At 39.9% G+C, this 57,671-nt stretch carries 60 protein-coding genes, 4 tRNA genes and 1 pseudogene (2 of these 65 running past the window's edge); 23 read left to right on the forward strand and 42 right to left on the reverse strand.

Features of this window, described 5'->3' with window-relative positions; genetic code table 11:
- From H6795_03745 to H6795_03785, 9 genes are all read left to right on the forward strand, one after another.
- A protein-coding gene (locus tag H6795_03745; GenBank protein MCB9817609.1) for a type II secretion system F family protein crosses the window boundary here: on the forward strand, positions 1-826 show its 3' portion. The gene continues 389 nt to the left of window position 1, outside the view; only the last 826 of its 1,215 coding nucleotides appear in the window; its start codon lies off the left edge, out of view; it ends in the stop codon at positions 824-826.
- Between the two features lie 94 nt (positions 827-920).
- Entirely contained in the window at positions 921-1,361 is a 441-nt protein-coding gene (locus H6795_03750; GenBank protein MCB9817610.1) for a prepilin-type N-terminal cleavage/methylation domain-containing protein, read from the forward strand.
- Positions 1,362-1,473: 112 nt separating this feature from the next.
- Positions 1,474-2,721: a prepilin-type N-terminal cleavage/methylation domain-containing protein gene (locus tag H6795_03755; GenBank protein MCB9817611.1), complete on the forward strand. Its 1,248-nt coding sequence runs from the start codon at positions 1,474-1,476 to the stop codon at positions 2,719-2,721.
- Between the two features lie 294 nt (positions 2,722-3,015).
- The gene (locus H6795_03760) at positions 3,016-3,612 is read left to right on the forward strand and encodes a hypothetical protein (GenBank protein ID MCB9817612.1); all 597 of its coding nucleotides are present in this window, start codon (positions 3,016-3,018) and stop codon (positions 3,610-3,612) included.
- Positions 3,609-5,012, forward strand: coding sequence for a hypothetical protein (locus H6795_03765; GenBank protein MCB9817613.1), 1,404 nt, complete (start codon positions 3,609-3,611; stop codon positions 5,010-5,012). The genes H6795_03760 and H6795_03765 overlap by 4 nt, the downstream gene beginning before the upstream one ends.
- Positions 5,013-5,229: 217 nt before the next feature.
- On the forward strand, positions 5,230-6,303 hold the full coding sequence (gene pilM / locus H6795_03770; protein MCB9817614.1) for a type IV pilus assembly protein PilM: 1,074 nt from the start codon (positions 5,230-5,232) through the stop codon (positions 6,301-6,303).
- The gene (locus H6795_03775; GenBank protein ID MCB9817615.1) at positions 6,296-6,898 is read left to right on the forward strand and encodes a hypothetical protein; all 603 of its coding nucleotides are present in this window, start codon (positions 6,296-6,298) and stop codon (positions 6,896-6,898) included. Before pilM ends, H6795_03775 begins: the two co-directional genes overlap by 8 nt.
- Positions 6,898-7,491, forward strand: a complete 594-nt coding sequence (locus H6795_03780) for a hypothetical protein (GenBank protein MCB9817616.1) — start codon at positions 6,898-6,900, stop codon at positions 7,489-7,491. Before H6795_03775 ends, H6795_03780 begins: the two co-directional genes overlap by 1 nt.
- Positions 7,492-7,620: 129 nt before the next feature.
- Entirely contained in the window at positions 7,621-7,785 is a 165-nt protein-coding gene (locus H6795_03785; GenBank protein ID MCB9817617.1) for a hypothetical protein, read from the forward strand.
- A gap of 19 nt (positions 7,786-7,804) precedes the next feature.
- Here H6795_03785 and H6795_03790 read toward each other — a convergent pair whose 3' ends face one another.
- The 18 genes and pseudogenes from H6795_03790 to H6795_03875 form a co-directional block, all read right to left on the reverse strand.
- Positions 7,805-8,401, reverse strand: a complete 597-nt coding sequence (locus tag H6795_03790; GenBank protein MCB9817618.1) for a PH domain-containing protein — start codon at positions 8,399-8,401, stop codon at positions 7,805-7,807.
- Positions 8,402-8,415: 14 nt separating this feature from the next.
- On the reverse strand, positions 8,416-9,447 hold the full coding sequence (gene ruvB, locus H6795_03795; GenBank protein ID MCB9817619.1) for a Holliday junction branch migration DNA helicase RuvB: 1,032 nt from the start codon (positions 9,445-9,447) through the stop codon (positions 8,416-8,418).
- Positions 9,444-10,025 (reverse strand): Holliday junction branch migration protein RuvA, encoded by a 582-nt coding sequence (ruvA, locus tag H6795_03800; protein ID MCB9817620.1) that lies wholly within the window; start codon positions 10,023-10,025, stop codon positions 9,444-9,446. Before ruvA ends, ruvB begins: the two co-directional genes overlap by 4 nt.
- Before the next feature lie 8 nt (positions 10,026-10,033).
- On the reverse strand, positions 10,034-10,507 hold the full coding sequence (gene ruvC / locus H6795_03805; protein MCB9817621.1) for a crossover junction endodeoxyribonuclease RuvC: 474 nt from the start codon (positions 10,505-10,507) through the stop codon (positions 10,034-10,036).
- Complete coding sequence (locus tag H6795_03810) at positions 10,504-11,235, reverse strand: YebC/PmpR family DNA-binding transcriptional regulator (protein ID MCB9817622.1); 732 nt, start codon at positions 11,233-11,235, stop codon at positions 10,504-10,506. The genes ruvC and H6795_03810 overlap by 4 nt, the downstream gene beginning before the upstream one ends.
- 13 nt (positions 11,236-11,248) lie before the next feature.
- Positions 11,249-12,700, reverse strand: coding sequence for a ComEC/Rec2 family competence protein (locus H6795_03815; GenBank protein MCB9817623.1), 1,452 nt, complete (start codon positions 12,698-12,700; stop codon positions 11,249-11,251).
- Positions 12,701-13,424: 724 nt separating this feature from the next.
- Positions 13,425-13,501 (reverse strand) — tRNA-Lys (locus tag H6795_03820).
- A gap of 100 nt (positions 13,502-13,601) precedes the next feature.
- Positions 13,602-14,096, reverse strand: coding sequence for a hypothetical protein (locus H6795_03825; protein ID MCB9817624.1), 495 nt, complete (start codon positions 14,094-14,096; stop codon positions 13,602-13,604).
- 16 nt (positions 14,097-14,112) lie between these two features.
- Positions 14,113-14,601: a DUF192 domain-containing protein gene (locus tag H6795_03830; protein MCB9817625.1), complete on the reverse strand. Its 489-nt coding sequence runs from the start codon at positions 14,599-14,601 to the stop codon at positions 14,113-14,115.
- Positions 14,564-15,452 (reverse strand): annotated as a pseudogene (locus H6795_03835) (RimK family alpha-L-glutamate ligase). Before H6795_03835 ends, H6795_03830 begins: the two are co-directional and overlap by 38 nt.
- 1,060 nt (positions 15,453-16,512) lie before the next feature.
- On the reverse strand, positions 16,513-17,112 hold the full coding sequence (locus H6795_03840) for a gamma-glutamyl-gamma-aminobutyrate hydrolase family protein (GenBank protein ID MCB9817626.1): 600 nt from the start codon (positions 17,110-17,112) through the stop codon (positions 16,513-16,515).
- Between the two features lie 52 nt (positions 17,113-17,164).
- Positions 17,165-18,271: a molecular chaperone DnaJ gene (dnaJ, locus tag H6795_03845; protein ID MCB9817627.1), complete on the reverse strand. Its 1,107-nt coding sequence runs from the start codon at positions 18,269-18,271 to the stop codon at positions 17,165-17,167.
- Entirely contained in the window at positions 18,264-18,548 is a 285-nt protein-coding gene (locus H6795_03850) for a hypothetical protein (GenBank protein MCB9817628.1), read from the reverse strand. Before H6795_03850 ends, dnaJ begins: the two co-directional genes overlap by 8 nt.
- Positions 18,548-20,437, reverse strand: coding sequence for a molecular chaperone DnaK (dnaK, locus tag H6795_03855; protein ID MCB9817629.1), 1,890 nt, complete (start codon positions 20,435-20,437; stop codon positions 18,548-18,550). The genes H6795_03850 and dnaK overlap by 1 nt, the downstream gene beginning before the upstream one ends.
- A 102-nt stretch (positions 20,438-20,539) precedes the next feature.
- Complete coding sequence (locus tag H6795_03860) at positions 20,540-20,818, reverse strand: hypothetical protein (GenBank protein MCB9817630.1); 279 nt, start codon at positions 20,816-20,818, stop codon at positions 20,540-20,542.
- A 2-nt stretch (positions 20,819-20,820) separates the two neighbouring features.
- Entirely contained in the window at positions 20,821-21,282 is a 462-nt protein-coding gene (locus tag H6795_03865; GenBank protein MCB9817631.1) for a nucleotide exchange factor GrpE, read from the reverse strand.
- Between the two features lie 16 nt (positions 21,283-21,298).
- Complete coding sequence (locus H6795_03870; GenBank protein ID MCB9817632.1) at positions 21,299-22,021, reverse strand: transcriptional regulator; 723 nt, start codon at positions 22,019-22,021, stop codon at positions 21,299-21,301.
- 104 nt (positions 22,022-22,125) lie between these two features.
- Entirely contained in the window at positions 22,126-22,866 is a 741-nt protein-coding gene (locus H6795_03875) for a hypothetical protein (protein ID MCB9817633.1), read from the reverse strand.
- A 35-nt stretch (positions 22,867-22,901) separates the two neighbouring features.
- Between H6795_03875 and bcp the strand changes: the two genes are divergently transcribed.
- Positions 22,902-23,357 (forward strand): thioredoxin-dependent thiol peroxidase, encoded by a 456-nt coding sequence (gene bcp, locus H6795_03880; protein MCB9817634.1) that lies wholly within the window; start codon positions 22,902-22,904, stop codon positions 23,355-23,357.
- Here bcp and lepA read toward each other — a convergent pair.
- Genes lepA through tilS form a run of 4 tightly spaced genes read right to left on the reverse strand, consistent with a single transcriptional unit; the run spans position 23,344 to position 29,534 of the window.
- Complete coding sequence (gene lepA, locus H6795_03885; GenBank protein ID MCB9817635.1) at positions 23,344-25,125, reverse strand: elongation factor 4; 1,782 nt, start codon at positions 25,123-25,125, stop codon at positions 23,344-23,346. The genes bcp and lepA overlap by 14 nt on opposite strands.
- Positions 25,122-26,693, reverse strand: a complete 1,572-nt coding sequence (locus H6795_03890) for a virulence factor MviN (GenBank protein ID MCB9817636.1) — start codon at positions 26,691-26,693, stop codon at positions 25,122-25,124. The genes lepA and H6795_03890 overlap by 4 nt, the downstream gene beginning before the upstream one ends.
- Before the next feature lie 39 nt (positions 26,694-26,732).
- The gene (gene hflB / locus H6795_03895; GenBank protein ID MCB9817637.1) at positions 26,733-28,598 is read right to left on the reverse strand and encodes an ATP-dependent zinc metalloprotease FtsH; all 1,866 of its coding nucleotides are present in this window, start codon (positions 28,596-28,598) and stop codon (positions 26,733-26,735) included.
- A 9-nt stretch (positions 28,599-28,607) separates the two neighbouring features.
- Positions 28,608-29,534, reverse strand: coding sequence for a tRNA lysidine(34) synthetase TilS (gene tilS / locus H6795_03900; GenBank protein MCB9817638.1), 927 nt, complete (start codon positions 29,532-29,534; stop codon positions 28,608-28,610).
- An 82-nt stretch (positions 29,535-29,616) separates the two neighbouring features.
- On the opposite strand from tilS, the gene H6795_03905 reads away from it, so the two are divergent.
- Positions 29,617-31,809, forward strand: coding sequence for a bifunctional alpha,alpha-trehalose-phosphate synthase (UDP-forming)/trehalose-phosphatase (locus H6795_03905; protein MCB9817639.1), 2,193 nt, complete (start codon positions 29,617-29,619; stop codon positions 31,807-31,809).
- 143 nt (positions 31,810-31,952) lie between these two features.
- Here the strand turns inward: H6795_03905 and H6795_03910 are convergent.
- Positions 31,953-32,029, reverse strand: a tRNA-Met gene (locus H6795_03910).
- 335 nt (positions 32,030-32,364) lie between these two features.
- Positions 32,365-33,336, reverse strand: coding sequence for a cation-transporting P-type ATPase (locus H6795_03915; GenBank protein ID MCB9817640.1), 972 nt, complete (start codon positions 33,334-33,336; stop codon positions 32,365-32,367).
- Between the two features lie 88 nt (positions 33,337-33,424).
- On the opposite strand from H6795_03915, the gene H6795_03920 reads away from it, so the two are divergent.
- From H6795_03920 to H6795_03940, 5 genes are all read left to right on the forward strand, one after another.
- Positions 33,425-33,667 carry a hypothetical protein gene (locus H6795_03920; protein MCB9817641.1) on the forward strand — a complete coding sequence of 81 codons (243 nt, stop codon included), beginning with the start codon at positions 33,425-33,427 and terminating at the stop codon, positions 33,665-33,667.
- Positions 33,664-34,356 carry a hypothetical protein gene (locus H6795_03925; protein ID MCB9817642.1) on the forward strand — a complete coding sequence of 231 codons (693 nt, stop codon included), beginning with the start codon at positions 33,664-33,666 and terminating at the stop codon, positions 34,354-34,356. The genes H6795_03920 and H6795_03925 overlap by 4 nt, the downstream gene beginning before the upstream one ends.
- Complete coding sequence (locus H6795_03930) at positions 34,353-34,622, forward strand: hypothetical protein (GenBank protein ID MCB9817643.1); 270 nt, start codon at positions 34,353-34,355, stop codon at positions 34,620-34,622. The genes H6795_03925 and H6795_03930 overlap by 4 nt, the downstream gene beginning before the upstream one ends.
- An 11-nt stretch (positions 34,623-34,633) precedes the next feature.
- Complete coding sequence (locus H6795_03935) at positions 34,634-36,022, forward strand: NAD(P)/FAD-dependent oxidoreductase (GenBank protein ID MCB9817644.1); 1,389 nt, start codon at positions 34,634-34,636, stop codon at positions 36,020-36,022.
- A 133-nt stretch (positions 36,023-36,155) separates the two neighbouring features.
- Positions 36,156-36,497 carry an RNA-binding protein gene (locus tag H6795_03940; protein MCB9817645.1) on the forward strand — a complete coding sequence of 114 codons (342 nt, stop codon included), beginning with the start codon at positions 36,156-36,158 and terminating at the stop codon, positions 36,495-36,497.
- Positions 36,498-36,811: 314 nt separating this feature from the next.
- Here H6795_03940 and H6795_03945 read toward each other — a convergent pair.
- Positions 36,812-36,887, reverse strand: a tRNA-Ile gene (locus H6795_03945).
- A 142-nt stretch (positions 36,888-37,029) separates the two neighbouring features.
- Between H6795_03945 and H6795_03950 the strand changes: the two genes are divergently transcribed.
- Positions 37,030-37,470 (forward strand): hypothetical protein, encoded by a 441-nt coding sequence (locus H6795_03950; protein MCB9817646.1) that lies wholly within the window; start codon positions 37,030-37,032, stop codon positions 37,468-37,470.
- A 215-nt stretch (positions 37,471-37,685) separates the two neighbouring features.
- Positions 37,686-37,760, forward strand: a tRNA-Met gene (locus H6795_03955).
- A gap of 417 nt (positions 37,761-38,177) precedes the next feature.
- On the opposite strand, the gene H6795_03960 is transcribed toward H6795_03955, so the two are convergent.
- Both H6795_03960 and H6795_03965 read right to left on the reverse strand, forming a co-directional pair.
- The gene (locus tag H6795_03960; GenBank protein ID MCB9817647.1) at positions 38,178-38,720 is read right to left on the reverse strand and encodes a GNAT family N-acetyltransferase; all 543 of its coding nucleotides are present in this window, start codon (positions 38,718-38,720) and stop codon (positions 38,178-38,180) included.
- Positions 38,721-38,766: 46 nt separating this feature from the next.
- Positions 38,767-39,324: an NAD(P)H-dependent oxidoreductase gene (locus tag H6795_03965; GenBank protein MCB9817648.1), complete on the reverse strand. Its 558-nt coding sequence runs from the start codon at positions 39,322-39,324 to the stop codon at positions 38,767-38,769.
- A gap of 108 nt (positions 39,325-39,432) precedes the next feature.
- On the opposite strand from H6795_03965, the gene H6795_03970 reads away from it, so the two are divergent.
- On the forward strand, positions 39,433-39,759 hold the full coding sequence (locus H6795_03970; protein ID MCB9817649.1) for a helix-turn-helix transcriptional regulator: 327 nt from the start codon (positions 39,433-39,435) through the stop codon (positions 39,757-39,759).
- Here H6795_03970 and H6795_03975 read toward each other — a convergent pair whose 3' ends face one another.
- From H6795_03975 to H6795_03995, 5 genes are all read right to left on the reverse strand, one after another.
- On the reverse strand, positions 39,760-40,749 hold the full coding sequence (locus H6795_03975; GenBank protein ID MCB9817650.1) for a tRNA-dihydrouridine synthase: 990 nt from the start codon (positions 40,747-40,749) through the stop codon (positions 39,760-39,762).
- A 16-nt stretch (positions 40,750-40,765) separates the two neighbouring features.
- Positions 40,766-41,146, reverse strand: coding sequence for a hypothetical protein (locus H6795_03980; protein MCB9817651.1), 381 nt, complete (start codon positions 41,144-41,146; stop codon positions 40,766-40,768).
- Between the two features lie 32 nt (positions 41,147-41,178).
- Positions 41,179-42,279 carry an ABC transporter permease gene (locus H6795_03985; protein MCB9817652.1) on the reverse strand — a complete coding sequence of 367 codons (1,101 nt, stop codon included), beginning with the start codon at positions 42,277-42,279 and terminating at the stop codon, positions 41,179-41,181.
- Positions 42,280-42,284: 5 nt separating this feature from the next.
- The gene (locus H6795_03990) at positions 42,285-43,046 is read right to left on the reverse strand and encodes an ABC transporter ATP-binding protein (GenBank protein ID MCB9817653.1); all 762 of its coding nucleotides are present in this window, start codon (positions 43,044-43,046) and stop codon (positions 42,285-42,287) included.
- An 86-nt stretch (positions 43,047-43,132) separates the two neighbouring features.
- Positions 43,133-43,333 carry a hypothetical protein gene (locus tag H6795_03995; GenBank protein ID MCB9817654.1) on the reverse strand — a complete coding sequence of 67 codons (201 nt, stop codon included), beginning with the start codon at positions 43,331-43,333 and terminating at the stop codon, positions 43,133-43,135.
- Positions 43,334-43,517: 184 nt separating this feature from the next.
- Here H6795_03995 and H6795_04000 point away from each other — a divergent pair, with 184 nt between their 5' ends.
- Positions 43,518-44,087, forward strand: a complete 570-nt coding sequence (locus H6795_04000; GenBank protein ID MCB9817655.1) for a hypothetical protein — start codon at positions 43,518-43,520, stop codon at positions 44,085-44,087.
- A gap of 52 nt (positions 44,088-44,139) precedes the next feature.
- Here H6795_04000 and H6795_04005 read toward each other — a convergent pair whose 3' ends face one another.
- Both H6795_04005 and H6795_04010 read right to left on the reverse strand, forming a co-directional pair.
- Positions 44,140-44,748, reverse strand: a complete 609-nt coding sequence (locus H6795_04005; protein MCB9817656.1) for a hypothetical protein — start codon at positions 44,746-44,748, stop codon at positions 44,140-44,142.
- Between the two features lie 9 nt (positions 44,749-44,757).
- A complete protein-coding gene (locus H6795_04010) occupies positions 44,758-45,963 on the reverse strand; it encodes an MFS transporter (GenBank protein MCB9817657.1) in 1,206 nt (401 codons plus the stop codon).
- A 59-nt stretch (positions 45,964-46,022) separates the two neighbouring features.
- Between H6795_04010 and H6795_04015 the strand changes: the two genes are divergently transcribed.
- Positions 46,023-47,303 carry a hypothetical protein gene (locus tag H6795_04015; protein MCB9817658.1) on the forward strand — a complete coding sequence of 427 codons (1,281 nt, stop codon included), beginning with the start codon at positions 46,023-46,025 and terminating at the stop codon, positions 47,301-47,303.
- Here H6795_04015 and H6795_04020 read toward each other — a convergent pair.
- From H6795_04020 to H6795_04050, 7 genes are read right to left on the reverse strand one after another with little or no spacing between them, the layout of a single operon-like run.
- Positions 47,300-47,599 (reverse strand): hypothetical protein, encoded by a 300-nt coding sequence (locus tag H6795_04020; GenBank protein ID MCB9817659.1) that lies wholly within the window; start codon positions 47,597-47,599, stop codon positions 47,300-47,302. The two genes, H6795_04015 and H6795_04020, sit on opposite strands and share 4 nt — an antisense overlap.
- 1 nt (position 47,600) lies before the next feature.
- Entirely contained in the window at positions 47,601-48,158 is a 558-nt protein-coding gene (locus H6795_04025) for a hypothetical protein (GenBank protein ID MCB9817660.1), read from the reverse strand.
- Between the two features lie 18 nt (positions 48,159-48,176).
- Positions 48,177-49,007, reverse strand: coding sequence for an A/G-specific adenine glycosylase (locus H6795_04030; GenBank protein ID MCB9817661.1), 831 nt, complete (start codon positions 49,005-49,007; stop codon positions 48,177-48,179).
- A 5-nt stretch (positions 49,008-49,012) separates the two neighbouring features.
- The gene (locus tag H6795_04035; protein ID MCB9817662.1) at positions 49,013-50,944 is read right to left on the reverse strand and encodes a hypothetical protein; all 1,932 of its coding nucleotides are present in this window, start codon (positions 50,942-50,944) and stop codon (positions 49,013-49,015) included.
- Between the two features lie 46 nt (positions 50,945-50,990).
- Positions 50,991-51,509 carry an NUDIX domain-containing protein gene (locus tag H6795_04040; protein MCB9817663.1) on the reverse strand — a complete coding sequence of 173 codons (519 nt, stop codon included), beginning with the start codon at positions 51,507-51,509 and terminating at the stop codon, positions 50,991-50,993.
- Positions 51,510-51,523: 14 nt separating this feature from the next.
- On the reverse strand, positions 51,524-53,278 hold the full coding sequence (gene aspS / locus H6795_04045) for an aspartate--tRNA ligase (GenBank protein MCB9817664.1): 1,755 nt from the start codon (positions 53,276-53,278) through the stop codon (positions 51,524-51,526).
- Positions 53,279-53,322: 44 nt separating this feature from the next.
- A complete protein-coding gene (locus H6795_04050) occupies positions 53,323-54,357 on the reverse strand; it encodes a CBS domain-containing protein (protein ID MCB9817665.1) in 1,035 nt (344 codons plus the stop codon).
- Positions 54,358-54,460: 103 nt separating this feature from the next.
- On the opposite strand from H6795_04050, the gene H6795_04055 reads away from it, so the two are divergent.
- Positions 54,461-55,111, forward strand: a complete 651-nt coding sequence (locus H6795_04055) for a thioredoxin domain-containing protein (protein MCB9817666.1) — start codon at positions 54,461-54,463, stop codon at positions 55,109-55,111.
- Positions 55,112-55,279: 168 nt separating this feature from the next.
- Complete coding sequence (locus H6795_04060) at positions 55,280-56,953, forward strand: cation:proton antiporter (protein ID MCB9817667.1); 1,674 nt, start codon at positions 55,280-55,282, stop codon at positions 56,951-56,953.
- Here the strand turns inward: H6795_04060 and H6795_04065 are convergent.
- On the reverse strand, positions 56,950-57,671 hold the final stretch of the coding sequence (locus H6795_04065) for a hypothetical protein (protein MCB9817668.1). The gene runs 964 nt beyond the window's last position; 722 of the gene's 1,686 nt are visible here — the last part of the coding sequence; its start codon lies beyond the right edge, outside the window — the gene reads right to left on this strand; it ends in the stop codon at positions 56,950-56,952. The genes H6795_04060 and H6795_04065 overlap by 4 nt on opposite strands.

The following is a 57,671-nucleotide window of genomic DNA, read 5'->3' on the forward strand; positions in this document are numbered from 1 at the left end:
TATGGTGATTGCCGGTGAAGCTGGTGGTATATTAGATAAGATTCTTAAGAGGCTCGCTACACAATTAGAAAAAAATCAGGCTATAAAAAAGAAAATCAAAAGCGCTACAACATACCCGAAAGTAGTGTTTGGCATAACTATCATTGCCTTTATAGTCGTTATGAATGTCATTGTACCGAAAATTGGTGCCATGTTACTGGAGTTAGGTGGCGAAGATGCCCAGCTACCAATCTTAACAAGAGTAATGATTGGTATTAGTGATTTTAGTAAACAATATGCTGTTTTTATAGTCATTGCCGGTCTTATTGCTGCTTATTTTATACGTAGATATATTAAAACACCCAAAGGAAAGTTAAAATATCACACTTTACTGCTGCGTATTCCGGTGCTTAAAAACGTTATCACAAAAGTAGCTATTTCTCGTTTTGCGCGTACTTTTTCTAGTTTGATGTCTTCTGGTGTGAGCGTTATAGAAGCAATTGAAATTACAGCAGGCAGTATTGGCAATAAAGTATTAGAAAATGAGCTTCTTGCCGCTGCTAAAGATGTAAAGGCTGGCAAACAATTATCTGAACCTATTCTCAATAGTCCTCACTACCCTTCTATTGTTGGGCAAATGCTCGCAATTGGCGAAGAGACAGGTGAAACCGATAGTATTTTGGTCAAAATTGCTGACTTTTACGAAGAAGAAGTAGACGCGACGATAGAATCACTGAGCTCTATACTAGAACCTTTGATGATTGTCATTCTTGGCGGCATGGTTGGCTTGGTAGCAGCAAGTGTTATGGGCCCGCTTGCCTCCCTTAGTGGTAGTATTACAAAATAGTTGACAACTGTTAAGCCATAGATATAAAATCATAAGCAAGATGACTAAACAAATAGCATCGCAACTAATAACTAACTAGGAGGGTGGGATTTATATGATCTCTCTAAGAAAAGAAAATAAAGGTTTCACAATTATAGAACTTCTGATTGTGATTGTTGTAATTGGAATTTTGGCTGCAATTGGTTTTGTAGCATATGGTAATGTCACAAAGAGCGCCCGTGACTCAGATAGACAAGCTGATGCAAGCGCGCTGGCTAAAAAGGCAGAAGAATATTACGCAAGTAATGGCCAATATCCTGGTGACATAGCTACACTTACAGCTATGGAAGGTGTGGACGCTAAAACTACGACTAGCCCAAGCGGTAACGCAGCACAAGGCGGTGGCAGCACTCTTGGCGCATGTACTACAGAACCTGATAGCAAAGCAAATGACTTTTACTGTTATATCGTCGTCACAGATCAGTCACAAATGGAAATTCGTTACTGGAAAGAAAATGGCAACACAGTTGAATCAATCACTGGTGTAAATAACTAAAACTCCACTCACTAGTATAAAAAACAGCCCATCTTCGGGCTGTTTTTTATACTAGTTACGCTTATTTTGCTATAATTAGAAAAGATATACTAAGGTACCCAACAAACAACATATGGTGGATAACAAAGGTTTTACAATGATTGAGCTACTCGTGTCTAGTGTAGTGATTGCTATATTGTCAATCTCTGTATTTAGTACATATGTTGCAATCAATTCTACCGCCATCTTTGCGAAGCAGAAAACCATTGGTACAGAACTAGCAACAAATCAGATAGAATATCTTAAATCCTTGCCATATGATAGTCTCGCCGTAGCGGGTGGAGCAATACCGACTTCTAATCCCTTACCTAATACAAAAACGGAAACAGTAGATAATGTAACCTATACAATTAACACGAGTATAAACTATATTGATGATGCATATGACGGGTGTGCCACATACCCAGATATTGATACCAAAAATCTTCTGTGCAGAAATTTACCGTCTCCTACAGGTGCTCCTGCTAAAGATCTAAACCCAGCCGACTACAAAATAGCGAATGTCAAAGTGCTTGTTGGAACTAAACAGGTAGCAGAACTAGATACTCAGATGGCAGCGAGAGTTGCTGAAACAGACAGTACTACTGGTGCACTTATCGTAAAAGTCATTGATAGTGCTGGTAATGCAGTTTCTGGAGCGACTGTTAATGTGGCAAATAATACAGTGTCTCCTATAGTAGATTTAAATGACAGTACTGACACGAATGGTATTGCTATATTTTATGGTCTTAAGCCCGATACCGGAAATGACTATGTAATTACCGCTTCAAAAAGTGGTTATTCTAGCCTAGCCACCATTAAACCACTTGGTGCATTGTCGCCAAATTATGCAAGTCAAAATATTATTGTGCAGCAATCATCGTCGGTAACGATGACGATTAATCCAAAAGGTCAACACAGTCTTGCTGTAGAAACCGTAGACTCTTCAGGCAGTCCTATTGGAAATATGAAGCTGTACATGAAAGGCGGCGTTAAAAAATATAGTGGCACAACCGATACAAGTTATTACTACGACAATATGGCACCAACTGATGCAAGAGTCGTGTCTGATGGGTCGGGAATAATAACTATCGATAACCTAGACCCTGGCGAGTATATCTTTTGCGGAGATACTGGTGATACCTCCTGCCAAATAGGTACAAACCCTATACAGTACCTGGCAGCGGCTGTTCCCTATGCTGGGAATGTACAAATTGGACCAGTACAAATCCCCAGCTACGACGCTCTAATCCACCAACCCCTACCTTTCCATTTAATGGTAATAATTATTATCAAAAAGTGCGGTTATACTTTAGTACAAGTAGTACGTTTCCAAGAATAAACCATATCAGCAGTACAACTGCTAGCATAGCCAGTGGTAGCCATACCTTCACTGTTTCTGGCACTAACCTCCCTTGTCATGCAACCATCCCGGCGTCTTGTGGTACTTCTGTAACAGTAAAAAACCCTGCGGGTGATATACCAGCATCTTGTGTCTACGCAGATGCCACATCAACAGATTTATCGTGCACCATTAATGTTAGTGCAGCTACTCAAGGCCAATCGAATTTAACCCTAAGCGCCAATGGTCATACGCTTACAATTCCCAATGGCAGCGGTCTTCTAGGGGGGATTAATGTTGTACCGTAAACAGGCTGGTTTCACTGTGACTGAATTTATTGTTGTGATGATGGTGAGCAGCTTGCTTCTCATTACGTTATTCGTCTTTACTTCGAGCTCAATAACAAGCTTTATGCAACTACAGGCAGATGGTCTTGCGCGTAGTAAACTTGCTGAAAGTTCTTTTAGGGTTACAAAAGTGCTCCGAGGTATCAATTATATAGAAAATGCTAACGCAGATAGTATTACCGCTTACGCTTATTTTGCACCAGACGATGTGTATACATCTAAAATTCGCTACTATCTCAATGGTGCGAATAACGCCCTATTAGCAGATGTCACACCCATGACAGCCGATTATCCAATTGGCACGCTATTAACCGGCCAAACAAAGACAGTCACTGTAGTAAATAAATTTTACAAAATTTCTGGAAATCCAACTTTTTTGTATTACGACGCTAATTACAACCAATTAACCAGCCCTGTCACTGATGTACAATCTATAAAAAACATTACCACACAACTATATATTAAAAAATATGACTCAAACGCTAATGATTATGTATCCACAAGTGTTTCTGTTAGTTTAAGGAATAGAAAGTACAACCTATGAAAATGAACGACGGCCATGTACTAACGTGGGTACTCGGTTTTATGGCAGCTATTGGAGTTATCTTGGTGTCGACTGCGAGTGTCATATCGCTGGTATTATCTGACGCTGTTAGTACAAATAAGAATCAGCTAACACTCAATATCGCCGATGCAGGTGTCAATTATTACTTATGGCATTTAAGTCATGCTGCGGCTGATTTTAAAGATGGAAACCCAAGTGCTACCATTAACACGACTGGCGATTTTACTGGTTTTTATGGACCTTTTGTACACAGCTATAAAGACGACAATAATAAAGAAGTAGGTACGTATACTTTATATATAAAGCCTAAGTCAGTCGGCTCTAGCGTTGCAATAGTCAGATCTATTGGTAGTACATTAGACGGCAAATTTAGACGAACCATAGAAGCTGAAATTGGAGCCCCATCATTTGCAAGTTATAGTTTAGCTGGTGATGTAGCTTTGTGGTTTGGTAATACCGAAAACGCCAACGGCCCAGTACATTCTAATGTAGGTGTCCGAATGGACGGCGGAAATACAGATGATGTAACAAGTGCTAACGCCACGTATGTACCCCCTTCTAACTTAGGTGGTAACGGATACACAACTCGTCCTGGTGTTTGGTGTAATACAGCGGTAACGAGCCCAGTAAATTGTAACACTCGTTCTAAGGCTGATTGGCGCTACCCTGTACCATCTATTGATTTTAACGCTATAACCGGAGATCTTTGTAATATTAAAAAAACCGCATTCCTATCGTTTGCTAATACCGCAGCGTTAGCCTCTAGTCCTACCGCATGTTCTAACGTGAGCGCGCCAAGGACAGATGCATATATACCCCGTGTGGCTTCATCATTTAATGAACGGCGAGGCTATCTTATTGAGCTCAATAGTAATACGACCTACAACTTGTATAGCATTAGTAATGAAACATACAGTTATTCCAATAACTCAAGCTATACGTCTTCATATACCAGTGCTCTAAGTCGCACATTAATTGCTAATAATATTGCCATACCACAGAGTGGCGTCATTTTTGTTGAGGATAACGTATGGGTACGTTCAAACCCTGTTTTTAATGGCCGGGTAACCATAGCATCCGGCCGTCTGGCCAGCGCATCAGAACAAACTTCTGTCGTTATTGCTGATTCATTAAAATACGATCAAAAAGATGGAAGCGATGCAATAGGCATCATCGCAGAAGAAGATGTCACAATTGCACCGTATGCGCCGCCAAAGCCTGGTGACAGCACTGCGAACTATCCATTTGAGGTAAACGGCGCTCTTATAGCAAAAGATGGTCATGTTTGGTTCCCTGCAGATTATTTAGGCAGAGATACCCCAGACTGGCGAGGTAATAGTAGTAAAAAACTTGTCTATTACGGCTCTATTGCCAACTAGACAATCATGGACATGGCTGTGGACAAGTGGCGGCACTCCAATCGACGGTTTTGAATATAACGAAACAAATTTTGATTACAACCTCTTATATGCACCACCACCGAGTTTTCCTATAACGAGCACCTACACAATCCTAAAATGGAGAGAAGTCCTTGTTACTCCATAAATACACCGCTTATGGTATACTATTGGTACATAAAGTGGGCAAAATAAAAGCATGACACAAAGCATCCTATACAAAGATAAGCCACTGTTTGGCCTTGACGTGGGTACAAGTAGTATTAAAGTCATGCAACTTGAGCAAATAAAAAGTAACCAAAAGACCAGAAGAGTGCAAGGGTATGGATCTATACAATACGATAAAGCAGCTATTGCTGATGGTGAAATCAAAGAGCCAGATTTGGTAGCCAAAGCTATTAAAGAACTATTTGAATCATCCCTTATTGGTGACATAACGACGCGACGAGTTGCTATGTCATTACCTGTTGCTAGGACATACAACCGTGTTTTATCGCTTCCTCTATTAAAAACGAAAGAGCTAGACGAAGCAGTACGCTTAGAAGCTGAACAATACATACCCGTACCAATAGAGGAGTTATATATTGACTATGATGTTATTTCTAGTAACGATAAAGGTCTTGAAGTATTATTATCTGCAGCACCAAAAAAAATTGTTGATTCTTATGCTACACTCACCGAATTGCTAGGATTAGAAATTGTCGCACTAGAAACAAGTATATCTGCGTCTGGTCGTTTGGTTGGAAATGCCGAAAATAATGATGTCCCAACAATCCTGGTTGATTGCGGATCATTATCTGTGGATATTACAATCTACGACAAACAGCTTATCGTTACAGGTACCATTCCGGGTGGTGGTGATACATTCACAGAGCTCATCGCTAAAAAGTTAGACGTCAGCAATCAAATAGCACATACCATTAAAACGAAATATGGCATAGCATTTAGCAAAAAACAAGATGAAATAATACAAGCAATTGAGCCAATACTTCATTCGATGATCAAAGAAATTAAGAAAATGGTCAGATACTACGAAGAACGAGATGGCAGTAAGAAAAAAATTGGACAAGTTATTACACTCGGTGGCGGTGCAAACTTGCCAGGGCTAAGCGAATATCTAACAGATAAATTACGACTACCTGCACGAATGTGTAATCCTTGGACAAATCTTGACTTCCATAAACTACAACCACCTAACGAAGTAGAAAAAACTATGTATATCACCGCCGCAGGATTATCGCTCATTAATAGCAAGGATATTTGGCATGATTAATTTACTCCCAGCTGATGTGAAGCAAGATATCGGTTATGCCCGTAAAAATAAAGTGTTATTTTCATGGATTATTATATTACTTATCTTGTTACTCGCTATCGTCATCACAATAGGGTTTGGTCTATTTTTTATAACCCAAAGAGCAAACAACTTAAACAGATTGGCTACAATTTCTGAACAACGAGTAGTAGATCAAAACCTTGCAGAGTACCAACAAAAAGCAGAGGTTTTCTCTAATGACTTAGACATAGCAGTAAAGTTATTAGAAAACCAACTGCTGTTTTCTAAGATTATACGTACAATTGGGTCTGTTTTGCCACCCGGTGTCACGCTTGGAACGCTAGACTACTCTGCCGAAGATGAAGTGCTGACATTAAACGTCAATGGCGCAGATCAGAGACTCATTACTACTGCATTTGAAAACATTTCTAGTAGTCAAGAAAAGACTGATAACTTATTTACAAAAGCCGATTTGTTAAAAATTGACTGTAATTCACTTGAAGGTGGCTGTACAGGTAGTATTGTTGTGCTATTAAATAAAAATTCTGAATTTTATTTAATAAATAATGCTTTAAAAGAAAAAGGCCAAAACTAATGAACCCAAAGAAAATGTATTACCTACTTGTAGCAGCACTTGTTGTGACGTTGCTCGCAATTGGTGGCGTGCTATATCTTGGTAGAGGTGTAATGCTTGCTGCATCAGAAAAAGTCATAGATGCTAAATTAAATATCATTAAAGCAGAAAAAACAGAAGAAACGTATCTTAAAAATAAACAGATATACCTAGCTAATTCAGCTACAGCAGAGAAATTAAACTACCTTGTACCTACAGGTAAAGAGCAAGCTGCAGCTGTAGAAACTATTTATAGTTTCGCGAACAATGCAAATCTTACGATTACATCTGTTGTTTTTCCAGGCTCTAGCCTAGACCCTACGGTAAAGCAAAAAACTAAAGTAGACATTTCTCAGGCAACGCCCGTAAAAGACTTAAAAGGGGTATATGAAATTCCTATAGAAGTAAGTATCAGCGGCGGGGGTAAGAACTCTATCTCGACAAATCAAATACTCAACCTCATTGAATCAATTGAAGCTAGCCCCAGAAATATGCGAATTACTGCTATTACCTACGATTCTACTAGCGGAGAAATCCGATTAAATATATCATTATTCGTAAAGAAGCCATCATGAAAAATATAACAGCAAAATTCACCGACAGTCTTCAGCAAATTGTACATTTTATCGTAAGGTACAGGGTAACATTGTTTATTGTTATATCTGCATCTATACTTGGTGTTGTACTACTTAGGCATTACCGCTATGTCAGACGCCGAACCATCTGAAAGCCAAATAGCCGATGCAGAAAAATCAGTTAAGATTATTAAGTTCAATGAAGCTTCTGTAAAAGTCTTTGATTCCCTTAAGGCAAATAATGTAACAATAGAAACACTATTTGACCCCAACAGATACGATCCGTTTAACTAGTTAACTACCTAAAATACCACTACGTATTTATGTTGATATTATTTCTATAGGAACCTGCTTGGCCAGTGGCTTGTATAAAATCGTCTTTTGCATCAAGTATAATTCTCGCAACCCTATTAGGATGGGGGCATAAAGGAAAAATAAAATTAGCTTGTTCTCCGGCTGTCTCAATTTTGAGTGTGCCAAAATTAAACATGGTAGAAAATACTCCGCGCTGTTCGCTCGTCACATCTTCTATATTGGCAAGAGAGATATGTGAAACTTTACGTTCGTATATACTTTTTTGAAGTATTTGTATAACGTTCTTGTTTGTCACAGTAAGGCCAGACTGGTTGTACACATATGTTATAGCGATGAGTACGACGACTAGTACAAAACCACATATAAACGCAAGTACAGTCCAAGCAGAGTATATGCTGTTAGTACTAGCCATAGTCTTAGGAAGGACTATGCTTATTAAGCTTAGAGCAAATACAAATGCAATAAACGATGCTGCGTAGATGACCATCAAACCAAATGGATGTTGTTTTACCGCACACAATAAACGAGCATCTCTGTCGGTGACTTCGATGGTTTTATAGTAAGCCGATTCTTTATAGCTATTTCTAAATAGCATGGTTGTATTATAGTCTATACGAACGAAGTTTGGCTATTTTCTGATTTTGGTGGCACTTTATTAAGATGTTTATAAGCTTTTTGTGTAACTTTTCTGCCGCGAGGCGTTCGTTCTAGCATACCTATCTGCAGTAAGTAGGGTTCGTAAAAGTCTTCTATAGTCGTGCGCTCATCTGCAAGTAAAGCTGCCAATGTGTCTACGCCAACAGGGCCCCCTTGATGATTGTCTATAATAGTTGCGAGCAACATTCTATCTGACTGATCAAGCCCGAGTTCATCTATTTCTAATAATAGTAAGCCTTGTTCTGCATTCTGCAAATCTACAATACCATCACCATTCACATCAGCGTAATCTCGTACTCGCTTGAGCAATCTGTTAGCAATACGTGGCGTTAAGCGTGATCTGCGTGCTATGTGAGCAGCAGCGTCTTTTGTTACTTGTGTGTCTAAAATACTCGAAGATCGTTGAATAATACGCGCAATTTCCTCTGGTGTATAAAAATCAAGCCTATGTACGTGGCCAAACCGATCCCTTAGTGGTGCAGCCAATGCGCCTGTTCTTGTAGTTGCGCCAATGATACTAAACTTAGGTAAATCAAGCCGGAGGCTACGGGCTGATGGCCCCTTTCCGAGCATGATATCTAGCTTAAAATCTTCCATGGCGCTGTAGAGCACTTCTTCTACTGTTCTATTGAGCCGATGTATTTCGTCAATGAACAATATATCACCGTCTTGTAAATTAGTAAGTAGACTTGCCAAATCACCAGCCCGCTCAATAGCCGGACCACTAGTAATACGGATTTGCGCACCCATTTCGTTAGCAATGACACTTGCCATTGTTGTTTTACCTAGCCCGGGTGGGCCAAACAGTAGTACATGATCAATTGGCTCATTACGTTTTTTGGCTGCTGTAATTGCTAATTGCAAATTTTGCTTTAAACGTTCTTGACCAATGTAACTAGCAAAGTCTTTGGGGCGTAATGTTAGTTCAAGTTGCTCTTCTACTATATTGTCATCTTGGGTAGTATTAACTATTCTCTCAATCATCGATGCGATCCTTGTTGTAATGCGAGTTTAATACGCTCTTCTGTTGTTAAACTAGTGTCTATGCCCACGAGTGCACGCTGTGCGTCTAGGGTTGTATACCCAAGCGAAATTAATGCATCAACCGCTTCGTCACTTACTAAAGTATTTAAGCCGTTATATGCACCTTCATCACTACTGACATAGCCTACTTTTTCTTTTAAATCTACGATTATACGTTCAGCTACCCGTTTACCAACACCGTTGGCAGCTTTTAATAACGCCATATTACCTTCTGCAATGGCTTTTCTAACTTCTGTACTTGGCGCAACACTCATGATAGCTAACGCCATTTTAGGACCCACCCCGTTCACACTAAGTAGTATTTCAAATAATTCTTTTGATGATATATCAATAAAACCAAATAAATCATGACTCTGCTCGCGAATGTGTTCATAAATATACAAACGTGCTGACTTGCCAACAGGTAACCTCCCATAATCTTCTGATGTTACCAAAGCACCATAGCCTACACCACCACAGGTAATAATCACCTGGTCATCAATATGTTCAACTATCGTACCTTCTAGTAGTGCAATCATATACTTTATTATAACAGAGGCGCTGTGGCGTGGGTAAGTGCTGCAGCTAAAGCATCAGCACAGTCGTCAGGCTTTGGAATTTGTTGTAGACCAAGGAGTACTTTTACCATTTCTTGTATTTGCTGTTTTTCTGCCCTACCATAGCCTGTTAGTGCCTGCTTTATTTGCAAAGGTGTGTATTCGGCTATTGGTATGCCTTTTTCTGTAGCCGCAAGTAAAATCACTCCCCTTGCTTGGCTCACACTCATAGCAGTAGTAACATTACGTGCAAAAAATAAGCGCTCAACAACCATGACATCTGGGTTGTGCTCTTGTATTATTTCTTGTAAGGATGTGTATATTGTGTGTAGACGTAACTCATCGGCCTGATGTGCGGGTGTTCTAATTACACCGGCATCGAGCATTTTATGTTTGCGACGATCTGTTTCAATGACACCAAAACCAACAATGCCTGTACCAGGATCAATGCCAAGCATCTTCATGTTTTATCTGCTACTTCATCGGGTACATCAAAGTTAACATGTGTACTAATGACATCTTGTAATTCATCTAGTGCGTCTAGTAATCGTTCGATTTTTGCAGCCGTTTCTGCATTATCTATGATGATTGTATTATTAGGTACATACGTTAGCTCTGCTTCTGCTATAGAAAAATTTTTTGCTTTTAAGGTATCACGAACTTTAGCAAGCTGTTTTGGTTCTGTATAAACCAACATTTCAGTACCAGCTTCATTGACATCTTCTGCACCAGCATCTAGCGCTGCTAGCATAGCATCATCTCCAGTAGCTTGCATACGAATAATGCCTTTTCTGGTAAATTGAAATGCGACTGCTCCAGATTCAGCAATATTACCACCATGTTTTGCAAAAGCGTGGCGCACTTCTGGATAGGTACGATTAAGGTTATCTGTTGCACACTCTACCAAAATGCCTACTCCACCCGGACCATAGCCTTCGTACATTACTTCAGTCAATTGGGCAGCATTCTTATCAGCAACTCGCGCGATTGCTCGTTCTATGTTACTCATGGGCATGTTAGCCGCCTTGGCTTTTTCTATCACCATTGCTAGGCTAGTATTCGTTAAAGGATCAGTACCAGCCCTTGCAGCTACAGCAATTTGGTTTCCGATACGGGTAAATAATGCACCTCTCTTGGCGTCGTTTGCACCTTTTTGGCGCTTGATGGTAGCCCACTTAGAATGTCCTGACATGACAATAGTCCTTTTAATTACTACTTTCTTTTATTATAACAGATTGAGTTCTCTTTTTTAGACCCACTAGGACTACTGCATATATACAATACATACCTACCATTGAAGCAGCCGATACCTGCACATAGCTCAATGCATGTGGCAACTTCGCTAACCATTCAGAAGTATGAATCATGGTATTAAGCAGCACTCTTGCAGGTAAAGCTACCCAACCAGCATATAGAGACATAAACATACCGCTCAAACCGGCAACAAAGCTAGCAAGCATAGCAAACGGCACAAGCGGCACAATTAATATATTAGCAATAAAGCCAATGCTAGAAATTTTGGCGAATACAAACATGCTTAGCGGCAATGTCATTACTTGTGCAGAAAAGCTTTCTATGGCTACCGTCGGCAATAGTGGCAGTTCGGTCTTACCTTTTGCAAACAACTTGACTAAGAGCGGTGCCACTACTAATACACCAAAAAATGCTAAAAACGATAAATACCAGCCGATATCACCCCACACATAATACGGGTTAACAAAGCCTGTTACAGCTGCTGCAAATAAAATAAGTACTATTGGTCTAAATTCCCTACCATAGTACCAAGCCGCCATGCCTAATCCCGCCACAAGACTCGCCCGAACAATAGACGGTGAAAAACCCGTAATAAGCAAAAATACATATATTAATGCTGCTGATATGCCTACCGTCTGAAACCGCGACAAACGTCTTGAAAGCCTTTTTACCGCATTAATAATAATTGTTAAATTATAGCCAGACACAGCAACAATATGCGTAAGACCAGCTATTTGTAACGCGCTACTGACATCATCGGGCAATAAACTACGCTGGCCGACAAGAATACCTGTGCCCAAGCTGGCGGCTGGTTCAGGTAGTGCGTTCTGCATACCAACGATAAAATTTTTACGAACCTTCTCTATAATAGAATTACTTCTAGAAACAACGTTAAGATCTGCATATGACATTCTCCCTTGCTTACCCCCAAGTGTAGATTGTAATTTACCGGTTGCCTCGATATTATCATTACGATACAAGGCTGGTTCAGTATATCCACGAAGTGTCACTTTACCACTTGCTGGTTGCCCATTAACGGTTGTCAGTTGAAGCGTAGTTTCTAATTGGCCGTTGTAACTATAGGTGGCATCTTCAATAGCATAGCCAGTGATAGTAACTTTTTCACCATAGTGCGTAGCAAACTGCTGGTAGTCTGCCTGTAATACGCCACCACGCCAAAGACCGAGGATTAAAAATGTAGTACCTACAAAAATAACTCTTGTTTTTGAAGAAAAATACAACGGAAGCAAAACCACCGATACAAAAAACCAATCTCCCGGTATTGGTGTTATGTATTTAGCTAGAAACAAGCCAATAAGTGTTGTAGCACAAGCTATAGCAATATATGTTGTTCGGCGCAGGTTCATGATGTTTGAGTAATTTTGCTTATAGACGAGTGCCAATTACTATGCACGGTTTTTATAATATGTATGAGTATATCAAACATGTTAGTTTGTTAATGTATTTTTATTATTACTTCAACACAAAATTAAATGGCTTTTATCTGCCTAGGTAATGAAAAATAAGGTACCCTAATCTGTGCATTATTGTCACGCTTAAAACTACTAGCAATATGCCAAAGAAGCCGTTAATTGATATATATTCACCGAATAACCAATTTATTGCCCATACAAAAACGAACTTAGACACAAACATTATGAACCAAACCGTAAAAAACCGAAGTATCTTATAAAATAATTGTGAATGTCGTTTTAATCTTTTTACTATTTTATTTTTTAACAAAAAGGTTGCAAATGTCATGATTTCTAGAACGATGGAAGCTAACATTATAGTCGAAAAACTTTTAGCATCTACTACGGTAGTATAGTCGTTATAAAAGCCAAGTACTGCCATATAAATTAGTATTCCAATAGACAACTCTTGGAATACCATTTGTTTCTTGTTAAAGAATTTTGCGTTAGGCTTCATGAATTAATAGTAGCAGGTTCACAGTACTAGAAAGAATGTGTAATGCAATATTCTACGGTTTCAGTAATATAGTAAAGCTTTACTCTCTGGCAATAATTGCCAAGAGTTATTCGTCATAACATTATGCTGACGTTTTTTGTTCGTGCATACGCGATGAATAATCAAATTAAAAACCCAGCTAAGCTGGGGTAATATAACTGGAGGGACCAGTGGGGCTCGAACCCACGACACCCTGCTTAAAAGGCAGGTGCTCTAACCAGCTGAGCTATGGTCCCGCATTAATCTAACAAGCGCTTGGTAAGATAATACGGTACTACTATGCTAAAGAAGCACGCTTTATTTTCTCTTAAATTGTCTTTTTTGTCAATCTGTTAATTAACCCAGATGTTTTTTATGTTTAGAGTGTTTTGGCTTTGTAGATATTAAGTAAAAAGCACTGGAAAGTAATCCACCAGCTACTGCTACGCTAAAGAATGGTTCAATTGTACCGTATATATTAGATTGTTCTACTGCATCTTTTACTTCATACGGAAGCTTTGCCGTGACGAGCATTACACAAACCAGTACGCTAGCTACAGCTGGCAACAGATGAAAAAATAGTTGCGAAGGTTTACTACTATTTTTGTACGAAAATAATATTATAAGCGGGGCTATCGTCAACAATATTATTTGCACAATACTATACGTTGGCAAACTGCTAAACGACGGTAAAGACTGTACAAATTGAGTTGCATCTTGTGCAGTCAGGCGTGATAACAACTCCCCCGCAGCCAACATCAAAAATATGAGTACGGCTGAAGATCTTAGCACGATGGGGGCAATCCCAAACACTGCTGTTGCTATAACGATAATAATTAGTGCTGGATCCATACTAAATAGTGTACCCCTAAAAGCTTATGCTGTCGCCTTCTTGCACACCGAGCCGATTGAGTGTACCTGCGTTTACTTCTATAACGTAGGCACTTGGCTGGGGTGCTTTGTATATTTCGGGGTATTCGGCGGGTGTCGCGCTATGTTTGATATACACTATTTCTTTATCGGAATTGAGCCAAACAATATCTATAGGAAAGCGCATTTGCACCATCCACATACGCCAATCACCTGCAGTATCAAAAACAAACAGCATACCGTTATTTTTCCCTATACTATCGCGCTCTGATAAACCTTTTTCGCGTGCCGCGTCAGTATCAGCGAGTTCTAGACTAAATTGCTCACTACCAATAGTAGCGTTCACATAGGTCACAGTATTTAGTCTATGTATAAAAAGGTATGATGCTAAACCTATAAAAGCCAGCAGTACAGTAACTACAAGTGCGCTATAAACAAAACTTTTTTGTTTAGGCCCCGACTTTATCTTTTTTAACTTGTTTTGCATTTCTCTCTATGTATTCTATAACTTTTGTGGCGATATCCCTACCTGTAATTAATTTCAATTTTAAACTTGCTGAAGAATTTACTTCTAAAACAAGCGGTCCTCTATCACTGCGCATCATATCAACACCGCAGATACGCAAATTCATAGCTTTAGCGGCCTTTACAGCAGTCTTAGCTTCTTCGTCGGTTAGTTTTATGGCTTTGCCAACGCCACCCTGGTGTGTGTTACTTCTAAAATCATCATCTAAACTTTGGCGTTTTATACTGGCAACCACTCGGCTACCGACTACAAAAGCACGTATGTCAGTGCCGGCTGATTCTTTAATAAATTCTTGTACCAAAAAGTTAACACCTTCTACATAAAAAGCTTGCATGACAGCTTTTGCAGCTTTGTTAGTTTCGGCGAGCACGACCCCATTACCATGTGTACCACGTAATTAGTGGCGTGCCGCGGTTTTTTTCTATAACACCCTCCAAATCGGCAGTTTCGCGGGCAAATACAGTACGAGGAATACCTACATCTTTTCGAGCCAAAAGCTGATAGGCCCTTAGTTTATCACGGGTGCGGTTTATGGCCATAGAACTAGCAGTAGTATAAATGCCTTGCATTTCAAACTGTCTTACAACAGCTGTACCATATTTTGTATAGCTCTGGGCTATTCTCGGAATGATTGCATCAAATTTTGGCAGCGGTTTACCGCGATAATGCACCACCGGATTACTTTTTTCAACAGTTACGTAGCATTTGGCATAATTAATAACCTTAACCTCATGCTCACGCTCTTCAGCAACTTCACGTAAACGTTTAGTAGAATAATTTAAAGATCCTTTTGATAAAATTGCTATTTTCATAATTATTCCTACTGTTTAAGATACCTTTCTTTATAAAATTTAACTGGGTCAAGGCTTGACTCATGTGAATATTTTTCGCCAAGTCTGTCTAGATTGTCCTTGCTAGATTTAATTTGCGCCTTATATGCTTCGAGCTTATAAGAAGTATCAACAATAAACTTGTTACGTAAGGTAATTGCGCCAATCAATACTGGAAAATCGGATGCGGTTTTTGTAAAGTTAGATTTAACTTTTACCTTCTATTACCATGCCAATCACTTACAGCATATCTTATCTGGCTTTTTCCGTTCGAGCTTCTAACAACTTTTATGCTATAGTTTGTAGTCTTATGTACTTTTTTGCGATAATAGGGCGACTTTTTTTAAATAGTATATAGTTATCTGCCCTCATCTACCCAAACTCTTTCCTAGATGAGGTGTCACGGTATCAACTTTTGCAGACATACGCTTCAGTTATAGGTGCACATATGCCAATTATCAGCAATTTCTTGGCTTATCATTTTGTTATTATAAACTTTTTTATACCCCAATTAGTAGCTAACTGTTACAGATATTTACGCAAAAGATTATATTTATTTCCTTTATCTAGTACTAGCTGGCTTATAGGTTTTGTTTCTTTATTCAATCTGAATATTCGTAACCCTAGTGGTAAATAATTGAGTTTCTCTGTTTACCATTAGAATACTCTTAACCTCATCTTGATAATAATCTGTCGATTGAGTTAGTTTTATTTCAGTTAGTGCACCTTCAAAATATGAACACAAGGTATGTAAGAATCGTTATTTAGTTTTTGCGTGTCACGATTTGAGACATTGCCACATAGTGTTTCAAGTAATTAAAAAGGCAGCCCTGCACTAACTTTATGGTTGCGAGATTCTTTGCATCCTAGCCGTATTAACTTTTTAGGCATATTAATATTCTAGCAGGTTTTTGCTTTTATTGCTATATTATTTTTCTGTTAACTATTTGCTTTTAAAACACGCATAAATGCTATGGTTATCACTATAACGAGCACGACCAACAATAGCACAATCATTGTTACAAAGCCTTGCTGTTTGGCGTCACGCACGTGCTACCTCTGCTGGTTGTTCAATTACCTGTAGAATATCCCAAAATAATTTGGGTGAATTGGGTGAAGCATCTATCTCTGGGTGAAATTGAGTGCCGATAATATTACGCTCAGGATAATGCAGTATCTCTATGCCGTCGTTACTGTGTGCAAGAATGTTCATGCCAACGGTATCTGCAGAGTCCACAACCCATTGGTGTCGTTCGTGTACATACAGTTCTTGCTGACTAAAATATGCTTCACCTTCATTAGTAAGTACTACGTGCTTATTGGTGTCTACCATAGATGGTAACCTACTTAGTGAACCACCAAGGGCCACTGCAATCATTTGGAGGCCCAGGCATATCCCTAAGATAGGCTTGTCGGTACGCTGTATGAGATCAAATTCATGCCGGTACCAAGGATCGCCGTTATCTAGATTGTCGGCTACCTCATTTTGCATACCACCAGACAATATTATAAAATCAGCATCTTGTGCATCGAGTGGTTCAAACGGGGAATATGTTTGTACAATATAGTCGTGATTAGCAGACACACGATTAACAATGTGTTTTAAATACAAGCTGCCGTTATCTACAATAAAGAATTTCATAACATGTTTGTTTCGGCTGATGAGCCGTATGCATAGATATTATAGCAAATTACTAGTTAAATATGCTACGTTTACCGCTAGCAGACTGGAATTCTTGTAGTAATTCTTTTTGCTTTTTAGATAACTTAGTAGGTGTTTTTACATCTAGTGTAACTATATGGGGGCCTCTAGTATCTTTCTTAAGATGCGGTACACCATGGCCAGACAATTTAAAATCATCACCATTTTGCGTACCAGCAGGTATCTTCATAGTCACCTCACCATCAACGGTTTCTACTTTCAACACACCGCCTAATGCTGCTGTTACCATGTCTACGGTTTCGTGGCTTAGTATCAAGTCACCTTCACGTGTAAACTTTTTGTGCGGCTTTACGCGTATGTGCACAAATAAATCTCCTTTTTGGCCATCTTGTATTGCTTCGCCGTATTCGCGCAAGCGGATAGTCGCACCATCATCTATTCCGGCCGGAATTTTAAGATCTATTTTTTGTTCTTTGCGCTTGACTCCTCTCCCACCGCATACACTACAGGCCTTTTCTGGTACTTTACCTGTACCATGACAATCGGGGCACGTTTGTGGTTGTTGAATATTACCTAGAATCGTACGTGTAACAGTGACCACTTGCCCACTGCCATTGCAAGTTTTACAGGTTTTGAGTTCATACCCAGGCTCTGCTCCTTTACCTTTGCAGTGCTCACAATCGCTTTCTATGTTGAGCTTGATTGATTTCTCTACGCCAAACACCGCTTCTTCAAAAGTGAGCTCGATAGCTACCTCGATATCACGCCCACGACGGGTGCGCGTACGCTGCTGACCACCAAAAAAGCTACCAAACATATCGCCTAAGTCACCAAAGTCAAAATTGATATTCTGGCCATTAAAATTAAAACCGCCGCCGCTAAAGTCGTAGGCACCACCGCCAAATCCTTGGCCACTAGCGCCTCCAACACCCGCATGTCCAAACTGGTCATATCGTTTGCGTTTTTCGGTGTCTTTTAATACTTCATAGGCTTCGTTAAGTTCTTTGAACTTGGTTTCGTCGCCACCTTCTTTATCGGGGTGATGTTGTACAGCCATACGCCGAAATGCTTTTTTAATTTCGTCGGCCGAAGCATCTTTTGTGACACCCAACACTTCATAATAATCACGTTTAGTCATAAATTAGTATCCCTATCACTGTTATTGTTTGCATGGTTACCCAAATTAGTTGTCCATAAAATATGGGCCGCAACTTAAAGACAAAACCATACACTAAAAATACAATACCGAAAAATAAATACCCCAGCCACGTTGCTAGTGATACATCTTGAGCACTCTGATTACTATAAATATGTGCAATTTGAGGAATAGTTAAAAGTGGTTGCACAAGCGCAGCAATAAGCGCATATAGTTCTATACGCTTATTGCGTTGTACGGTAGATTGTACGTGGCTCACTATTTCTCTTTCTTGTCGGAATCTTTTTCGTCAACTACTTCGCCTTCAGCCGGGCCATCTGCCTTATTTTCATCTTCTGGAGCAGCTGCTTCATATAGTTTTGCACCAATTGGCATCAGCTTTTCTGTGAGCTCTTTTGATGCTGCTTCAAGTGTATCTTTATCTTCGCTTTCAAGTGATTTTTTTGCTGCTTCGATAATAGCATCTAGTTCTTTTTTATCATCGTCAGATAACTTTTCATCATTATCTTTTTTGAGCTTTTCTGCTTGGTAAATACCGTTTTCAAGACTATTCTTGGCATCAATTGCTTCACGTTTTTTCTTGTCAGCTTCTGCGTTAGCTTCTGCTTCTTTGGCGGCTTTTTCTACATCTTCTTTACTAAGATTACCGCTGTTTTGAATCGTGATACTTTGTTCTTTGCCTGTTCCCTTATCTTTAGCTGTAACATGCAATATACCGTTGGCGTCTATATTAAACGTAACCTCAATTTGTGGTACACCACGAGGTGCCGGGGCAATACCGTCAAGCACAAACTTACCAAGGCTTTTATTGTCGGCAGACATTTCACGTTCGCCTTGTAATACATGAATTTCAACTTGTGGTTGACCATCAGATGCTGTGCTAAATGTTTCACTTTTGCTCGTAGGGACAGTCGTGTTGCGTGGAATAAGTTTTGTGGTTACACCACCAAGAGTCTCTATGCCTAGAGAAAGCGGGGTAACGTCTAGGAGTAGTACATCTTTTACATCACCTGCAAGCACTCCACCTTGTATTGCTGCACCTATGGCTACTACTTCGTCTGGGTTAACACCTTTCATGGGCTCTTTGCCAAAAATATCTTTCACTTTCGCTTGAACCGCAGGCATGCGTGTCATACCTCCAACCAGTACAACTGCATTAATATCTGAAGCTTTTAAGCCAGCGTCTTTTAGTGCCTTTTCACATGGACCAGCAGTGCGACTCACTAGATCCGCCACCAAACTTTCTAGCTTGGCACGTGTCAATTTGGTTTCAAAGTGTACTGGACCATCAGCAGTAGCTGTTAAGAATGGAAGATTAATATCAACTTCGTTAGAGCTAGAAAGTTCAATTTTAGCTTTTTCTGCTTCATCACGTAATCTTTGCATAGCTGCCTTGTCGTCTGTAACGTCTACGCCGCTTTCTTTTTTAAACTCATCAAGTAAATAATTCACGATGGCTCGGTCAAAATCTGCGCCTCCAAGGTGGGTGTCACCGTTAGTGCTTTTTACTTCAAATACACCGTCACCTAACTCAAGGATAGATACGTCAAATGTACCGCCACCTAAATCGTAAACGGCTATTTTTTCATCAGTAGATTTTTTTTCTAGACCATATGCTAGGGCAGCTGCAGTTGGTTCGTTAATTATACGCTTTACTTCTAGACCAGCAATTTTACCAGCATCTTTTGTCGCCTGACGCTGAGCGTCGTCAAAATAAGCTGGCACAGTAATGACTGCTTCTGATACAGGTTGCCCAAGAAAGCTCTCGGCATCTGCCTTTAATTTGCCTAAGACCATAGCAGATAATTCTTCTGGGCTAAATTCTTTTTTACCCATTTTTACCTTAACACTACCGTCAGAGCCTTTTACCATCTCGTAGCCCATCAATTTTATGTCTCGTTGTACTTCTTTATCTGTCCATCTACGGCCAATCAGTCGTTTCATTTCATATACCGTATTAGATGGGTTTGTAACAGCTTGCCTACGAGCGGTTTGGCCTACAAGCCTTTCGCCGCCTTTATTTATGGCGACAACACTCGGTGTGGTTCGATTTCCCTCTGCATTGGCGATTATTTCTGGTTTACCACCTTCCATAACAGCCATAGCACTATTTGTCGTTCCTAAGTCTATTCCAATGATTTTTCCCATTATTATAGGTTCCTTTCTAAATTAGCAGTAAATGTGATTGATTACTCTTGTTTATCATACAGAGTTTAGCACTCATGTGTCAAGAGTGCTAATTGTTGTGTTTTATACATCTTCCATATTTAATACATCATCAAAACAGTCATCGACCCATTGTTTAGGAAGACCTAATTCATAAGTTGCGTATTTATAAATATCTTTAACAAGTGTTTGCTGAATATGGTCTTGTTCAGAATCACTCAAAGTATCCCAGGATGTAGTTGGAGGCATGTCTAGTTTGCCAAGCGCCCATGCAAAAGCTGCAATGAGCGATTCTAGGCTTTGTTCATACTGTGGGGTGTGCACTGCTAATACATCAGTATATTGATGCACGGACTCACTCATGGCTATTGCTTGGTTACCTGCACAACAGCATGGCGAATAATTGCACCGTCCAACATATAGCCTGTTTGGGCTACTGCAGCAATAACTTCCTTCTCGCCATCACCATCGATCATACTAACGGCATCGTGAATTTCTGGGTTAAATGGCTCTCCTACCGCTCCATATTTTTGTAGACCTGCAGCACTTAGCTCGGCTTCTAGCTGCTTGTTAGCAGCCCATACGCCTTTTACCCAAGGGTGTTCAGCAATGTCAGCCGGCGGCTGAGCAAGAGCGCGTTCGAGATTATCAAGTATAGGTAGTAATTTCTCAAAGGCTTGCTCCTTACCAAAGCTTACGGCTTTTGTACGATCTTCTTCAGAACGCCGCTTGAAATTAATAAACTCTGCTTGTAATCGCTGCAAATCTTCAGTGAGTTCTTCTATTTGTTGTTTTGCGCTTTTTCTACGTGGTTTCTTTGGTTGCATATACTACATACTTTCCTTACAATACTTTTTCTAATAATTGGCCAGCATGGCGAACGAGGCCCATTACTTGTTTATAGCTTTGCCGGGTTGGACCTACAACACCTATATAGCTCCTATCGCTATATGGGCTTCTAAACTTGCTAATTATTAGGCTACAGCCACTCGCCTTGCCTATGGGATTCTCAGCACCAATATATACACTAAGCGGTTCATTGGGCGATGCTTCCTGGAGCCATGGTTCAAGATTATCTATAAGTTTTGCGACTTCATGCACGGCAGTTCCATCGGCAAATTCTGGCTGACTAAACAAGTGGGATATACCACTCATATAGAGCTGATCACCAATGGTAGCGATAGACAAATTATGGGTAATATCTACTAAGCTATCTACTGCTGTTTTAATTGTTTGAGCAGCTTTTCCTGCACTACGAACTCGCACATCAATCGCTCTCGCATTACGATCGATTTTAGTAGAACCATCTAATGATTCGTGCGGAATCGCAGCCTGTTCGGTTACCGCATTAACATAATACCGATACCCCTTATCTGTAGGTACTCGCCCAGCAGACGTATACGGGTGCTCTACGTAGCCCATATCTTCTAGGCGAGCCATTTCTGCCCGAATAGTCGCAGATGATACACCAAAAGTTTTTGCCAACAGTACAGAACCTACCGGAACGGCAACTTCTGCATATTGCTCTACTATAGCCTGGAGGATATTTGCTTGTCTTTCTGTCATAAAATATAGTAACTACGTTTTACTGATGGTAGTATAGCGTATTTAGCACTCGTTAGTCAAGAGTGCTAAATACTGGTTGTATCTGTGTCCTGTATATGAACAAATTAGCGCAAATATGCGCTTAAATCTGCTAGCAGCTGCTCGGCATGAACGTGCGCATTGGCTTGTTCTAACTCTCCAAAATCTCCTGTTGTAATATGCTGATGAAGAGCATCTACAGTAACACGTAAATCCCAATTAACAATGAACTTAAAATATGATCGTTGCAAGGCAAGCTCAATTTCCTCTGCTGCACTCGTTAAGCGTCGGCGCTTTTCTTGTGGGTCCATGACACCTCTACCATCAAGTCGGCGCATCCATTCAGTAAAATCTGGAGGTAAGATAAATACGGGAATAGTGCTATCACTATAACTTTTTATTGTGTCACATCCGTGTATATCAATATCTGTAATTGCAATGGTATTAGTTTGAGCGGCTTTGCGCAGTTCGTCTAGGCTTACGCCAGAAACTTGCTGGTTATGAATAATAGCAGCTTCTACGTACGCGCCATTACGGAGCCCTTGAATAAAACTTTCTTCCGATTTAAACCAATACTCATTCCCGTTGGTTTCTGGTATTCCATTATTGATACGTGGTTTACGGGTAGTGTCTGATACGACATAGTAATATTTACCCGTCATTATGAGGTTTTTTATGATGGTATTACGACCAGCTGCTGTGGGGGCAGATAGTAACACGAATTTATTATCATGTAGTAAATCAAGTAGTTCTAAGCTGGGCTTATATGTTTTAAGGATGCGTTGGAATTCTGGTAAATATTTCAGTAGTGTAGATTGTGGAAACATAGCTATACTATACCTTATATAGGAGACCAAATACTATGAAAGCACCAGAATTTTCGCTACAAGATCAAAACAATATAACCCATCGATTACAAGACTACAGAGGAAGATGGGTGATCGTATATTTTTACCCTAAAGATGCTACCCCTGGTTGCACAAAAGAGGCGTGTAGCTTTAGGGACGGTAGAGAACTATTAGAGAACGCCGGGGCGGTCGTGCTCGGTATATCTAAAGATACTGTCACCAGCCATAAGAAATTTGCCGATAAACATCAATTAAACTTTACCTTGCTCAGCGATACTTCAACAGAAACGATTCAAGCGTATGGGGCGTGGGGTAAGAAAAAATTTATGGGTAAAGAATACGAAGGAATAAAGCGCAATACCTATCTCATTAGTCCCGATGGCACAATAGTAAAAACTTATGAAAATGTAAATCCTGCTACCCATATAGGGGAAGTGTTGCGTGACGTACAAGCAGTTAATCACGCTTAAGCATAACAGTGAAGGCTTCTGCCGGGATATCAACTTTGCCGAAACGTTTCATACGTTTTTTACCTTTAGCCTGCTTCGCGAGAACCTTTTTCTTACGAGATACATCCCCACCATATAGCCCCGTAGTAACATCTTTACGGTACGCACTAATGTCTTCTCTTGCAATAAATCGCCCACCTATCGCTGCTTGCAACGCTACTTGAAAATTTTGACGTGGTATAACATCTTTAAGTTTTTTTACTGTTACGCGGCCTAGATGCTCTGCCTCACTGCGGTGTACCATTATTCCTAGCGCATCTACGCGTTCACCAGCAACGTAAAAGTCAAGTCGCACTAAATCTTCTGCCCTGTAATTATGAAGCTCATAATTAAATGATCCGTAGCCACTCGTGATACTTTTAAGCTGATCGTAAAAATCTGTCAGTAAGTTTGCGAGTGGAGCATCAAAACTAATTAAAGCTAGTGTAGCATCAACATAACTCACATTTTTATAGCTACCGCGTTTGCTGACAATGAGCTGTATGACAGAGCCTACGTACTCTTTTGGACACACGACTTCACCCTTTATCCAGGGCTCTTTTATAGTCTCTATTTTTGCCGGATCAGGCAGTTCGCTGGCGCTTTTAATATCAAGGGTTTCACCAGTAATAAGAGTTACATGGTAGTCAGTGCTTGGGTTGGTAATTACAAGTTCCAGCCCGTACTCTCGTTCGAGCCTCTCTTTAATGATATCCATATGGAGTAACCCCAAAAAGCCAATACGAACGCCAAAGCCAAGCACCGGTGAATTTTCTGGTGTAAATTGTAATGCCGAATCACTTAAGCTGAGTTTTTCAATGGCGTCTTTTAGCAATTGATAATTTTCGTTACTGTCTGGAAAAAATCCCGCATAAACAAATGGTTTTACTTCTTTGTAACCGGGCAATGCTTCATGTGCTTGTGTTTTTTCTAACGTTACCGTATCTCCTACCCTTGCTTCGCGGGTACTTTTAAGGTTAGTAACAATGTAGCCGATTTCACCAGTGTCTAATGTGTTAGTTACAATCATGCCAGGCTGCAAACAGCCTACTTCAAGGGCGATTCCCGAGCTGCGGGTACCAATCATGTGTATTGCATCGTTTTTTTGGATTGCTCCGTCAAAAACACGCACATATAAAATAACCCCCCGATAATCATCGTAATAGCTATCAAAGATTAATGCGCGGGTTGGTTGGTCTGCCGAGCCTTGTGGTGGCGGCACATCTGCAATAATACGATCAAGTACTGTTTCTACTCCTTTGCCCGTCTTAGCAGAAATATGTAATATATCTTCTTTTGTACAGCCTAATAGTGCAATGACTTCTGCGCTAACTTTTTCTGTATCTGCGGCTGGCAGATCAATCTTATTAAGTACGGGGATAATCGTCAGGTCTGCAGCCATCGCTAAATACACATTTGCTAACGTCTGGGCTTGAATACCCTGGCTGGCATCTACCACTAGAATTGCACCTTCACAAGCCTCTAGACTACGAGACACCTCGTAACTAAAGTCTACATGCCCTGGTGTGTCTATAAGATTTAACTCATGATTATCGTACACCATGCGTACAGGCGCCAATTTAATGGTTATTCCCTTTTCGCGTTCTAGATCCATTTTATCTAAGAGCTGCGCTTTCATATTACGCTTATCTACTGTATTGGTAAGTTCCATGAGCCTATCGGCTAAAGTGCTTTTACCGTGATCAATATGTGCGATAATACAAAAATTTCTAATCTTTTCCACGTTTATACCTTTATGACGGCTAATGCCATCGTTCTTACTTTTTGTACAACTGCACGCGCTTCTGGCATATCAAAAACATACGACATGGCTGTGTGCACCGTAAACGTGATTGAAGTAATAATGCCTAGTTTTATCATAAGCACAAAACCTGTGTCCGTTTGTAGTAGTGGAAAGAATTGGATTGCTACATATGTAGCAAAAGCGCTAAATCCTGTAATAGCTATCATACGAGTAATCGCTTGAACAAAATCTCCTGTAAATAATTTTCTATCTCTTTGAATCATGATTGCAACTAAAATCATAACCTCTGTGAGCGCAACAATACTTTGGGCAATTGCTAAACCAGCAACTCCATAGGCACTCGGTTTAGATAGTGTATACGCTAAAAATACGTTCAGTGCTATCACAAAAAGTGAAACATATAGCGGAGTCTTGGTGTCTTTATGAGCATAAAAATAGCGAGAAATTATTGTGTATATTATTCTAAAAAATATTGCCACACTCAAAAATCCAAAAATCATAGCAATTTCACTACTGCTTCGTGCAAAAATAATTCTAGCCAAGTATGCCCGAGCAAAAAAGCTAACAACAACGACTGGCAGAGCTATCCAGATCATTGTTCTTAGTACTTTAATAAATTCTTTTCTAAAAAGATCAGTTCTCCCTTGCGCTAGCCTATCTGTTAGTCGGGGGAACGCAGCAGTCGATATAGAGTTTCCAATTAATGAAATTGGCGCAAAGTGCAATACCAGAGCATTTTCATACCAAGTAACCGATCCAGTCAGCAACCGAGAAGCAAACCTCGTTTCTACAATTGCATTGATACTATCTACACCTTGGTCGATAGCACGAGCTGGAAGCACCCGTAGCACTTCTCTAAAGCTTTGGTTTTTAAAATCTATTAATGGAGTGTATTTAAATTTAAGACCAGCCATACCAAGCGCCACTACAAGTAATTGCAAAATAGAACCAAGCGCGACACCAAGACTCAGCCCAACGATACCGAGCGAGTCACCAAAGATAAATATACTGGCAATAATAGAAGTGTTATAAAACAATGGTGCAATGGCTATAAAGAAAAAACGCCCAACGGCTTGCTGCACCGTAGATAATATCGTAGAAATAGAAAATATAAACACGTTAACAGAAACAATGCGCATAATAGAAACCGATAGTTCAAGCTGTTGTGGTGTAAACCCTGGTGCCACAACGTAACGCATCAGAGGGTCGGCAAGCAACATCAACAAAATAGAAGCCACAAGTGCTATTAAACCCAAAAAGTTAAGAATATAACTTGAGACTTCCCATGCAGATTGTCTATTTTTAGCGAGTCTATCACTTAATATCGGTAAAAAAGCGACTCCAAGAGCACCCGATGCAAGAGTAAAAAAGATAAAATCTGGGATTTTAAATGCAGCAAAATATGCGTCAGAAGTAAAAACATTGAAGTTCGCATTAATTAATTTAGTGCGCAGTATACCTAAAAATATTCCTAAGAATGACGTACCCGCCAAGAGCGCTGCTGCTGTGCCGAGGCTAATCCGTTTGTTGGCTCTGTTTAAAAATCGGTTCATACGACGAGTTTTGTATGCGCTATGTCGGCGACAGAACCCCTAGTAAAGGGCCGCAGCTGACGGCATCGTAGATCCTGATAATAGCTTTATTACTTCTTCTGCTTCTACAGTTTCTTTTTCTAGCAATGCATCTTTTAAAGAATCTAGGTATTGCTTATTCGCACGTATTACTACCCGCGCACGGTGGGCGGCTTCTGTGATGAGTGCTTCTACCTCATCGTCAATGATTTTTGCCGTATCATCTGAATACTGACGTTCAGATACCAGCCTATCAAGCATCATACCGCCTTCAACGTGAAACACTTGGTCACGTAACTGCTTACCCATACCTTGATTGACTACCATGTCGCGAGCAAGTTCGGCAGCTTTTTGTAAATCATTACCAGCGCCAGTAGTGACACGTTCTGTACCATAAATTACTTCTTCGGCAATACGGCCACCTAGCATACGCGCCAAAACATCTTTGTATTCAATGATACTGTGATAGCTTTTGTCTTCTGGCGGGATAAACCACGTAACACCACCTGTGCCACCTCGCGGTATAATTGTTACTTTATGGACCATGTCGCTATCAGGCAATACATGCCCAACAATAGCGTGTCCAGCCTCATGGTAGGCGGTAAGTTCTTTCTCTTTTTCACTCATTACCTTACTTTTACGTTCTGGTCCTATTGCAACTTTCTCAAACGCTTCAGTAATGTCTTGTTCAGTAATCTTGGTACGATCTTGGCGGGCAGCTACAATAGCAGCTTCGTTCGCAATGTTCGCAAGATCTGCCCCGCTAGAGCCGGCCGTTTTAGCTGCCAAAGATTCTAGATCAACACCTTTTTGTAGCGGCTTTTTAGAAAAATGTACTTTTAGTATTTCTAACCTATCTTTACGGTCGGGTAATCCTATGGCCACCCGTCTGTCAAATCGTCCAGGGCGCAACAAAGCAGGATCAAGCACATCCATGCGGTTTGTAGCGGCTAATACAATAACGTTTTGGCCTTGTTCAAAGCCATCCATTTCTACAAGTATTTGATTTAGTGTTTGCTCACGTTCGTCGTGACCTCCGCCCATGCCACTGCCTCGGCGGCGGCCAACGGCGTCAATTTCGTCTACAAAAATTATACAAGGGGCATTCTTTTTAGCTTTACTAAAAAGATCACGAACTCGGGAAGCACCAACACCAACAAACATTTCAACAAATTCTGAACCAGATATGCTAAAGAAGGGTACATTTGCTTCACCAGCAACCGCTCGAGCCATCATAGTTTTACCTGTTCCAGGGGGGCCTACTAGTAATACACCCTTAGGAATACGAGCGCCAACTGCTTGGAATTTCTTAGGGAATTTTAAGAATTCTACCACTTCTTGGAGGTCTACCTTTGCTTCGTCGTTGCCGGCAACATCGTTAAATTTAACAACTTCTTTTTCATTACCATACAACCGAGCACTGCTCTTGCCAAAACCAAGCGCTTGGTTCCCTTGTCCTTGCGCAGATCTTAAAAGAAAAATAAGCACACCTACAATGATAATTACTGGTAATAAATTAATGAGCAGTGCAGTAATTGTTGCGCCACTAGACGAAGCTTCTTTAAACTCAACAGATACATCTCTATTTGTTAAGCCTCCTGGCCCATAAATACTCGAACCTGCTTCGCCACGGGTAACCTCACTGGCTTTGTCTTGATCATTGAGCGTTACTTCTATTTTTTCACCAGATACAACAAGTTTAGATATTTCACCCCTGTTAGCACGATTCATTACATCGTTATAAGGCTTTTGAGCGAGTTCGGCTGGTTTATTAAAACTAAGCAAAAATACGCCAACGAATAGCGCAACAATAACTGCAAAACCTAGGTTCTTATACAACCTTTTTTTATTATCAGGTTTTTTCTGAGGTACTTTCTTTTTATCCATATCAATCAATTATACCGTTTTTTCATCTGTTTGACTACGTGAAATAAATCTGGCAGAACGTTTAGTTAATTGAATATCAACACCAGACACCTGAATCACTTTTCCAGGCAACATCGTTTTGATAGCTACGGTTACTTTTTCAATAGTAGGAGTATCAACGTTTGCCGCGTTAGCTCTTCGTAGCAACATATGCACTACTTCTGTGGAGATATCGTGGGGCAATTTGCAAAACCAGCTTCTATTTAACACCAGTGTATCTTTATGTAGCCCGCGGGTAATAAGTAGCCGGAGCTCTTTGTCAATTTTTGTGTTTAATAATTGCGTGTTTTGAATTATAGCCAGTGCCTGAGCGCGTTGCTGGGTATTCATCTTGGCAACGACAGTATGCCTAATGTTATTTCTGGCGTATGCTGTATCAATATTTGTACTGTCTTCACGCCACTGCAAATTATGAGCTTTGGCGTAATTGTAGATATCACGCTTAGGAACATAAAGTATTGGCCGAATAATCGTATCGGTACTTTGCAACGAAGCAATACCTTTGCGTTTTGTGCCTCGCATAATGTTAAGAAACATTGTTTCAATCATATCGTCCTGGTGATGAGCAGTAATAATTGCAGCAGCTTGATGTTTTTTTTGCATTCTATATAAGAATTCATAACGTTTTTGGCGGGCCAAATCCTCGCTGGTATCATTGCCTAAAGACAACTGCGTTGTTTCGTATGTATAGCCACTATTGTTTGCTAGCTCTTCAACAAACATAGCATCTATGCCAGAGTCTTCTCGTATACCGTGGTCTACATGAGCAATCACAAGCGTTATATTATGTTGTTTTTTTAATAAATCTAACAGTACAACTGAATCAACACCACCTGAAACAGCTAATATATACGTGCCGTCGCTAATCTTACTATATGATAATTTGTTCAACTTCACTTAATGGTAGCAACTCGCATGCTGTGGCTCAAATGATAATTTTTGTACAGTGTATAATGATACTTAAAACTAAGGAGCCCATATGTCTAATAAACTACTTATCGTATCTACGAGGCTGCCTGTAAGCGTTACAAAACAAGACGGTGTATTGCAATTCCACCCAAGTACTGGTGGATTAGCAACTGGTGTGTCAAAAGTCAGTGAAACCAGAGACAGCATATGGGTTGGTTGGCCTGGCATTAGTTCAGAAGAACTCAGCAATAAAGAAAAGTCACAAATAACCCAAGAGCTAAAAAAGTATAAGTGCCACCCAGTTTTCTTAACAACTCAAGAAGTTGACTATTTTTACTCTGGGTATTGTAACGCAACGATCTGGCCTTTATTCCACTATTTTTCTAATATGGCCGAGTTTAAAACAGAATATTGGAATTCTTATGTACAAGTCAATGCACTCTTTTTTAAAGAAGTGAACAAATTTATAAAAGATAGTTCTGTAGTTTGGGTACATGATTACCAATTAATGTTGTTACCGAAATTAATAAGAGACCACCACGCCAATGCGCGTATAGGCTTTTTCTTGCATACGCCGTTTCCATCGTATGAAATCTTTAGAATACTTCCTGAGCGAACAGATATATTAGAAGGGCTTCTAGGCTCTGACTTGGTAGGTTTTCATACCTATGATTACGTAAGACATTTCTTAAGTAGCGTGCAAAGAAATTTAGGATATGATGTTAATCTTGGAAACATCACTGTAGGCAACAGAGTTGTGAAGGCAGATGCCTACCCAATTAGTATTGATTACCGCAAATTTGCAAAAACACCAACTGTTAATCAGGTTAAAAAGATACTCAAGAATATAGGTGTATTACATGATAAAAAGACTGTGATATTAGCGGTAGATAGAGCAGATTATTCCAAAGGCATTCCTGCACGACTAGACGCATTTGAAACATTCTTAAAGCAAAACCCTACCTATCACGAAAAAGTAGTACTCATACTACTCGCCGTACCTTCGAGGGGTGATGTAGAAGCATATCAAGACCTACGAGATACCATTGAACAAAAAGTTAGTAGAATAAATGGTGAATATTCAACCGTAGACTGGAACCCCATACATTATCGATACCAGTCACTACCGTTCCATGAATTAAGCGCACTATATGCAATGGCAGAGATTATGTTAGTGACGCCTTTGCGAGATGGTATGAATTTAGTCGCAAAAGAATATGTCGCATCTCATCACAAAGGAAAAGGTGTGCTCATATTAAGTGAAATGGCCGGTGCTGCAAGTGAACTTCAAGAGGCACTGCAGGTGAATCCAAACGACCACCAGATGGTTGCAGATGCACTAGTAACTGCCATAGAAATGCCCACAAAAGAGCAAAAAAAACGTATGTTGGCAATGCAAGATAGGATATCTACGTACAATATTTCTAAATGGGCAGAAGATTACATTCGAGGTCTTGAAGCAACCCATAAAGAATCTGCTACCACGACAAAAAGACTTATTGGTAATACACTTAACACGTTGCTTAACGATTATACAACTGCCAATAAACGTCTTATCCTATTGGATTATGATGGTACCTTGAAGACTTTTGTGGCATCACCAAAAGCTGCGCTCGCGTACCCCACTCCTAAAGTTAGGCGTATTATCAAAAAGTTTACAGATGATCATAAAAATAAAGTTATGGTCGTCAGTGGTAGACCAAAAAGTACTTTAGATTCTTTCTTTAAAAACAAAGGACCTGGGCTCGTAGCCGAACATGGAGGTTGGATATTTGATACAGGTAGCTGGATAAAAACTAGTCTGATGCCTAAAAAATGGAAGAAACCAATTATCAAAATCCTCAAAGAATATACCGAAAAAACGCCAGGAGCATCAGTAGAAGAAAAGGATTTCTCTATTGTCTGGCACTATAGAAATGTATCACCAGATCTTGCATACGTTCGTAAAGAAGAGCTCAAAATGACGCTACAAAATGAGCTAGAACATACTGATATTGATGTCTATGAAGGTAATAAAATTATTGAAGTTAAGCCACAAAATATGAACAAAGGTGCAATAGTTGCCGAAATAATGAGTCAAGATGTATGGGATTTTATATTATGCATTGGCGACGACTACACAGACGAAGATATGTTTAAAGTGATGCCAGATCGTGCATACAGTATTAAAGTTGGGCTGGGTGAATCTAGTGCCAGTTATCAAGTAGATACCGTTAAAGACGTCGTGAATATTTTAGATCAAATAACCAAACTTGATACGTAACGCTTGCATAGTAGTGTTATACGTATGAGGATACTTGGTTTTTATCTAAACTATGTTAAAAATAGCACCTAAAGTATCGTTTGCTTCATAAAACATAGTTAAGGACAAACTAAAAAGGCCACTTGGTAGTGACCATTTTAGTTTGGTAGCAGGGACGAGATTTGAACTCGTGACCCCAGGCTTATGAGTCCTGTGCTCTAACCAACTGAGCTACCCTGCCAGCTATACAATGCACCATGTACTATACCAAATTTATCTACTAATTTACAGCACCGCCGATTGTACACTAAAAAAGAATGACCCTAAAGTATCGCAGCTGGTCATTCTTTTTTTGCGCTAACCTGTATTAACAGGCGTGCTCCTACTTTTTATTTTACGCTACACTAACAACGCATCAATACGTCGTAGTGCCTCGTCAGAGGTAGGAGTCAGCTCAAACGCAAGTACTACGTCACTCATAGAGCGCTCCTGTTGATAGTTAAATTTGTTTTACTTTTTTGCTTTTTATAAGCAATGATTGTATTGTATACGAATTTTACTCAATTGTCAATAACCTTATGCTATTTTTTTGTTGTATAAAATACTAGAAAAAGTAGCGACTGATATATTCGGTATAAGAACGTCCGCTTCATATATAGCAATTTGGCGAGCGTGTTCTGTCACAGTGGCACTAATGTCTGTAATTTTTGAAATCGCCTGATACGGGTTGCCCCGATATACATACATACTAGTAGCCCCGCGCGGCGTTGTTTTCTTAATAATTTTTGCTTTGTTAGCCACGTGTAGTCCTACCCAAACGCGTATACCAGCAGGTAGTAGTGGTGTGCTCTGAGAAAAGTGCATGAAGGCCGTTTTTGGTAAACTATCGGTAAGATTTCGTGCTACTGTATCGTGCACAAAAAATGATACTTGTATGTTTTTTTGAAGATAAAGTTTTTGTACCAGTTGCACTATTTCATCTGGTTGCTGCAAATCATCAAAGTATACATGTGTCACATGTTTAAGCTGGCTCTTTACATTACTATTTTTTACTAAAATATACGGCTTTTTTATGCAATCCATTGGTTTTGCTACGTATATTTCTTTTGATTGTTGGGCTAAGCCGACGACAATACCTTTGGCGGATCCGCCCTGTATGCGCGACCCTGCAAACAGCATATTTTTTTGGTCTGAAATTGGTAACAAAGATTTACTGGCAAACGTATGCTTGTATGATAAACCACTGCCACCAATAATGTTATCGTCTTGTACAGCTAGTGAACGCGATTCCAGAAGACGCACAGTAGCAGGTACGATGTCACCGATATTAAATCTAATAATATCACCCACTATGAGTTTATCGGCTCGTATATGTGTATATGCTCCATTTCTGAGTACTTTATATACATATAATGGCCACGCATTTTTAGGAATGAAAAACGGCTTGTTATACATTGTATGCTTGCCTATAGTCACACCCTTCGTAATGTCAACGCTCAGTGCTTCTAACACTTCAGAGGTTGTCATGCGATACCACTGTTTGTCCATTGTTCCCACCTTCTACATCCTCATCCTTGTTATTGCGGTAATGTTTACTTAAATGATATAGTTTTTATAAAGAGAGGGCAAAATTAAAATGGGCACCGCTTGGTATATCGCCAGCAGTACAGTAGCAGCACAAGGAGTTGCAGCGCGCGCAATTATTGCTGCTGCATTGAGTATTGTTGGAATTATATTGGTATATCGGTTCGCCAGAAAAAATCCTATTCTGGCTGTCGTTTTGTATTGCCTTGTTATCTTTATAATACTTTTTACGAGCGTAATTCTTATTATTAGCGCTGCTCAAAATATAGTCAGTACTGCTGGGGTTCAAATATGAATGATTCTAGTCTTATGTTAATTGGGCTGATGATTGGTCTTACTATTGGCATGAGCGCGTCGTCTGTTGGTACCTACACTTCTATGATGACATCACTTCTAGGACATAAAAAAGCCCAGTGGGAAGTTATTACACTTGCTATGTTAGTTCTCTTCTACATATTTATGCTTGTTATCATCGCTTCGCTTACCCTTGCAACTATAATTACATTTTTTAGTCCTTCGTATTTAGACGCCATGTATATAGCTGGCCCAATTATTGGGATAACCGTTGGTCTTGTATATGTGCGCCACTATTTTTGGGACCACCCTATTGTGCGCATAACACACCATAAAACTGCTGCACATAAACATACTACAAAATATTCTGGGTACCTGCAGCCATTAGTAGTCGCTGCGACACTTTTGTACGTGACCGGCCTGCCTATTATTGTAAGTATGCTTTTACTAACACTGCTCGCTCAATTATCTGGTGGCTCTATGATTACATGGAGTGTCTCTTTGGCGTTTGGTATAATCGTTCCGTTATATGGTGTACTAAGCCTTATAGCAAGTAAAACCAAAGTCTCACGAGTTATTGCATGGAAAGAAAGTGTCAAAACCACAATGGCGTTATATAGTGGGTTAGCAATTATTCTATTATCATGGTTCGTTTTGTATGCTGCATTAATACAAGGTGGCAACACATGACACATGTCGTTAAAGCATCTGGGGCCATTCAAAATTACTCGGCAGAAAAACATCGCCGTAGCATTCAGCGCAGCTTATATGCGGTACACGTAAAAGCTGCAGTTGCTCATGAGATTACCGACAAAATTTTACACGCTTGTCATTCGTGGCGAGAAAACAAAGCAGAAGTCACTACCCTAGATCTTAAAACTTTCACTATAAAACAGCTCACTCACTATGATAAAGATGCTGCAATGGTCTACAAAAAGCATAAGGATATATGGTAAGGTTAAGCAATATGGATAGACGTAACGTAAGTAAAAAATATAGTGCCGATGTCATCGTAGTTGGTAGCGGAGCCGGTGGGTCTGTTGCAGCTTTAACCCTTGCCGATGCTGGCAAACGCGTCATCATAGTAGAAAAAGAAGCTGTCGGTGGTGATTGTGCCAACTATTCTTGTATTCCTACAAAAGCACTATTAGAAACAGCAGCTATGCAAAAAATGATTACACAGGCACCTGCCCATGGCATAAAGATTGGGAATGTAAAACTCAGTTACGAAGCTGCAATTCATTCTGTTAATCAATCCATTCATAGTACAGGCGTGCTACATCCGGGTCATAGCCCATATGACAATGCAAATATACAGCTTGTACGTGGCCAAGCCCATTGTTTAGACAAACACACGATAAGTGTAGATTTAACTCGCTACACTGCTGCCAATATCATTATTGCCAGTGGAAGCACACCTTTTGTTCCCAAAATACCTGGTTTACAAGAAATTGATTACATAACATATAGGACTTTTGCAAAACAAAAAACACTGCCCCCGTCTGTTGCAATTATTGGTGGAGGTACCACGGCGTACGAATATGCTCAAATATACGCAGCATTTGGTGTAAAAACACATGTGTTTGAATCTCATTATCACTTATTTTCTTCGTTTGATTCTGAAGTAGGTGACCTCGCAGAGAGTGCCTTAACCAATACTGGCGTACGGATACACACGGCTGCGAACATCACTAAAGTGCACACAACCAAAAACGGTAATCTCATTACTTTTTCTCAAGCCGGCCAAGAACATCATGTATCGGTAGATAGTATTTTTGTAGCAGCGGGCAATATACCAAATACAGATATAGGGTTAGAAAACGCTGGTGTTCTTAATTCTGAAGAAGGTATTCGTGTAAATAAGCGCCTGCAAACATCACAAAAGAATATCTTTGCCATTGGCGATGTAACTGGTAATAGCCATAGCGCAAGCAGTGCGGTACACCAAGGTCTTGTTACCGCCCACAATATTCTGCACCGTAAGAAAATCATGTTTCAAGATCATGCTGTTCCGCGAGTCGCCTATGGCATGCCAGAAATAGTTGTTGTAGGCAAAACAGAAAGACAGCTCAAACTAACAGGTTTACCATACCAGACTTCAATAGCACCGCTAGGTATTGTTGGTAAAGCACACACAAGCGCCTACACGAGTGGATTCGTTAAAATTGTTGCTTCTTACACTGGCCACGTAGTTGGTGTAAGTATAGTTGCCCCCCAGGCCAGTGAATTTGCTAGTGAACTCACTTTTGCTATACAGCATTGCCACCGCGCCTGTGATATCGCAAACACAATCCATCCTTTTTCTAGCTGGAGTGAGGCTGTAAGAGTCGCAGCTAGTAAAATTTACTGCACTTAGTGCTGTACTTATCTGTCTTTTTATGGTTATATTAGTATACGCAAGATATGTCACTCCTTTAAGTACTTCTTAAAGCAAAGTAAGACAGAACGGGTCGTACTTGCGGTAAGTAGAAAAGAAGGAACAAAGAAGAATGGCATTCAAACTATTTGTTGGCAGCCTGTCTTGGGGAACCGATGACGAAGCGCTGCAAGCTGCATTTGCTCCATTTGGTACAGTTGTATCCGCTAGCGTGATCAAAGATCGCGAAAGTGGCCGCAGCAAAGGCTTTGGCTTCGTGGAGTACGAAACTCCAGAAGAAGGTAAAGCTGCTATCGATGCTCTGAACAACTCAGAGCTAGATGGTCGTACCATTGTGGTAAATGAAGCACGCCCAAAAGAAGATCGTCCTCGTAACGGTGGCGGCGGAAGCCGTGGCGGTTATGGTGGTGGTAATCGAAGTGGCGGCGGTTCATTCCGCACCAGCAGCTGGTAATCTTACTACGCTGAAAACTAAAATAGCTCCTAGCAATAGGAGCTATTTTAGTTTTCAGATTTTACAACCTTGCTCGTGGAAGATATTGCATAAAAAATCCGCCTTCTGGCGGATAATTTAACTCTATTTGGTGGGGGTGACAGGATTTGAACCCGAAGACTGCCAGTGGCAGTGTGAGTTCACGCTCATTGACGCTTGATTTCCGCGTCGCTAATTGTTTGCTTATAATGCCGCCAACTAGCACACGTGTTGAGGCTGGAACAGCCGAGTGACCAATCTAAAAATAAAAATACTCCCCACTATGGGAGCACTTTTGGTGGGGGTGACAGGATTTGAACCTGTGACCAATCGGTTATGAGCCGACTGCTCTAACCACTGAGCTACACCCCCGTGTTGTAAAGGTGTCTGCCCGTCTGCTGACGGACTGCACCCCGTGGTATATATGTGCGAGCTGCCAAAACAATGGTTAGCTGCTATAGTATACCAAACAGCACAATGATTTTACAGATACGATATAATTAGATTACACACCATGAAGCAAAAAGTACAAACAATTATACAAAAACTCAGCGCGATAGACGCCCGAACATTAGGTTTGCTGGCAGTGCTCTTAGTAGCCGTATCTGTTACATATAGTAGTGCTAAGATTATCCACAAAAACTACCAGCTAGAGCAACAAATCACCATTTTGCAACAAAAAAATGCCTTGCAAGAACAAATTAATAGCAACCAAAAACTAAAAAATGAGTATTACAAAACAGATACGTACCTAGAACTAGCTGCACGTAAGTTTTTTAACAAAGCTGCTGCGGGCGAAATTCTTGTACTTGTACCAGAAGATGTTGCGATGTCTTATACTATTCCGCCCCAAGCAGATAATGCAGCAAAATCTAATACAACACCGTCGTTTCTTACCAATTGGCGTATGTGGCTAGATTTTTTGAGTGGCAAGCCAATAGACAAAGAATCTTGACACATTGCAGTTAAAGCCTTAAAATACGTTATCGTGCCTACATACTATTGCAGGTTCGAGCAGTGGCAGCATCGCGAAGGCTCATAATCGCGATCAGCGTAAGCGGCGAATATATGATAAGCCAGAGAAAATCTACCATTTACAATTAACTATTTTCACGGAGCGAAGCTATATAACCACAAGGTTATCCCCTTCACTTCTTAACCACCCTATTTTGCGGGGTAGAGCAGTGGCAGCTCGTGTGGCTCATAACCACAAGGTCGCAGGTTCGAGTCCTGCCCCCGCGACCAAGAAAAATCACTCACCTTGTGTGGGTGTTTTTTCTTGTACGGAGTGCAGGACGAGATCCTTTCGGCAATAGCCGAACTGGTTCAGATAATTCAAGCGATAAGCGCAGAATTATATGATGAAACCGAATTTATCATTCCAGTATTTAAGATAAATCCGGCTAGAAGCTATATTCCTGCCCCCGCGACCAAGAAAAAATCTTTAGCATTTGCTAGGGATTTTTTCTTTATCTTGGGATAAGACTCGGTTCTGCGACTCGGCAAGCTTACTTGACGATAGTCGCAGGTTGGAAGACAAAGCTTGCGCGCAGGTGCTTGCACCGAGCACAAGCTGCAGGCGCATCGAGCCTTAGCAAGATATTCCTGCCCCCGCGACCATGTAAAAGAGTTAGGTACGAGTTAAAAGGTTTAGATAATTTACTACGATATTTCTAGTACTAGATTTTGAAATTTTAGTGTGTCGCTCGTATATGGCTCGCCTACGTTAACAAATCCTATTTGTCTGAGTAATCTACTACTAGCTTCGTTTGTGATTAGATGTCTTGAATATATGACCTTACTGCCAAGCCCTTGAAGATACTCAATAACGGCACTAACACTAGCAGAACCAATACCTTTACCCCGCATAGCTGGGTCACCAACCATAATATGCACTGATGGACCAGGTAGGTAATGTGAGTCTTCTAAGTCAACCCAAATAGAACCAACTACTGTGCCGTTATATTCAATCATCCAGTTCAGCTGGTCTGTACGTTCTAGAAAGTTTCTGACCCTTTCTGATTCTGTTTCTACTGTTGTTGGGAGTATGTTATCTATAACGTCCTTTGTGTTCCCCATAGATTGCATAGTGACATGTCCTAGTTCACCATTAAGCCATTGCACGCCAAGTTTGGTGTCACGCTGTACGTCTGGAACTATTAGTGTTATAAGGGAATCAGTAGTTTTAAGCTCGGGTGCCTTCATCACTGTATTTTAGCAGGTATTGTCTGTGGCGGTCTTTCTTCAAGTTTTATTGCCGTAAACTCTTTGTAGCGTCTGAAACTTTGGTTACTTCTGACAGCAACGAGCTGGCATCACCACGCACCAGCTCTGGTTTAATAGAACCATCGTTATTAAAGGCAGCCCATACATCAAGCACGTGGTACCGTGATTTTAGCGGGAACATACGTAGTTCGCTGGCAATATTTACTAAATGCTCAATTGCACGGGTCGCACCCATGCCACCGTAGCCGACAAAGGCAACAGGTTTATATGCCCATTCTTTATATAAATAATCTATAGCATTTTTAAGTACCGCAGATGTACCGTGGTTATATTCTGGGGTTACCCACACATAACCATCTGCTTTGCTAATGATTTGTGACCATGATTTTGTATGATCTTTACTGTATTGATCCATCATCGCACTTTTAGGTTCATCTAGCATTGGCAAATTAATATCTGCTAAATCTATAATTTCAACCGTTGAACCAGCCGGTATTTGGGCCTGAGACATAAACCAATCGGCAACGTTACGGCCAACACGTCCAGGGCGGGTAGAGCCAACTATTACTTGTATATGCGCCATATTTGTATCTCCTTTTCTGTATATAGTATATACGCTTTACTTTGTATAGTCACTACTATACTGCATATCACTATACTTTGTAAAGTCTATTTATGGTATACTTTTTGTATGAAGACTCAATCAGCACCCCAAGAACTACAAAAAGCTGGTTGCATTGCAAAAGCACTGCAGATACTTGGTGATAAATGGACGCCCCTGCTGATTCGTGAACTAACGTTATGCCCGCAAACATTTAGCGATTTAGAAAAATTACTAATAGGCATTAGCCCGCGCACACTAAGCCAGCGTCTTAACATGCTTGTGCAAGAAGATATTGTAGACAAGCGCTTGTATTGTGAGCACCCACCCCGCTATTCATACCAGCTGAGCCCAAAAGGTAGAGATTTGCAAACCATACTTCAGGACATGGCCCAGTGGAGTGCGAAATATAAGTAATTAGTTGTTTTGTAGCTTTGTAATCTCGTTATCTAGATGTTGCAACATTTCTGCTGCTGTTGTGCTGCGCATAAAGACATCTCTAAAAGCGCTTGCCCCTTCAATACCATGAATATATATCTTTGCCATTCGTTTTAGACTTTCCCAGTTACGGACCCACCTAGTTTCATCGTTTTTTGGTTCATAAGTTTGGCAAAATAATTCTATGTGCTGTTTGTACATTTGTAGTTTTTTTACTTGTGAAGTATATGCCCACGGACTTTGTGTAGCGAATACATATGGGTCATGAAAAATAGCCCGCCCAATCATAATGCCATCTAAGCGGTGCTGCATTGCTAGTTGTTCACCCTCCTGCCTGCTAAGTACATCACCATTGCCAACAACAAGAGTGTGAGGCGCCACGCTATCCCGTATCGTTCGTATGTGCGCGATATCGTTCCAACGAGCTGGTACTTTGCTCATTTCTGTTTTAGTGCGCCCATGTATGGTGAGCATATCTATATCTTGCTTTAGTAGCAGCTCAGGCCAGCTGTAATCAACTTCATTCCAACCGGTACGGGTTTTTACACTTACTGGTATACGGCCAGCCACACCACGCTTAACGGCGGCTATGATGCTAACTGCAAGCTCGCGGTTATTAATGAGCGCCGAACAACAGCCGTTTTTTGTGATTGATTTATCTGGGCAACCCATATTAATATCAACACCAGCAAAGCCCATAGCAACAAGTTCTTTGGCGGTTTTTTCGTAATTTTCTGGATTTTTGCCCCATATTTGAGCAATTAACGGGCGTTCTTTAGCAGTGTAGTCTAACCTGTGCAGCAGTTTGTCACGCCCCTTACTTTGTAAGCCGTCTACATTGACGAATTCAGTAAAAAATAAATCTGGTGGTGAACAATCTGCAACAATCTGGCGTAAAACTGTATCTGTGACGTCATCCATTGGTGCCAAAACAAAAAATGGCCTCTTTAGACTATGTAGTGAAAACATATTTTGTTATTATACGCTACGAATCATTAAGTTGGCGCTTACGCGCATCGCTATCTCTAGCTGGTGGCTGGTTTTCTTGGTACACTAGTACCTCTTCTATGTAGCAGACTAAGCCAGAAGCTTCTTCTTCAGTAATTTTTTGATTTACATAAGCTTGTAAAATCATATCTTCTAGCTTGCGTACTATGAGTGGTTTTTGTAAATCGCTGTAGAATATTTTATTAGACAAATTTACCGCTTCAGCAGACACAAACTCTATTTTTTCATCATCGTGATAAAGGGGTTTCATACCTAACGCCGCCCGACCATCATCAGTCCATTTTTTGCTCTTTCTGCGATCGATTGGTAATTTTTCATAAGCAGAAGGATCATAATTTGGAAAATTAGCGCTATCCATAAATATATTATAGCATGTTTATGCTTATATGTCTATTCCCAGCGGAAGACTCTAAACGCAATAAGGTAAATTACGAGTGCCCATACGGCCACTAGCCCTACCTGTGGGAGAATTTCTAGCATACCCTTGCCTTCTGTCACAATAAGTCGCACCCCATCAATAACGGGTGTTAGTGGTAATAAATTGGTAACAGATTGTAGCCATTCAGGCATGAGAAACCTTGGAAAAAACGTGCCAGACAAAAATATCATTGGAAATGTCACTAAATTACTAAGCGGTGCAGCTTGGCGTTCGTTCTTTGCCCAGCCACCAATAGCTAAGCCAATGCCATATATCATGACAATGCTAAGCGCCACAAACGCTGCGAATGTTACATAGCTACCTTTCATCTGTAAATCAAAAACAAGTAGAGAAAAAATAAACATCGTAGCGATAGATAACATCCCAATCAGGCCCTGTGACCCAACGTTTGCTATAAAATAGTGCCTCACTTTCAAGGGTGTTGTATGTAAGCGACGCAATACGCCTTGTTTTTTAAGCTCTGGAAAGACATTGGTCGGGCCAAAAATGCCAAGGCTAATAATTGCAAAGCCCACTAAACCAGCAAAGGTGTAATCAAATTGCGACAGACCTTGTGCCTTGGTAGATTCTTGCACAACAGTAAAAGGTACGTACGTATCAACAAACTGTTTATTCAACTCGTCCATCTGGGCTTTTAGTATAGAAGACAACGCACTACCAGCTTGCTGACTATTTTCATTGTATAAAACCGTTACTTGCCCTGATGGAATACCATTTTGTTGTTGGCCAAAACTCTGGGGCAGAATGATTGTTGCATCTAGTTCGCTTCTTTGCATCTTTTTAACTGCTTGGTCTTTATTATCAATTGAACTGTCAATTTTTAGAATATTTGATTGGCCTGCACTATTAACAAATTGTGTCGCTATCTGACTACTTGATTCGTTAATTAGTGCTACCTTAAATGAGACGTTGTTATCACCGTTAAATAAAGATCCAAATATTATCAAAAATATTAACGGAAAGGCAATTGTAAAGAAAATAGCCAATTTATCACGAAAAAAACGTTTTGTATTTATTACCGCAATTGTTTTAATAGTGTAAAAACTGCTCATATGGGCTAATCTCGTAGTTCTTTACCTGTTAAATCTATAAAGACATCTTCTAGGTTGGCTTGGTTTACCTGACGTTTCTTTTTGAACCCTCGCATTAACAACTGTTCTACAAGTATCTGAGGAGTATCTACTGCTATCACGACCCCTTTATCCATAATTGCTACACGGTCACAAAGCAATTCAGCTTCTTCCATATAATGCGTAGTAAGCACTACAGTAACACCGTTGGCTTTGATGCTTTTTACGAGCTCCCATATGTTACGACGTGCTTGTGGGTCTAAGCCTGTAGTGGGTTCATCCATAAATAGTACTTTCGGACTATGTACAAGTGCTGCAGCAATGCTAAGCCGCTGCAATTGCCCACCAGATAGTTGCTCGGTATACGTAGAGGCTTTATCTAGGAGACTTACTTTTTGAAGCAAATCGTGGCTACTACTTTTTACACCATAAGCAGCGGCAAACATGTCTAATACTTCTACCGCTTTAGTTTTATCTTGAAAGGCTGGTGATTGAGGTTGCACACCAATACGGTAACGGATATCTGTTGGGTGTGTAGCCACGTTGATGCCGTCTATATACGCCTCGCCTGCATCAATAAGGCGCAAGCCTTCTATCATTTCTAACGTGGTCGTTTTACCAGCACCGTTAGGGCCTAATATACCAAAGATCTCGCCCTGAGCGATTGAAAAAGAAACACCGTCAACAACTTTCTTGTTATCGTATTTCTTTACAAGCTTTTTTACCTTGACGACCGCTGATTTTACCATATATCTATAACTATACGCTGCTTCATATAAAAAGTCAGCGACCCACTAAACGTGATCGCTGACTAATGTATTCTCTTAGTAATTTGCTATTTTTTGTCGCGCTTTACTGTCAAGAAACCGTTACGAGGATTTTCGTTTACGCTCATACCGTCTGGTAGATCGCATGCTTCAGGTCGCTCATCCTTACTGAAGTAATAAATAGTTTGCTTCTTGCCACCGCGTAGAACTACATCTTTTGAGTTCAAGTGATATGTTACACCTTTTGAGTTCGTGTGTTGATACGCCATACTCTTCTCCTTACACTGTTAGTAGTACTTTTACCATACCCTCTTGTGGTAACTGTTGTCAACAGGTTTTATGTGAGTTGAAAAAAAGTTGTTGCCAAAAGCCTTATGCTTGATTACACTATAAGGTACATAAACTGTTAATTAATATAAAGAGGTAAAGGGGTATATGGAACAGTTAAATCGTATGAATAGGCCGGCTCCAGCTGGTGGGCAAGTACCCGTGCAAGCACCTGTAAACCACGGTGGTGCATCAAAAAATAAGAAACCTAAGGTAGGAACAATTGCAAAGATTGCAGCAGTTGCAGCTGTCGTAGTACTTCTCATTGCACTAGTCTTTGTTTTTGTAATAAAAAGTACCCAAGGTATTTCAGCAGAAATCAATAAAGACAAGTACCAAGCTGTGTTCTTAAATAGCGCAGATGGTCAAGTATACTTTGGTAAATTAAGTGAATTAAATGGTGACTACTACAAGCTCAACGACATTTACTATGTACGTGTAGAGCAAGTTCAGCCAAATCCAAACGAACAGCCAACTCAAAATATATCACTTGCGAAGTTGGGTAACGAAATACACGGTCCAGAAGATGTAATGTACATCCGAAAGGAACATGTAATGTTCTGGGAAAACCTAAAAGATGATGGTCAAGTTGTTACAGCAATAACTGAGTACAAGAAAAACGGCGGTAATCCTAGCCAAACTCAGAACCAGAACCAAAATCAACCACAACAACCACAACAAGATACCAACAATTAGTTAGTACTTTACTGGTTACAATAAAAAAGCTCCCCGTAAACGAGGAGCTTTTTTATTGTAACTCTCGCTTCATATACCTACCGACTATTAGCCGAATGACTAATAGGGTGAAAAAGGTGATGGCTAGTACAATAGATATGCCAGCTAAATCGGGTGACCACTTAGGGCTAGCAAAGTCAAACGTATAGAGTTCTTTTGGTGGTAAAGACAATTGTGGTGCATTACCGCCGTTTGCAATTATGTATTCTTGAATACACTGTGCCCGCGCCGTAAGAGGTATCGCACCCGTTTCACAACGTGCTTGTGCGTCTTGGTATACCTTATTCGTGTCTTGATTAGCGAGCTTAAGCTGTTCTGCTTGTACGTAGCGATTGAATTGATTTACCAATTGAATAGGTGGTTCTGTTGCATCTGGGGCACGGAGTTGCGTGTTCATATGTGAGTTCACGTGGTTTCTAAGATTTTGCAAAGCTGCTTCTATGTCACCGTTTTGTTCATCTGCTGTAAAAACTGCTTGCTTAAGTTCGAGCATACGGGTGTTGTTTATACGAAGCCCATATATACTTAGAGCACTAAATAATACAAAACCAGCAACAATAACAAATAATGACGGCCTGCGAATAGCCTTCCAGTAATGATGCGCTTTAGATTTATTAATCATACTTGTATATTACCTTAATGCTGCAAAACGTTGCGTTAAAATACCTAATGAACTAATAGCGCCATATACAAATAATGTTTGCAAAAGCACTTTTTCATCATGAATAAACAAAGATGTAACAAATGCTACTGACCAAAATATAAGCAACCCAAACATTCTAAATGAATCAAATAGCGTAATGTACACAATCCTGTAACCAGTAACGCTATCGGCGGCGTCATATAAACCTTTTGCAAAAGGCATACGGTAGCTGGCCGTCACTGGCTCGTTAACGATGCTCACAAGCAGTGCTTGAATTGGTGTCGTTACAAATATTCGTAATATATGCATTATTGAATTAACAAAAACACCTACCTTCAGTAATAAACCACCCTTTTTATCATCTATGAGTTTGCCTATTAAATAGAATGTCAGCAAAGCCATTGCCGTACCTACACTTGTAAGTAAACCTACAATTGCATATGTATTACTTGTAAATAGTACTATAGATATAAACAATGGCCAGACAACAATTGAAACGACGTTTTCCACCCCAAAGAATGTTGCTGCTATAAAATCGTGCTTGTGTCTTTTCCATGGAAACCCTTTTAGTGTAATAAACTGATTTGTTCTGGTCGGTTCTGCAGTTAAAAATAGTGGAACAAGCGATAAGGCCATAACAACAATGGCAATGAATATTGTGGCTTGGGGGAAGACAAATGTCGCTATAGCACCACCAACAAGTGGCCCTACGGCTGCACCAAAACGTTCAAATATAGTTAAGAAACCAAGTTCTTTGCCGCCATGCTCTGTATGTTTTACTTTAGAAAAGTCAACCTGTATAGCAATGTTAAACAACGTGTAAGACAACGACCCTAACACTGCAAGCAGAGCGAGCGGCCACTGAGCACTTTGCATACTCATAAGAGTAGCTAGGTATACAATTTGCACAATAGAAGCAAGCACCATTGTGTGCTTTGGGCCAAATATAGCAACACTTTTAGCCGCCATGTAAGATAGCGGTGGCCGTATAGCTGCCCATATTACTTGCATTCCAAAAATATCAGTCAGTGAATAACCAAGTTTGTATAGATATATTGGCACAAAAATACCAATTATACTCATAGCTAAGCTACGCAAAAATTCACTCGTGTACAGTTCACTTAGTTCGTCAAAACCGACGTTACGCCAAAAATGACGTTTTTTAAATAGTATGTTTATAATTTTTTGTATCATGAGGTAAAAATACCATGCACTACTGTAAGTATAGCAATTTATAAGGTATGATGACAATTATGCATATATTTTTTTCTGGCATAGGCGGTACTGGTATTGGGCCTCTGGCATTGATTGCCAAACAAGCTGGCTATGAAGTATCTGGATCTGATAAGCAAGCAAGCCAATATACAACGTATTTACAAAAGCACGGCATTCAGCTTTATATTGAGCAAACAAAAGAAGCAATTGCAAAGATGCATCAAACAAAGCCTATAGACTGGTTTGTGTATACGTCTGCGTTACCCTTAGAAAACCCCCACCATCCCGAATTAATGTATGTTCATGAGTTGGGTATTCATCACTCTAAAAGAGATGATTTTTTACAGTACTTTTTAACAGAAAAAAAACTAAAACTAATTGCTTTTGCAGGTACACACGGAAAAACCAGTTCAACTGCAATGGCCGTATGGACAGCTAAACAACTCGGTGTACCAATAAGCTATTCAGTTGGCGCAAAAATTAGTTTTGGAGACATGGGCCATTACGACCCATCGAGCAAGTATTTTTTGTATGAATGCGATGAATTTGATAAGAATTTTTTAGCTTATCAGCCATACATCAGTGTACTCACAAAAGTAGACTGGGATCATCATGAGCAATACCCTACTAGAAAAAATTATATTGATGCTTTTAGGCAATTCGTGAGCCAATCTAAAAATGTAATTGCGCATAAAAGTGAATTAAAGTATTTATCAATAGAATCAAAAAATAATGTTCATGAAATAGATGAATCACTACTACCGTTGCTAAAAATAAAAGGTGCCCACAATAGGAGCAATGCAGCAGGTGTGGCGACAGCTATGGCAATGATCCAGCGTACAAATGATTATGAATCAATTATACGCGCCTTAAACGCCTATCCTGGGTCTAATAGGCGCTTTGAAAAACTAACCGATAATATATACAGTGATTACGCCCACACACCAGAAGAAATAGCTGCAACGCTACAGCTTGCGAAAGAGTATGGCAAATCAATCGTTGTGGTGTACGAGCCTTTAACCAACAGACGCCAACATTTTATGAGAGATGCCTATAAGGATGTTTTTCAACAGTTAGATGCACTTTATTGGTTACCCAGTTATCTTGCGCGCGAAGACCCAGAACTAGATATTATTCACCCAGAACAATTCATTGCTCAATTACCTGAGTCTGCACATGCACACACTGCCAAGCTCAATGACGAACTAAAATCTACTATCATACAAGCTTCTAACAGCGGTGCGCTAGTGTTACTACTCGCAGGAGGAGGTGGTGGTAGCTTGGATGAATGGGCTCGTAAAGCGTTTGTTAAGCGCTAAAGACCAGTCGGTCCAAAGTCTGCAGCATCATTAAATGACTTAACCCGTTGAGGTAATGTTCTTGAATAGTACTCTAGATCATCAGCCTGAATCGGGCTTGTAGTATCAATATCGTCTAAGTCGCTTTGCAGAACCTGTTGGGCTGCACTTATCTGCTTAACGGTTGCATAGGCTCCACTATTTAAAAAAACAAAAAAAGATATAAACACTAAAACTGCAGACACTGCGATTGTAAGACCTATCATCCAAGCTAAGTTGAGTTCTTTTGGTTTGGGGCGTCTAAAAATTAGTTTCATTTTATATTCTTAGTCTATTTATCAGTGGATTAAATGTCGTTTGGGGCGATAGCAATACGGTTACTTTTAACTCACTTGCCAAAGTAAACATTTCTTGCCGTGTCTGATTATATTCTGCGATACCAGCCTTATATAGTTCTGGGCTGTTGACGCAATCTACTGCTGTAATGTCTTCTGCTAGTTGTTGAGAATAGCGTGACTTTTCGGTAAACGTATCTAAACTTTGTTGTAATTTGCCAATCAACAAATCAACTTCTGATGCGTCTGCGCCTTGTTTGGACATACGCAGTTCTATTGCTTTAATCTCTTTCTGAATAGCACCGTAAGTGGCAATTCGCTTTTTAGCAGATTCATCTGTTGCTGTCTGCAAAGTCTTGATAGTTTGTTTATTGTTAATACATTGTTCTGATACCACCGCGCGGTCTTGGGGTAAAATTGAAACACTTCGCTTATCTTGCAGTTCCATTAGTCTATCTTTAGAATCAATTTGGCCTTCTGCAAGTACATTAGGAGCAACGCCCATTACGAGGAGTAGCACAGATATAACCAATAATCTCATTAGTAATAGTATATCATTTTACCCACTCGCAAGACGATAAGAACCTGTATTGTTACTCGTTATGAGTCCTTCTTTTATAAGATCGGCGAGGACACTGTCTAAACGATCATCGTCTATAGCGCGATGTAATTCATCACGGGTAAGAGAAACTGTTTGACGTAACAGCAGTATTACGCTACCTCTTACCTGGCGTCTAGACCCAATAAAGGCTGCCTGTTTTTTATATGTATGTGATTTATATAGTTGGTTACCGTAGGTTTTTTTAATATATGTACCGTAGTCCATCAATGCATAAAACCACTCACGTGGTTTAACGGTATCGATTGTTGTGTTTACTAATTTTAAGATATCTGCATCTGTTATGCTGTTTTTTGCATGTGGAAAAAACTCATGTAAATAGACAGTTCGAATGTTAGTTTCGATAAACGCAACAGGTAGGTCGTGGGTATAAACAACAACTGCAGCTGCAGTATTTGTACCTAGACCTGGTAGTTTAGTGAGAGCTCGTACGTCTGGCGGCACTATTCCATTATATTGCGCAAAAACAGCATGAAGAGATTCAAACAAATACTTTGCCCGACGGTTATAGCCAAGCCCGCTCCAAGCTACTATTGCATCGGCAAGTGTTGCTTCCATAAAATCAGCAAGCGTAGGCCATTGCTTTAACCAGCTGTGGTATTTTGGCACTACACGGCTGACTTGCGTTTGCTGCAGCATCATTTCAGATACTAAAACCCTGTAACCTCTATCTAGGGCTGTTAATTCGTTAATGTGTCTCCATGGCAAATCACGTTTTTGGGTATCGTAAAACTGCCATACTTTATCGATAAAAAGACTATAATTATGCATATATTTTAATAGTAGTATTGACTATCGGCATACACAGAAAGGGTGACATCACCTACTTTTTTTACCTGGCCATTTGTTGTGCTGACAATGTAATCTGCTGTTTCACCGGCTGTAGCTACCGCGTAGAGTATCGTTGTGCTATTTAACCAACGAATTGGGTAGTTTATGCCTGATTGCTTGGTTATTTCTTTGGAATCATTTGCATTACTACTAGAAACCAAAAGTACTGTCTTGCCGTCTCTTTCTTCTAGCCATGCTACGTCTGTAGTTATCGGATTACTCGTATAGGTAATATTTTTTGGAACAGCCGGCGCACCTTCGAGTTGCTTTATTGATCCATTTTCAAGGGTTAGTTCGTACCATTCATCACCTTCTGCGCTTATTTGTAGAGTATCGTTGGTTATTCTATATACCGCCCAAATGTTCTTCGCGAGTAGCACTTTTTTTTCATTATTGTTGAGGCTCGATTTTGTCAAACCTTTGCTTTGGGAGCCATCACTGACAGGAAGCACATAGTACACTGCGTCTTTAATAAGCCGAACATCTGTAAAGTTACTAGCAGTTGCAACTTCATGTACCTCTTTTTTTGCAGCATCATAGGCTACGATTGTTTGTGTGCTACCCTTGTCTGCTAGCTGATTCGTAGCTGTTTTAACAAAAACTACAGTGTCACCATCCCAGCCAATCAAACGAACACGCTCGCTACTGCTTGTATCTATTTTTTCTACTTGTTTCGTTGTAGTATCTAAAAGATATACGCTACTTGTCATACTGCCTGATTCGTTGCGTAAACCGTCCCTAGAAGACACTAATGCGACGACTGAACTTTTTGGATTAGGAAGCAAATGGGTATCGGATTGCTCAGTACCCGTACCTGGCAATAATAAGGTTTCTTGAGTTCCGTCTACATAGCGACTATATATATCATATTTGCCACTTCTTTTTGATATAAATACATCTTGGCTGCTTGGTACAAGTAGTACCTCTTCATTTGCGATAGTGTCAGCCGGTATGGTGAGTGTTTCGGTTCTATATGTATTATAGGTAAATGTAACGGCAATATCTTTTTCTGTTGGCTCTATTGTAAGTTTTGCAAGACCGTTTTCGTCAGAAAGTGCCACACTTTCACCATCTGAAACTTCAACATTTTGCAAAGCAGAACCACTTAACCAATCTTTGGCTGTAAAAACAAACGTGGTACCTGTAGGATTCAGCTCTAAAGGTCCATCAAAAGGGTTGCTGCCCCACCCAATTGTTACTGGAATTTGCTCTTCTTTGAAAGAACGTTTTTGTAAATTAATTAATGTTGGACCTAATTTGATATCATTAATCTTTACTAGACCTTCTTCATCGCTTTTAGCAGTCTTATCATCAATACTTACTGTTACGTTTTTAATTGGCCTACCACTTATTACATCGACTACTCTAAACTGTGCACTTGCTCTCACGCCAACTGTGTTTAAAACATAGTACCGTGCTTGTGGAAAAGCTACTATAAAGACCACCGCTCCAAACACTGCCAACAGTATTACTGTTCTTAAAATTCTATGGTTCCACCAAGCTTTAGCAAAACGGATAATACCGTTTTGTTTAGGCGGAGTAATCGTATAATCTGATGAGCTTGCAGCTATAGATTCCGTGTTTGTGTTATGTTCCTGAGCAATAACTTCGTCAACAACCGTATCGTCCGTTTCGTTGCCAGCTTCGTCAAAGAGCGGCTTGGGCTTAGTGTCTGCAGGTGGATCATCGGTTACTTTCTCTACGCTTTTAGATGTGTCATCAGTGCTTTTATAACGACGTGAAGATATTCTGCGAGGAGCAGAATTTTTGTCAAGTCTTGCCGTAGCTTCTTCTGGCGGCAAACCCATCAGCAAAGTTATCTTGTCTTGTATCTCCGCTGCTGGTACATCAAATGTATTGTCTTTATTTTTATCCATAAGAACTATTGATATTTTACCATTTTATAGCTTAGTTTGAACATCTCTATATCTGTGCTGGCATGTTTTGCACAGATTGAAGCACATATACGCTTAACTGTCTTGCATCTTGATAGATTTCTTTTTCTGATAACTCTTCTACTTCTTGTAGGCTTAGCCATCGTATATCACTAGATTCGTCATCAGCAATTGCGTTAGTAGGTTCTTCTTTTGCAACAAATGCATAGGTAAGATCAGTATGGTAATGAGGTACGTCACCTGGGACAGCATGAGTATTAACAGAAAACGGTACAAAATGTTCATCGCAACCTACGAGTCCTAGTTTAGGCTTAGAAAGAACAATGGACAGCGAACTCATATCATACCCTGATTCTTCTTTTAGTTCTCTCGCGACCGCCTGCCATGGCGTTTCGTCTAGTTCTATATGCCCACCAAAAGGAAGCAACGAATTATGTTTTTTGTGTACGTGTAATGCGATTCGCCAGTCTATATCATCAAATTGTCTCACGATATATACGCTCACTGTAAAATCATGTTGGCCACTTAGAGTGTGAATATGTGCCATTGGGCGGTAAATACCTAATCTTTGCTTTCTATTATGCGAATATTAAGTTCTTCTAGTTGCGTTTCATCTACAGTGCTCGGGGATCCCATCATAACATCTACACCAGAGCCATTTTTTGGAAATGCAACAACTTCTCTAATATTGTCTTCATTCGTCAGCACCATAAATATTCTGTCTAATCCGAAAGCACACCCTGCGTGAGGTGGTGCTCCATATTTAAAAGCCTGTAACATCGCGCCAAATTTTGATTCTACATATGATTTTTTGTAGCCCAGCACATCAAACACTTTGTACATGACTTCTGGATTATGATTCCTTACGGCACCTGAACAAATTTCATATCCATTCATTACCATATCAAATTGATCAGCCACAATGGATAGTTTGTCTTCATTTTCCAGCGTCCCAAGCCCTCCTTTTGGCATAGAAAACGGATTGTGTCCAAAGTCTAATTTTTTCGTTTTTTCATCGTATTCATAAAAAGGAAAGTCAACAATCCAAGCTAATGCAACTGTATTATCATCTTTTAACCCAAGAACATCTCCTAGGTGTGATCTTAGAACTCCGAGCGCTGCATTTACTACAGTCTTTCTGTCTGCACCAAAGAAAATAGTATCTCCGTCTTGTGCATGAGTAGTTTTTTGTATTGTATTAAGCTCTTCATCGCTAAAGAATTTTGCAATAGATGAGTGTAGTTTTCCATCTTCTACAGTCATATAAGGCAGCCCGCCTGCTCCGTTTTGTTTGGCAATATCAGTGAACGTATCAATTTGTGATCTGCTAAATTGTGATTTTGCACAAATAGCTTTAACAACTCCGTTTGCTTTGATAGCGTTGGTAAACACACCAAAACCACAACTTTCTAGTTCTTTTGTTAGATCTACGAGATGCATATCAAATCTGAGGTCTGGCTTATCACTCCCATATGTATCAAGTGCTTCTTGATACGTAATTCTTGGAATTTTAGATTCAGCCAATGATTTACCCGCAAATGTCGTAACCAGATCTATAATAAGTGGCTCAACAGTTTGCCGTACCGTCTCGCCGTCTTCTACAAAGGCCATTTCTAGATCTAGTTGATAAAAATCTCCATAGAGTCTGTCTGCTCTTGGATCTTCGTCGCGAAAACAAGTGGCAATCTGATAATATCTATTTACCCCACCAACCATGAGTAGTTGCTTAAACTGCTGAGGAGCTTGTGGTAATGCATAAAACTTACCACTATGTACGCGTGACGGTACAAGAAAGTCTCGAGCTCCTTCGGGGCTGGAATTAGCCAATATTGGTGTCGCTATTTCAGTAAATGCATTGGTTTCCATGTACTGTCTAATCGTTGCATAGTATTGTGCACGCTTTGTTAACATGTCTTGCATTTTTTGTCTGCGCAAATCTAAGTATCGATACTTTAGTCTATGCTCTTCATTTACCTTTTGATTCGTGTTAACCAATATCGGTAATGGCTCGCTCTTATTAAGGATTCGTAAGTTTTCAACCACGAGTTCAATGCCGCCCGTTGGAATATTGCTATTTTTAAGATGTTCATCTCTTTCTTTTACCAGACCCGTTGCTTCTATGACATATTCATCCCTTAGTTCTTCTGCCGCATGAAAGCCTTCTTTTGTAGCGTCTATGGTAAGTTGTAATAAACCTGTGTGATCTCTTAAATCTACAAACACAAGCCCACCATGGTCACGCCTGCTGTTCACCCATCCCTGTACTACGACAGACTTACCTATACTATTAATCGTTTCAGTTACTAATGTTCTCATAACTTGTCATTATAACAGATATGGTACGACTCTATGTATGGTAACTAAGAAATGATATTTGACTTTCTTGACGAGCGTTTTGTGGCTGCTTTGCTCTTTGCGACTAAGCGCAAGTCATCAAACCTATCATCTTCATCATGAATAGGATGTCCTATGATTTGTTCTATCACATCTTCTATCGTTAGTACACCAACCACGTCCTCAAACTCATTTACCACTACAAATAAATGATGCCGAGTTTTTATAAAACCATGCAATGCAACATCGAGTGGCTGCGCTTCATTGATGTAATACACATCATCACGCATAATTTTTGTAACTGGCTTGGCTTTCTGTAAACGTATTGCGTCACGTAAATATAGTGTACCTATAATATTTTGATTGTTTTCACTATATACGGGGAATCTCGAGTGGCCACTGTCATGTAACTCGCCAATAACAACAGGTGTTAATTCATCGTCAGCATTCACAAAATGCACAGTATTGAGTGGTGTCATATGATCTTGTACCAGCTTTTCTCCAAATAAAAGTGCGTTTTCGGCTATTTTTAACTCGTGTTTACTTATACGGTCAAATTCATCTGCGTTATGACGTAGTATTTCTAGTAATTCATCTTTGCTTTGTATAAGCATAAACGGTTCTGGTTGGATCCATCTTCCAACCCATTTTTCTAATCGGCGCATAATAGGAAACGTTTTTCGGAGAATCCATTCTAAATATGGGCTTACTATAGCGGCCATATGCAAGCTTGGTTTGGGGCGCTTTGACCACGGTAAAATAGCATGTAACACAACGATAAGTGGTACGTTTATCAAGATAATTAGTATTGGACTACCAATTAAACTCTTTAAAAGTAAAATTATACTTGTAGTCAAAAAACCAAGTACCGTCCATAGCAGTATCCAGAGTTGCATACCGTATGCGCGTACTGGGTACACGCGGACGGCATCTTTATTGCCTTGTCTGGCTTGGCGTTTGAGTTCACGTATACTCATGAACTCTAGGCTTCTTATAAGTAAAATGCCATAGAATGTAACACCAATCAATACACTTAGTAATAATGTTTCTATTAGTTCCACTCATGTTTATTCTACGTTATTTTTACTGTAAAATATAGCGCCAAGCTTATGTATTATTGATACAATAGAATAACAACATGCATAACAGATAGGAGTCTGAACAATGGATAAACGTTTTTTGATTATCATGGGAATAATTGTCGTCGCTTTTCTTGGAATATTCTTCCTTGGCAATTCGAATAATGAGTCACAAAACACTCAAAATACAGGTACAGTAAGCAACCACACCACTGGGAACAATGCCAAAAATGTTGAATTATTAGTCTATGGTGACTTTGAGTGTCCTGCCTGTGGCCAATTTGCAGCGATTGAAAAGCAAGTGATTGATAAATATAAAGACGACATTGCTTTCACATTCCGCCATTTTCCAATAGATACCATACACCCTAACGCCCGCGCAGCAGCACGTGCAGCAGAAGCCGCAGGAGCTCAAGGTAAATTCTTTGAGATGCATGATTTGCTATATCAAACGCAATCCCAGTGGAGTTCTCAGGTAACTACTAACCCTCAGCCTATATTTGAAAATTTTGCTAAAGAAATAGGATTAGACATCAATAAATATACTATTGATTATGCTTCTGATACAACAAACAGCACTATTAACGCAGATAAACAAGAAGGTAACAACAAAGGCGTCAATGGAACGCCAACCTACTTTATTAATGGGGTTAAGATAGACAACGGCCAAATTACGAGTGTTGAAGGTTTTTCTAAAGTAATTGAGGATGCTATCTCCGGCGCAAATCAAAACTAATTTACGCGTTTTATAAAGATATGTACTGACATGTCAACGCCTTGTTGGTCTGTATCCAATCTAGAATTACTGTACGTATAAGTATTTTGAACTCTTAATGTATTGAGTCTATAAATAAGTAGTCAAGATCTTTATGCTTTATAATGTAGTTAAGGGGTAGAAAAATATATGGAATTATTTGTAGAAATAAGCGCTCTATTAGTTATTGCAGCCATCATTTCACTGATAATGCGTGCCCTAAAACAGCCTCTCATTATTGGTTACATTATAACTGGATTATTAGTAGGGCCAGCTTTCTTGGGTATCGTAAAATCTTCTGATGCATTAGAAACTTTTAGCAGTTTTGGCATAGCCCTGCTGCTTTTTATAGTCGGCTTAGGTTTAAACCCAAAAGTAATAAAAGAAGTAGGTAAGGTATCCCTATTAACTGGAGTTGGCCAAGTGGTGTTTACTACCGTTATAGGTTTTTTAATAATATATGGTCTTGGGTATAACGCAGTAGGTGCTCTTTATATAGCGATTGCTTTAACTTTTAGCAGCACAATTATTATCTTAAAACTTCTCACTGACAAACGAGACCAAAATAAATTATATGGAAAAATAAGTATCGGCTTTTTGCTTGTGCAAGATATAATCGCCACACTAGCGTTGTTGGTTGCGAGTGCAAGCGGTAACGGTGGGATAGATTTAGAAGAAATAATTATTCTTGTTGCCAAGGGAGTGGCGGTTGTTATTGGGGTAATTTTGTTTGTAAATATTGTATTAAAACGAATCTCTAAATTTATGGCAAAATCTCAAGAAATGTTGTTTTTGTTTGCTATGGCGTGGGGATTTGGGATTGCCTCGCTAACATACCTAGGCGGCTTTTCACTAGAAGTTGGCGCTTTATTTGCTGGTATAGCTATTGCATCTTTACCCTATTCACAAGAAATTGCCTTACGGCTAAAGCCGTTGCGCGATTTTTTCATAGTTTTATTCTTTATTAGTCTTGGTTCAAGCTTAGAAATAGCCGGTGTTGGACCCATTGTCTGGCAGGCTATTCTATTGTCGTTATTTGTATTAATAGGTAACCCAATCATTGTGATGATTATCATGGGTGTTATGGGATACACCAGAAAAACCAGCTTTAAGGCCGGTTTAACAGTTGCCCAAATTAGTGAATTTTCTATTATCTTTATATTGCTCGGTCAAAAAAATGGCCAAGTTAGTGATGAAGCAGTATTCTTGGTAACGCTCGTAGGTATTATTACTATTGCGATTTCTACCTATATGATTATGTACTCTAACCAGCTGTATGATTTTCTTGCGAAGCATTTAAGGTACTTCTTTTACGACAGCAAGCAAAAAGCCGAACGTGAGCACGCGAACAGTTATACTATTGTTTTGGTTGGTTATCAGCGTGGTGGTCGTGAATTTGTTAAAAGTTTTAGAGAAATGCACAAAAAATTCATTGTAGTAGATTATGATCCAGAAGAAATAGAAGCCTTAGAACGTAATAATATTCCACATATTTATGGTGATATACAAGACAGTGATTTACTAGAAGAAATCGCTATTCATCGTTCTAAATTGGTGGTATCTACCATCACAGACTTTGAAGCAAATATTTTCTTAATACAACAGTTAGAAACCATTAACCCAAGCGCTGTAAGTATTGTACATGCCGATAATATTCATCAGGCTGAACAACTATATGCATATGGTGCTAGTTACGTTATGCTTCCGCATTATATAGGGAGCGAAAGAATGGGATCGTTCATAAAAAAGAACGGTTTTGATAAAACTGAGTTTAGAAAATTTAGAGAAAAACATTTGCAGTACCTTGGAACGCATTACACTTAAGATGTAGTGGTGTTAGCTGCCAAACCAAGCGCGCTACGAACCAATTGCCCTTGCGTTTGATAGAGCGATATCAACTCTTTTATCATTTCTGTCCGCTCATTGGGCGATACGCCAGATTCGTACATCGTGTTTTTTAGCGTCCATATGGCATATTGGTTAAGTTGTATTTGTGTGCGTATGTCTTTTCTTTTTGCTGATACATAATGGTTCTGTTTCGCTTCAGCGAGATTCTCCTGTTTTGCCGAACTAAGTTTTGTTTCTTTTAATGATTTATCTGTGTCAAATACATACGCATAAATATCTTGTTTAAATGCACTGCAATTTGTTCGCGTACAATACCATTTACCAGATTTTTTATTACGTATCCCAACGCCGCACTCATTACCACAAACAGGGCAAGCACCTATAGGGATGACATCATATGCACCTTTAGAAAAAATAGGTTTAGGTGTTTCGTATGCTGCCTTGTTCATTAGACCAAGTTCTCGACGCTGGGTACCACTGTGTATGGCTGGATTAACGCTTGCCGCATTAGAAGAACTAGCACAAGCACTATCATATTCCCTCCCTTCACTCATGGCCGTAGCACCGGCGCTCCCAATATCGTAACTTCCGTGTGTATCATTCACCATTTGCGGTTCGTTACTACTATGAAGTTTTTGTGTTAAATACTCTGGTATAGCCTGTTTTCTTAAATAATCAATCATTGCAGAACCGA

The organism is Candidatus Nomurabacteria bacterium, from assembly GCA_020631975.1.
Lineage (GTDB): Bacteria > Patescibacteriota > Saccharimonadia > Saccharimonadales > CAIOMD01 > JACKGO01.

Excerpts from the sequence above, each read along its gene's own strand:
- H6795_04020 (MCB9817659.1), bottom strand. The coding sequence starts at position 47,599 with ATGAAACTAATTTTTAGACGCCCCAAACCAAAAGAACTCAACTTAGCT.
- H6795_03985 (MCB9817652.1), bottom strand. The coding sequence starts at position 42,279 with ATGAGCAGTTTTTACACTATTAAAACAATTGCGGTAATAAATACAAAA.
- hflB (MCB9817637.1), bottom strand. The coding sequence starts at position 28,598 with ATGGATAAAAAGAAAGTACCTCAGAAAAAACCTGATAATAAAAAAAGG.
- H6795_03830 (MCB9817625.1), bottom strand. The coding sequence starts at position 14,601 with ATGCAAAACAAGTTAAAAAAGATAAAGTCGGGGCCTAAACAAAAAAGT.
- H6795_03920 (MCB9817641.1), top strand. The coding sequence starts at position 33,425 with ATGGGCACCGCTTGGTATATCGCCAGCAGTACAGTAGCAGCACAAGGA.
- H6795_03785 (MCB9817617.1), top strand. The coding sequence starts at position 7,621 with ATGTCAGACGCCGAACCATCTGAAAGCCAAATAGCCGATGCAGAAAAA.
- ruvA (MCB9817620.1), bottom strand. The coding sequence starts at position 10,025 with ATGATTGCACTACTAGAAGGTACGATAGTTGAACATATTGATGACCAG.
- H6795_03750 (MCB9817610.1), top strand. The coding sequence starts at position 921 with ATGATCTCTCTAAGAAAAGAAAATAAAGGTTTCACAATTATAGAACTT.
- H6795_03950 (MCB9817646.1), top strand. The coding sequence starts at position 37,030 with ATGAAGCAAAAAGTACAAACAATTATACAAAAACTCAGCGCGATAGAC.
- H6795_03875 (MCB9817633.1), bottom strand. The coding sequence starts at position 22,866 with ATGTTTCCACAATCTACACTACTGAAATATTTACCAGAATTCCAACGC.
- H6795_03790 (MCB9817618.1), bottom strand. The coding sequence starts at position 8,401 with ATGCTATTTAGAAATAGCTATAAAGAATCGGCTTACTATAAAACCATC.
- H6795_03980 (MCB9817651.1), bottom strand. The coding sequence starts at position 41,146 with ATGGATAGCGCTAATTTTCCAAATTATGATCCTTCTGCTTATGAAAAA.
- H6795_03995 (MCB9817654.1), bottom strand. The coding sequence starts at position 43,333 with ATGGCGTATCAACACACGAACTCAAAAGGTGTAACATATCACTTGAAC.
- H6795_03970 (MCB9817649.1), top strand. The coding sequence starts at position 39,433 with ATGAAGACTCAATCAGCACCCCAAGAACTACAAAAAGCTGGTTGCATT.
- dnaJ (MCB9817627.1), bottom strand. The coding sequence starts at position 18,271 with ATGACTAAACGTGATTATTATGAAGTGTTGGGTGTCACAAAAGATGCT.
- H6795_03965 (MCB9817648.1), bottom strand. The coding sequence starts at position 39,324 with ATGGCGCATATACAAGTAATAGTTGGCTCTACCCGCCCTGGACGTGTT.
- H6795_03865 (MCB9817631.1), bottom strand. The coding sequence starts at position 21,282 with ATGCAACCAAAGAAACCACGTAGAAAAAGCGCAAAACAACAAATAGAA.
- H6795_03940 (MCB9817645.1), top strand. The coding sequence starts at position 36,156 with ATGGCATTCAAACTATTTGTTGGCAGCCTGTCTTGGGGAACCGATGAC.
- H6795_03905 (MCB9817639.1), top strand. The coding sequence starts at position 29,617 with ATGTCTAATAAACTACTTATCGTATCTACGAGGCTGCCTGTAAGCGTT.
- H6795_04005 (MCB9817656.1), bottom strand. The coding sequence starts at position 44,748 with ATGATTAATAAATCTAAAGCGCATCATTACTGGAAGGCTATTCGCAGG.
- H6795_03960 (MCB9817647.1), bottom strand. The coding sequence starts at position 38,720 with ATGAAGGCACCCGAGCTTAAAACTACTGATTCCCTTATAACACTAATA.
- H6795_04000 (MCB9817655.1), top strand. The coding sequence starts at position 43,518 with ATGAATAGGCCGGCTCCAGCTGGTGGGCAAGTACCCGTGCAAGCACCT.
- H6795_03780 (MCB9817616.1), top strand. The coding sequence starts at position 6,898 with ATGAACCCAAAGAAAATGTATTACCTACTTGTAGCAGCACTTGTTGTG.
- H6795_04025 (MCB9817660.1), bottom strand. The coding sequence starts at position 48,158 with ATGAGATTATTGGTTATATCTGTGCTACTCCTCGTAATGGGCGTTGCT.
- ruvC (MCB9817621.1), bottom strand. The coding sequence starts at position 10,507 with ATGAAGATGCTTGGCATTGATCCTGGTACAGGCATTGTTGGTTTTGGT.
- H6795_04060 (MCB9817667.1), top strand. The coding sequence starts at position 55,280 with ATGGAATTATTTGTAGAAATAAGCGCTCTATTAGTTATTGCAGCCATC.
- bcp (MCB9817634.1), top strand. The coding sequence starts at position 22,902 with ATGAAAGCACCAGAATTTTCGCTACAAGATCAAAACAATATAACCCAT.
- H6795_03890 (MCB9817636.1), bottom strand. The coding sequence starts at position 26,693 with ATGAACCGATTTTTAAACAGAGCCAACAAACGGATTAGCCTCGGCACA.
- H6795_04010 (MCB9817657.1), bottom strand. The coding sequence starts at position 45,963 with ATGATACAAAAAATTATAAACATACTATTTAAAAAACGTCATTTTTGG.
- H6795_03765 (MCB9817613.1), top strand. The coding sequence starts at position 3,609 with ATGAAAATGAACGACGGCCATGTACTAACGTGGGTACTCGGTTTTATG.
- H6795_03825 (MCB9817624.1), bottom strand. The coding sequence starts at position 14,096 with ATGGATCCAGCACTAATTATTATCGTTATAGCAACAGCAGTGTTTGGG.
- H6795_03755 (MCB9817611.1), top strand. The coding sequence starts at position 1,474 with ATGGTGGATAACAAAGGTTTTACAATGATTGAGCTACTCGTGTCTAGT.
- H6795_03775 (MCB9817615.1), top strand. The coding sequence starts at position 6,296 with ATGATTAATTTACTCCCAGCTGATGTGAAGCAAGATATCGGTTATGCC.
- H6795_04055 (MCB9817666.1), top strand. The coding sequence starts at position 54,461 with ATGGATAAACGTTTTTTGATTATCATGGGAATAATTGTCGTCGCTTTT.
- H6795_04035 (MCB9817662.1), bottom strand. The coding sequence starts at position 50,944 with ATGGATAAAAATAAAGACAATACATTTGATGTACCAGCAGCGGAGATA.
- H6795_03990 (MCB9817653.1), bottom strand. The coding sequence starts at position 43,046 with ATGGTAAAATCAGCGGTCGTCAAGGTAAAAAAGCTTGTAAAGAAATAC.
- pilM (MCB9817614.1), top strand. The coding sequence starts at position 5,230 with ATGACACAAAGCATCCTATACAAAGATAAGCCACTGTTTGGCCTTGAC.
- H6795_04015 (MCB9817658.1), top strand. The coding sequence starts at position 46,023 with ATGCATATATTTTTTTCTGGCATAGGCGGTACTGGTATTGGGCCTCTG.
- ruvB (MCB9817619.1), bottom strand. The coding sequence starts at position 9,447 with ATGATTGAGAGAATAGTTAATACTACCCAAGATGACAATATAGTAGAA.
- H6795_03860 (MCB9817630.1), bottom strand. The coding sequence starts at position 20,818 with ATGAGTGAGTCCGTGCATCAATATACTGATGTATTAGCAGTGCACACC.
- H6795_03925 (MCB9817642.1), top strand. The coding sequence starts at position 33,664 with ATGAATGATTCTAGTCTTATGTTAATTGGGCTGATGATTGGTCTTACT.
- aspS (MCB9817664.1), bottom strand. The coding sequence starts at position 53,278 with ATGAGAACATTAGTAACTGAAACGATTAATAGTATAGGTAAGTCTGTC.
- H6795_03975 (MCB9817650.1), bottom strand. The coding sequence starts at position 40,749 with ATGTTTTCACTACATAGTCTAAAGAGGCCATTTTTTGTTTTGGCACCA.
- H6795_03915 (MCB9817640.1), bottom strand. The coding sequence starts at position 33,336 with ATGGACAAACAGTGGTATCGCATGACAACCTCTGAAGTGTTAGAAGCA.
- H6795_03810 (MCB9817622.1), bottom strand. The coding sequence starts at position 11,235 with ATGTCAGGACATTCTAAGTGGGCTACCATCAAGCGCCAAAAAGGTGCA.
- H6795_04040 (MCB9817663.1), bottom strand. The coding sequence starts at position 51,509 with ATGGCACATATTCACACTCTAAGTGGCCAACATGATTTTACAGTGAGC.
- H6795_03870 (MCB9817632.1), bottom strand. The coding sequence starts at position 22,021 with ATGACAGAAAGACAAGCAAATATCCTCCAGGCTATAGTAGAGCAATAT.
- H6795_03840 (MCB9817626.1), bottom strand. The coding sequence starts at position 17,112 with ATGAAATTCTTTATTGTAGATAACGGCAGCTTGTATTTAAAACACATT.
- H6795_03935 (MCB9817644.1), top strand. The coding sequence starts at position 34,634 with ATGGATAGACGTAACGTAAGTAAAAAATATAGTGCCGATGTCATCGTA.
- H6795_03930 (MCB9817643.1), top strand. The coding sequence starts at position 34,353 with ATGACACATGTCGTTAAAGCATCTGGGGCCATTCAAAATTACTCGGCA.
- H6795_03760 (MCB9817612.1), top strand. The coding sequence starts at position 3,016 with ATGTTGTACCGTAAACAGGCTGGTTTCACTGTGACTGAATTTATTGTT.
- H6795_04030 (MCB9817661.1), bottom strand. The coding sequence starts at position 49,007 with ATGCATAATTATAGTCTTTTTATCGATAAAGTATGGCAGTTTTACGAT.
- dnaK (MCB9817629.1), bottom strand. The coding sequence starts at position 20,437 with ATGGGAAAAATCATTGGAATAGACTTAGGAACGACAAATAGTGCTATG.